This window comes from Rufibacter soli (genome assembly GCF_054781795.1).
On sequence record NZ_BAAGTS010000002.1, the window covers coordinates 1,832,995 to 1,890,665 of the forward strand.

The following is a 57,671-nucleotide window of genomic DNA, read 5'->3' on the forward strand; positions in this document are numbered from 1 at the left end:
TGTAGGAGGGTTGGCTGGCAGGGAAGGGGTTTAGGTAAGTTTTTCGGTTTGTTCATTTACCTGTTTTCGCTCCAGATTGAGGATGGCAGGCCCTTCAATCACGCTTCCATCAATCATGAACCGGCTACCATGGCAAGGGCAGTCCCAGGTGTGTTCCGCATTGTTCCAGTTTACAATACATTTCATGTGCGTGCAGACCGCTGAACACACATGCAGTTTGTTGTCCTCGTCCCGGTACACCGCTAGTTTTTCAGATTCCACTTCCATGGTTTTGCCTTCGCCGGGCTGAATATCTTTGAAATGGTGCACTTGGCCCGCGGGGATATCCTTTAGGTATTGCGCCGCTACATTAAGGTTTTCCTTTATAAACTGCCCGGCCGTAGCCAGGTTGGTGCCTCTGGTGGCATCGAAGGCTTCACTCCAGCTATTTGCCTTTTTAAGAATCATATCGGCTAGTCCTATCCCTGCCACGGTTCCATAGATCAGCCCATCGGCGTAGTACCCGGTAGCGATGTAGGTTCTTTGGGCGCCTTTGTGGGTTAGGCCAATATATGGTACGCCATCACCGGAGCGGTAATGCTGCGCTGACCATCGGTATTCCACGGAGGCCACGTCAAAGTGCTTCCGGGCGTAATCTTCCAACTGGTTGAAGTAATGCTGGTATTCCTGGTGCAAGGCCTGGCCGGTTTTATGGTGGTTACCCGCAATCATGAGCATGTCCAATTCCATAGAATCTGTGCTATGGGTGGTAATGGCATGGTGCTTTTCATCATTGTGCCAAAAATAGGCATCGGGGTACTGGCCATTTTTTAACCGAACCGCCACCACGTAACTTCTATAAGGTGAGGCCACCGTCTGCACCGAATGGATGCCTATGGGAATATGGGTAGCCAACACCACCTGCTTGCAAGTGACAAGTCCATGATTGGTTTTAACAAGGCAATGGTCTTCCTTTTCTTCATAGTCAAGGACGGTGGTATGCTCAAATATCTGGCAACCGCTCTGGGCAATAGAGGTGGCCAGACCCAACACATACCTTAGGGGATGAAACCGGGCCTGGTTTTTTAAATGGGCCGCTCTTTTAAGGCCAGGAAGTGTGAGATAGGGGACTTCTGTAACAAAAGTGGCGTCAAAACCTGCTTTGTTTAAGGCCTCCACTTCGTCTTCAATGGTAGATACCATCTTATCGTCCTGAGTGAAAAAGTACCAGGGCCTACGGGAGAAGTGACAATCAATTTTTTTCTGTTGGGTTTGCTGCTCAATGAAATCAAGGGCCGCGCCGCGCGCCTGGGCCACAGTTTTCATCACAATTTCATTTCGGCTTTTGGAGATAGAATGCAGGTAAGGGCCAACGGGCACATATAAATTCCCGGTAGACCAGCCTGTAGTTCCGCCGCCAACACGCCGGGCTTCCAGCACAGCCACTTTCAGTCCGGCATTGGTAAGCTGCATTGCCGTGGTAATACCTGTGATTCCGCCGCCAACAATAGCAACATCAACCTCAAGGTTACCTTCAAAGGCAGGAAATTCAGGACGGTTTGGGGTAGTGGCTTCCCAGAATGATTGAGTGTGCATGATGTCAAACTTAAGGTGAACTAATAAAAGAACTACCCGCCTGCACAATCCTTTCTAAACGTAGTTAAAAACTTATTTCTCAGAAACTTATATGTATACGCTTTTGAAATAAAGATGGGTTGGTTAGAATAAAACAATGAACCTGAGCTTCTGGATTTAATTCAGTTTTAAGAAATAGAGAATGTTTTTCCAAGAAAAGGAGTTCTGATTTGATAAGTAAAGACACTAAAGCAACAATTACCTTTTTTAGGTGAGAGAAGCTTTCTTTTCAGGAATGGAGAGGTTCAACTTTAAGAGTTGATCTAAAAAGAAGACTATAATCTGAATACCCTGAAATGATTAAGAAGGCATTATAATAGAAACCTTAATAAATGGAAGAGTTTATTCGGAACCGAAAATATGTACTTTACATAATATAAATTATAAGACTATTATAGAGTATTAAATTCAGTACACTTTATTTAGCCTTATACCTTATTATATGTTAAATACAGAATTCTTGAGGCCAACAGGTTTAATTGGCTTCAAGAGCTCTTTGATCTATATAATTTCTATTAACGAGCTAATAATGTTTGACAAATTTAATTTTTGGTATCATATATATAACTCTGAAGCTTCTGTAAGCTACTGTTTTATCAGCCTCAAAGTTTGAATTTCCGGAAGTCCTTGTATCTGTATGTAATATGGACCTTTGCTCAATTCATTTATCGTAAATTGGAGAATTGTCCCGCCATTGGCTGATAACTGTTTTACTACAAGGCCTAATGGACTTAGGATGCGGACTTGGTATACACCTTTGGGAAGCTTTGTCAAATCAAGCTGAGCTACTCCAGAAGTTGGATTAGGAAAAAGTTTTACTCCTTTTTGGGTTACCTCAAGCAAGTTCACTCCCACAACTTTACTGTATTCCTCTTTGCCATCTAAGTCTATCTGTTTTAACCTGTAATATATTACCCCAATGCCTGCATCTAAATCTTTGTAAGAGTAAGCAAGTTTCACAGAACTGTTTGCGCCTTTACTTGGAACAAAGTCCAGGGAGTTAAAGGTTTTCCCGTCTTTTGAACGCTCCACAAAAAAGCCACTGCTATTCCTTTCACTGCTTGTTTCCCAATTTAAAAGCACACCATTGCTTTCAGCTTTGGCAGTAAATAAGCTAAGGGTTACCGGTAAAGGATTATTAGGTGTAATGCTGGCCAGTGCATATTCTGCATTGCTATTAGCGGAGAAGGTCAAAGTGTTGGCTACTTCATTTGGGATAACGCCTGTGTCTTCCCAACTTGCATCGGCTAGGTTGTCTCTCCTCAAAAGCCTGAGGTCGCTGGGGACATTTATTCCAGGATGGCCTTTATAATTATAGACTAAGGTATAGCTAGGTGCTGCCATATTATTTACCTTTACCCCCCAAGAACGTAAAGGATCTACGGTATATCCGGCTGGAGCTATGGCCCCAGGTCTTGCGGCTTTGGCATCTACCCTATATACCTGCACCTCATTGGAGGCAGAAAGCACAGAGATCCCATCGCCGTCTGAGTGAGACAACAATGCAGAATATCCACCTGCAGCATCATAATCATAACTGGAGGCGTTGCCTAAAGAAGCCCCGCTCCAAACATGGTCTGATTCCGTCATATTAGCCATTCTACCCGTATTGAAATTATTGGATCCATCTATAATAGTGGTGCCCGAGGTTTCATCCATGCGCCAATACCCAACCAATCCTGCCTCAGATCCTGATAATTTACTAGTCATGGCTGCCTTTATTTCAGACTCACTTCTGGCCACGTTCCAGATTCTTACTTCATCCATGATCCCTCCAAAAGGAAAAGGACTTGCTGCGGTAGGCTGTGCCCCTATAGTTAAATCTATAGTGTTGGTGGCAATAATTATGGCAGTAGCTCTTGACGCTTCCTCTTTGCCATTCACATAGATACGGGTAGTACTGCCATCAAAAGTAGCAGCAATATGGTACCATGTTCCTGTTAGCAATGTAGTTACCGCATTGAGTCTATTATTATCTTGAGGTGTAGGGGTTGCCTGGTTAAACCGTACAAAAGGAATGTTTCCGGCTGAGATGGAAAGTTCATATCCGCTTGTAGCGTCTAAAGTTGATTTTGAAACAATTCGTTGTGTACCAGATTTGCCAAGTTTTATCCAGGCTTCAATGGTAAGTTTTGAGGTTAGGTCAAGCGTATTATTGTCTGGCACAGTGACATAGTCATCAGCTCCATCTAAATCCAAAGCGTACCCTGCCCCATTGCTTTCTACGGCAGTAACACCAGGAGCAGTAGTGAAACTTCTGGACAAAGACCAGGCACTTGTGCCGCTGCTATTGGACGCATTTACCCGCCAATAGTATGTGGTATTATTCAAAAGACCGGAAACTGTTGTGGAGGTTGCAGTAATATCACCTAGGTCAAATACCGTAGAGGAGAAATCTTGCATAGTAGAGACTTGCACTCGGTAAGAGACCGCGTTTGCAGAAGCCTCCCAAGAAAGTGCTGGCGAAGTAGCCACCCCAGTAGCAGCGGCCTGGGGAGAAACCATGTTGGGTGTCTGCGGAGGTAACGCTGCTATTGCGCTAATCTGAGGGCCGCTTAAAGCTATATTATAGACCCGAGCTTCATCAATAGCCCCTTGAAATTTATTCACCCCATCGCTCTGCGCACCTATTGACAAGGGCAAATCATTAGTGCTAATGGAAGTTTGAGCAGGCAAAGTTGTAGAGCTGTTCTCTATGCCGTTTATGTAGATTCTGATGGTAGATGTTGGCTTATCATAGGTAGCGGCAATATGCATCCATTGAGTGCCACTTATTGGATAAGAAGCCACTGAGTTCAATCTATAGGTGTCGCCGTTGGTTTGCTGGTTAATCCTAAAGAAAACCAAGCCTCCTCCTGAAAGGGATAATTCATAGCCATTACTGCTCCCCATGATTCCTTTTTTGATTATATATTGGGTAGCCGTTTTTTGAGGTTTTATCCAGGCGGCAAGTGTAATCGAACCGGTAATGTCAAGAGAGGCGTTGTCTGGAACTGTTGCAAATTGAGTTGAACCGTCAAATTGTAAGGCCTGGCCAATCTGGCCTGTAACTCTTGTAGGAGAAACAGTGGTAGTAGCGTTATTCTTATAGGTGGAGGCGTCTGAAAGCGTATTACCCGCTTCTTGCTCCATTTGCCAATGGCCTACTAAAGCTTCACCTGGGGTTATGATTGCATCTGTAGCCAAAGCGCCCACAATCTGGGAGCTACTTGATGCCAGGAGGACAATTTCTGAATTATAGTTTTCCTTGGCAGTGGTTAGGTTATTATAGTTTCCGGTGAACAAAGTTTGTTGGGGCCCAAAGGAAATACCAGCTATAGGCGATTCTTTATACAGGATATTCCCTCCCCCATCTACAGACGTATAAAAAACTTTTAACTTGTCTTTCGCCTCATTTAAAACAACTACCGGTCTTGTGCCCACAGAGCCAGTAGTAACCGGGTACATGTTATCCCAGGTGCCATTGGGCCGCCTTACCAACAGGGCAATTCTGGTATAGCCTGTAGCATCATAACTTGTTTTTACAGCTGCAAACAACGTACCGTCACTTGAAGCTTTCAGGTTAATATGGTCATCAGCCATTCCGGCCCCCACCGCCTCTGCCGATTGGGAGGCGGGCACTTCGTCATTTGTCCAAACTGATGGATCAGTTCCATTTACATGAGTTCTGAACCCGAAGGCCTTAGTAGTCTGGTTAGACCAAAGAACCCCTATTTTGCCTGGCAAGGAAATAATGGCGCAAATATCATCGTCATTTATTCCGGTGGCAATGGTTGTGGGGCTACTCCAGATGGTATATGGGGCATCGCTCCAGCGCACGTTCACCGTTGTAGTACCCGCCGATGCCAGCCACATTCTCCCGTTCCCATCAACATCAATTGCAGCGGTTTCCACACCGTTATCTAAGGTAATGGGTATTTGCCCGGAAGAGGACCGCACATAAGTAGAAGTTGCCTGATTATAAGTAACCGAAACAAGTTCAGACGAAACACCTTGGTAAAGGAGAATATGTACAGCATCGCCTAACACTTTGCAATCGGCACGAGATGTAGTATTAGCAGAAAGTTGGAGTTTAGGATTCCAGGTGGTGCCTTCCAGCAACCATAGCTGGGTTCCGGTATCATTGGGGAAAACGGCCCACCATTTTCCGGCGTAAGTCCAAACCTTTGATTGCGGCTTCTCTCCGGTTATATCTGGAAGGGAAATTGGAACAGGGGTAAGGTTGGTAGTGGAGGAAAAAGCTCCTTGCGCTTTAACTTCAGATGAAGATAGAAATACTGCAAGGAAAACTGAAACTGCAATAAACAAAAATATGAAATTTTGATATTTTTTCATGGCATATTCTTATTTAAATACCTTAAGTAGATTCTTTTCTTGAAAAAACTATGTATCATTTGTATAGGGAAGAAAAATGAGGAACAGACCAAATTAGCTTTGGCTAAAGGGACCGCCTTCCCTGGACCCTTTATGCTGGACTATAAAAGAATTATAGCCCAAGAGGTGGCTTTGGTAAGGATAAGTCGCTTATATATCTTAGTTGTTGTAAAGGACACTAGGGGGTAGTGCCAAATGTATCTTCTGTAAGTCTAAATCAAAAAAGTACCTTACTTTCTCATATTATATAGACGCAGGTAGATTAGAACGTTATTTTTCAATAGAAAGTGGGAATAATAAATAAGTTCCCATCCCTTTGAACCAGTTTTAACTTACGGGGTTATAGGATTCAAGTATTAAAAATTTGAAGGAATTTTAAATTTTGCTATCAGATTCAGTTATTTATACACTTTCATGACCTGTTTACTAGTATAAACCGCAAATTTTAATAAGATTTTGTAAACGCTTATTTATAATGATAGAAAATGCCTTGATAAAATGGTGTCCATACCGCCGCTTTCTGGCCACTAGCTTTTAAACCGGCATTGGCCCAGGTATTACAGGTATAAAAAAGATTGTAACTGCCTTTGGCTTCATAAAAAGCATCATTCAAACCGTAATTGGCATTGGTTTCAATGTGTTGAGATTCTCCGCTGGCGTTTAAATCAAAACGAGCTATAATGAAGTTGGTTAGCCTTTTATACTGTTCCAGACTGATATCAATCTTTTTGCAGTCCTTATTCTCCTGCACGGAAGGTAAAAAGGTGGCGTGTATAGCCGAGGAGCTTAACCCGGTCATGGCTTTTACCGCCGTACTAGGTTTTAAATCGGCCCAGGTGGGTGTTTCCAGGTAGAAGCCTTTGTCTCCCCACCCAAAACCCAGGTATTGCGCGGTCGTGTCATTGCCTTTGGTCTGGTTGTACTTAACATAAGTAGTCCAGTCTATGACTTTACTCTTCACAGGTACTACTATATCTGTATGTACCCCATTGGTAAGCAAGTAGATTGAAATTTCATTCCTGGTTTCGGGCTCGGCTGGCACGGTCATTCTGGATAGAATGAAAGCCGTAATAAAATACACTAAAACTAAAAGTACCAGGGCCAAAAGTCCGTAGGCAAGCAGGTGGAGCGCTAATTTCAAGAACAGTATCTTTAAAAAATGTAGTAAATGAATATAGTAATTTATGGTTCATACTCCTTTTAAGAAAAACAGGCCATAAACACCGGTGATTTTGCAATTCTTTTCTACTTAAACTAGTCAGCTGTTTTATCAAAAGGTAAAACCTAAGACCAGAAAAGCCAACTTATTTGCGTTTTAAAGCCGTTTTTCTAAAATCAGGCTCAAAACAGCAAATTGGGTTTGAACCCTACTTTTCAGTATTGCCTCCCTCCTTCTTCTCCTTTCCACTTCGCTTATGTTGCGCCTATAATTTTTTCCAAAGAAAACTAAGCCGTTGAATGCGGTTCCTATTGCTTACTTTTGCATCCTTTGCCTGGCATTTTTATACCATGCTGTTTTAGAAAAAATACATTGAACCTTCATGAAATTTGATACCGCTTCCCTTACCCAGCTTTCCATTCACCACGTGGGCAATAAAGGGCTGGAGCAGAAACTCACTTTGTCAGAAAATACCATTTCCCCGGGCGACGGCCTGACCGAACGGTTGGAAAAGTTTTTCCTGACGAAATTTGCACAGGCGCACGAGCGATTCAAATTCAGTCATCCCTCCTCTCTGCAGTTTAATGAGGTATACAGCTACGCGGAAAACATTTTCGCCGATAAGGAGAACTTCCATGAGAATTCCCGCAACATTGCCCGTCACTTATTTGAAAGCTCCAGCCACCCTAAGATAAAACCCGGCGAGTTGTACGTTTGTAATTTCATCAATTGTGAAGTAGAAGAACGCGTGGTAGAAGCCGTAGGCATCTTCAAGACGGAGGTAAAAAGCGGCTACTTTGACATTCAGCGCAAGAACCGCGATTTTGCCATCTCTTACCTGGAAGGAATTGACAGTAACAAGTTTGACAAGGGCTGCATCATCTTTAACACGCGCCCAGATGAAGGTTATATTGTGGCCATCCTGGATAACCAGAACCGCGGCGAGGAGGCCCAATACTGGCGCGAGAATTTCCTGGGGCTCACGCAGATCAGCAATGAATTCCACCAGACCAACCATCTGCTCAACATGGCCAAAGAGTTTATCTCAGAACGCATGACCGAGGAGTTTGAAGTGGAGAATACGGACCAGATTGTACTTTTGAACCGATCTGTAGAATACTTCAACAAACATGAGACTTTTGATAAGGAGGAGTTTGAAACGGAGGTGTTCGGGCAGCCAGATCTCATTGAGTCTTTCCGGAATTTTGACGGGGAGTATAGGCAGAATTATGATGTGGAATTGGAGGATAGCTTTGATATCTCGCCGCAGGCGGTGAAGAAACAATCAAGGGTATTCAAGAGCGTGCTCAAGCTGGACAAGAACTTTCATGTGTACATTCATGGCAACAAAGACATGATTGAAAAAGGCGTAGACGCTGACGGACGTAAGTACTACAAATTATATTTTGAGGAGGAAGAAGTATAGCTTTCCGTTTTAAGCACGTTTTTCTGAAAACAAAGCCAAAACGCCCGCCTAAGTTTCCTAAGGCGGGCGTTTTAAGTGTAAGCTTATGAGAAGTTAGCTAAGCAGCAATTCTGTTTTAGGAGAAAGCGAACTATAATCTTCGCGTACGCCGTCTTCATCAGAACGGTGAATGAATGTGCTTACCAAAGACAAAGCCAGGGCTATGACCAAGGCCGGCCAGAAGCCTTTTACCTCAAAGCCCCGAACCAGTTTGTCTACTATTTTAATGACAATGGCGGCCACAATCAGCTTCACAATGAACTCCAGCAGGAAGAAAGTAACCAGGTTCAGGACAAACGTCAGGATGTAACCTATCAGCACGTTTAGAATCCCGATTAAGATAGCTACCCAAAGGGCGGTCCAGAAACTTTTTACGGTCACTTGTGGCATTAAATACGCTAGCAGCAGCAGCACTCCGGCGCTTACCAGCAGATCAAGAATAAAATTCATTTTTTTTCATAGTTAAGGTAGAACAGAAATTTGATCATTAGCCCTGAAGGCCAACTTGAAAGCATATACTGCACTTTAGGTAATTTGGTTAAAGCGCCCGCTCAAAAGATTGAACCAAGGCCTTTTGCAGTACTTGCCATTTGGCAGGTTCTGTGGCAGGAAAACGCTGGTTCACCTCTAATTCCAGACCTGCGTATTGGTCATTGGCGTATTGTTTCCGCAGTTGGGTCACAAACCCGTCGGCGGTTCCTTTATAGGGATAATTGTACCTGATTTTATACTCCGGGAAATGCTCCTGTAACTGCTGGCGCCATTGGGCGGCAAACAACTGCTCCCGCTCCCGCTTGGGGTCATACAGAAACCCAATATCAGCCTTACGGTCTTTCCCGGCCAGTTCTGGCGTGAAGCTATGCACAGATACGTGAAGTACCTGTCCTCCTTTTTCTACCCAGGCTGCTACCTGTTCTTCCACTTTTTGGCGGTAAGGCTGATAATAGTTTGCCAGAACTTTTTCTGTTTCCTGAGGGGGCAATCCTTGCATGAATTCTGAAAAAAGCTGCGCGTGGTGCAAAGACCTGTTCAACTCCACTACTAACCGGCTAGTGGTACTGGAAAGGCTAAAGTCTGCCACACCCTTAAACTTTTTAAATAACTCCAAGGCTCCAATGTCATACCCACGGTGGGTAGCTAGCACTGCCTCTGCCCCCTTAAAGTATTCTGCGTATTCGGGTGGGATTTCATTGCCGCCGTGTTCACAGGTTAGCAATACTTTTACCAAAGGGTCTTTCACGGCATGAAAAGTTTGTTCTGGGATAGGCATTGCGCCAACTGCCGGTATACCTCCTTTATTTTAGCTAAATCAGGATTATCACCCAAGGCCTTTAAAATTCTGGCAGACAAAGGCCCTTGCTCTAATATCCCGTTCACGCACTTGGCTAAATCTGCGTCAAACCCGGGCTGCCCTTTTATTTGTTGCCACAAGTTATTCCATACCTGCCCTATGGTTGCCTGTTCCTGATTTATGCCTAAAAGGTGCAGGTAGGCTGTATTGGTGATTAGGGTTTGGGGACCGTTTTTCAAGGAAGATAGGAAAAGGTCTGCCAGGTCTTGGGTGGAGGCCAGGCGCTGTTCCTGATAACTACTCCAGGTTTCGGCGGTGAGGTGTTTTAAGACTTCCACTACCAGGACTACAATGGCTATATCAGCCCGCGGACATTCCTGGTTATCTATAATCCTGATCTCAATGGCATTGCGGCTAAAACGGGCAATGGCACCGCGGGAATTGAGGAATTCATCTTGTAATTGGCCCGCTGGGTCATAGGGGGCAATGGCAGCAAACAACGGTTTAAAAATCTGGGTCCGGTACTCTGCCTCAGAAAATACAGCCTCCGGAATAACCTGACCCGCAATGAGCGGTATTTTTTGTTGGTTTTTGCGGTACACTTCCAGGCGCGTATCTAAGAAGCCCGTCATCTTACCGTCCAGCATGGGAGATGCGGCGCTTATAGCCGGAAGTAAGGGCAATACCAACCTGATGGCCGCATGCAATCTCCCAAATTCCACGTCATTGCCAAACGGTAAGTTCAGGTGCGTGCTCTGCAGGTTGGACCAGCCATGGCCCTGGCAATTGAAGATTCGGTTATAGGCCTCATAAATCTCACTGGCTTCATGGGGCCACAACACGGTTTCTGAAGAAGGGTCCATAAAGGGGTGCGCCCCTGTAGGAAGCAGCATGGCGTTGAAAGGCTCCAATAGCCCATTAACCCGCTCCACTTCCCTGTGAAAAGAGTGAGCCAGTTCAGGAAGTTCTGGGGCAGGACCGTTGGTTTTCAGTTCCAGCACGTGTAAGACCAGCTCATTAGACCAAGCCATGTTGCCGCGCTCAACGTCTGAGGTTAGCTGCCCTGCCTCTGCTTTAAGCACTTCGTCAGCAATGGGTTTCACTTTGAGCGTGTCACGGTCTACAATCATGTACTCCATCTCCACGCCATATCCTGCAAAGAGACCTAATTTCCGTTTGGTGCTCATGACTGTTCCAGCTTCTTTTGGTTATCAATGCGCCGCTTAATGGATTTAAGGATGGTGAGGTACAGGTCCTTTTTCAGGATTTTGTCTTCCACCCCAGAGTCAATATTAGGGTTGTCATTCACCTCAATCACATAGGCCTTGCCATCAATTTCCTTCAGATCCACGCCATAAAGCCCGTCCCCTATTAAATTGGCGGCTTTCAGGGCCGTGTGCAGCACAAAGAAAGGCACGTCTTCAAAGGGCACTGTTTCAAAGTTACCGGTGATGTCCTTTTTCTTGCCTTCCCAATTGTAGATCTGCCAATGGTCTTTGGCCATAAAATACTTGCAGGCATACAAGGGCTGTTTGTCCAGGACTCCTATGCGCCAGTCAAAATCAGTGGGCGTGAATTCCTGGCCTATAATTAGGTCTGACTCAGAAAGCATTTCTCCCAGTTGTTCAGCCAATTCTTCCTCAGTTTTTACCTTAACCACGCCTTGGGAGAAAGACGAATCTGGTTTTTTAAGGACGCATGGCAAGCCCAGTTCCTCTACCACCTTGTTGCAGTTATCTCGGTGAATGATCATGCTTTTAGGGATATTCACCTTGGCTTTGGTCAAAAGCTCTGCCAGGTACACTTTATTGGTACACCGCAGAATGGAAACCGGGTCATCAATGACCACCAGGCCATCGGCGTGGGCCCGCCGGGCAAACCGGTAAGTATGGTGATTCACCGAGGTGGTTTCCCTAATGAACAGGGCGTCAAATTCAGAGAGGCGGCGGTAATCTTCTTTGGTAATCAGCTCTGTGTAGAAGCCTAGCGTCTCGGCGGCTTCCATAAAGTTTTGGATGGCCTTGTCATTGGACGGTGGATCGCTATCTGCAGGGTTTACCAATATGGCCAGGTCATAGATTTTCTTGTTGATGCGGTTGTTGGAGAATCGGTTACGGGCAAAATAAGACCGTGCAAACTTGTACAGATCCCGTAAGTGATGCTCAGGTACCTCATTGACCGGTATGGGATTTATGCTTTCCAGCACCCATTCTTTGTTGTAAACGAATTGAGCGCGCAACAGAGGTGCCTGGAATAGATCATGCAACTGTTTGCTCAGCTTCTCATACTGTTTTGCTACGTTTTGCCCAAAGTAAATGCTCAGGGTGAAATTCTTGGACTTGAGCTTGGATAGGCTTTTCTGGATAGATTCATTGATCTCATCAGTGATGGCCCTCACAATGGTCTGTGATTTCAGGTCCTGAATGGTGGTAACGTTAGGAATGGCCCTGTGTCCTCTGGCCTCGGCCAATAAAGACACATAATACCCACTGCTTTGGTACTTGTAAGAACGGCATAGATTGAAAATACGGGCGCTCTTGATTTCTGTGTAGGCAGGATCTGTGAGGTACCGTTGCGCGTCTACCACTTCTACATCCTCTACGTCTAAATCCCAGTCTTTAGGATTATTGACTACTACTAGTTTGCGCATGAAGGTCTTTTGGGGTCTGAAGTATAACTTGTTTTTGGTTCTATGGCCAGAAGATTGGCGTCATAGGTGACAATACCCAACATAATGGAGTTTATGAGCCTGGGTATGGTGACATTGTAGTAATTGTTTCGGTACAGCGGGTTTTCCTGGTACGGGTCTGCTACAATCACGTGTTCTTTTTCCTCCTCGTTATCAAAGCCGGCCAACACTACAAAGTGCCCCAGTGGCTCCCCCCTTACATCATCATAAATGGCTTCACCTCGTTCATTGGTTCTTTCGCGGGCACAGTTATAGAGATAGGTGGCGCTTAAGCCCGTAAGCAAAGGCACTCCCCTAGAAAAATAACTATCTAGAAGTTTAACCGTCAAATCCCGGTGGCAGATTTCCCCTCCCAGGCTCAGGAACTCAATGTAGGCCTGCGTGGCCACGTGCAGCTTGGCATCTGATTTATAGATTAACTGCTCTTTGAGGTTGGCAATAAGCGCCTCATTGCTGAGTTTAAACCAGGTGGGGTCAAAAACATACAGGTTGTAGGTATAAATACGGGCCCGGTACCCTCTCTTCAAGGCATGGCAGCCCAAGAGAACTGCCAGGGTCCCGCCTTCCTCCAGAAAGGAAACCTCAGAGATCACCTGCTCCAGCGGCACCACATCATTGAAATACTGATACACCGCATGCAGACTGGTAGGCCCGCAGGTAGAGTCATCTGGTTGGGTGAGAATCTTAAGAGAACTTAATAGCGTTACTGGAAGCACTTTTTATACGTCTTTTTGAGTCTCTTATACGTGATTTAACCGTTGGGTTATAACCGTATAGGCCCTGCAGCCAAAAACATTCTTCTGGAGGTTCTGATTGGGATAATATAAAGTCGTAATTTGCCTTAAAGCCAGTGAGTTAGTGCAGGTATATTCTTTTTCATGAAAGTGAGCTGAAATATGGATACAATCTCCTAGATTGGTACCATTAGAATTACCCTTTTACATAACCACTTTCTTACTTAATCTTACCCCCCTTGAAAAGAGAGAGCCCCTACCGCGCCATCATAATTGATGATGATGAATTAAGCCGGATGATCCTGGAACGGCATATTTCTGCAACCCCCTCCCTTAAGTTAGTGCAATCCTTTGGGTCCAGCCTGGAAGGCCTGGCCTGGCTATTGAAAAACGATGGCGTAGACCTGCTTTTCCTGGATGTGGAAATGCCGGAGTTAACCGGCCTTGAATTGTTACGGACCTTACCCCATAAGCCGCAGACTATTCTCATTACCTCGCACAAAGATTTTGCCCTGCAAGCGTTTGAGTTACAGGTAGCCGATTACCTGCTCAAGCCCGCCGACTTTGCCCGATTCACCCAAGCTGTTTTAAATGCCATTGGCAAAATGGAAAAGTCAGCCGTGGCCTCTTCACCTGTCTCTGCCCAGGCCGACGCCCTCTTCGTGAAGGTGGATAATAAAATCATCAAGTTAGACTTGCAGCAGGTTGGATACATTGAAGCCCGTGGAGACTATGTAGTCATTAACATGGAGGGCAAAAAGCACATTGTGTACACCACCATGAACGCCATTGACCATAAACTCCCTGAAGACCAGTTCATGCGGATTCATAGGTCCTTTATCATCAATTTAAAGATGATTGAATTGATAGAGGATGACTCGGTTTTCATGCTGGAGAAATATATTCCCATTGGTGGTTCCTATCAGTCTAAATTCTACAGCCGAATCAATAAGCTGTAAACTACCCTTCGAAAGCTTATTTAATTCCCGTTTCGGGCCCGTTTTTCAAAAAACGGGCCCGAAACGGGAATTTTATTTGGAGCCTATTTCTGCAACTTGTAAATTGAACAAACGTTCACTCATTATGTCAAAGCGCGTAATTCAGCGGGAAACCAGCGTACAAACCATTCTTGAGGCTGCTTTGGAATTGTTTGCTGAGCAAGGGTATGATAAAACCTCTATAAGGCAGATTGCCCTAAAAGCCAATATTTCATTGGGCTTGCTATACAACTACTTTAAAAGCAAAGAAGACCTTCTCAAAGAAATTCTGGTAAAAGGCCGTCAGGATATACTGGCCTCTTTTGAAAGACCTGATGGCCTCAGCCCTATCCAGTTTTTGGAGCACCACATCAGGACCACTTTTGCTTTGCTGGAAAAGAATAAGAATTTCTGGCGCTTGTATCACAGCCTGCGTCTGCAGTCTGCAGTTTTGAAGACCCTTGAAAAGGAAGTAAGCGCTGAAAACCAGGTCATTCTTCAAAAGCTGACTCAAAATTTAGCGGCGGCAGGTTCTACCTCTCCTTCAGCGGAGGCGGTGCTCATGTTTGCCACCATTGACGGTATAGCCCAGCACTACCTCATTTTGCCAAACTTCCCCTTGCAGGATGTCATGATCCGATATCTGGTTCAGCTCAAAAATCATTTGGCCACGTAACTGTAAAGTGATATGGAATCTCACACCTGGCTTGATAAGAACCTTTTTCCCTTCAAGGAGAATTACCTGCAGGTAGAAGGCGGGCGCATCCATTACCTTGACGAAGGCCACGGTCCGACCCTTCTTTTTGTACACGGCACTCCTGCCTGGTCTTTCCTGTGGCGAAACCAGATAAAGGAACTATCTAAACTATACCGATGCATAGCTATTTACCATCTCGGATTTGGGTTATCTGATAAACTTCCCCATTATCCTTACTCCTTAGAGGCCCACAGCCAAAACCTGGGAAAGCTGGTGGAATATTTGGGGCTAAAGGATATTACCTTACTAGTCCATGATTTTGGAGGACCCATTGGCATGGACTGGGCCACCAAAGCACCTGAAAAAGTGGCCCGGTTGGTCGTCCTTAATTCCTGGATGTGGCCCTTAACGGAGGTAAAACCCATGATGCAGGCCAGTAAGATTTTTAGTAGCTGGTTAGGCAGAATGCTGTACATCAAATTCAATCTTTCGCCCAGATTTTTGCTCCCGCAGGCTTTTTACAGGAAAGAAAAATTAAGCAAACAGATCCATGCCCACTATCTTGGACCTTTTCAAAAAGAAGAACAGCGTTGGGGATTGTGGTACTTCGCGAAGGCGTTGGAGGGAGAAACGGCTTTCTTTCAGGAGTTGTACAACAGGCGTAAAGCTCTGGAAGGAAAACCATCTTTACTTATCTGGGGCACAGAAGATAAATTGATCCCAGTCAGTTTCCTGGACAAATGGCAGACTCTATGGCCGCACGCAAAAGTGGTAAAACTGGAAACTGGTCATTTTATGCAAGAGGAAGAACCTTTAGCGGTTACTTCTGCTCTGGAGGAATTTCTAAGAAACACTTAAAAAGAAAGACCAGCCAATATTTCATAGCTGGTCTCTTCGTTATTCATATAAAGAATTATCTAGTCTCTTGGTTTGTGCCGGCTCTCTAAAACCTGCACAACCTCGGCTAAAGACAGGCCAGACCCTTCCAGCAAAATCAGTAAATGGAAAAGTAAATCGGCGGCCTCGCCTTTCATAGTCTCGGTTTTTCCGGCTACGGCATCAATAACAACTTCCACTGCCTCCTCCCCTACTTTCTGCGCCATCTTGTGGAGGCCTTTGTCAAAGAGGAAATTGGTGTAAGACCCTTCCTTTGGGTTTTTGATGCGGTCCTTTATAGTCTGCTCCAGTTTGGCAATAAACTGAAGGGCCTGTTCGGTGGGTGTAAAGTTTAGGAAGCTTCTAAGGTTGTAAGAAGCTGCGTCCTCTTCTTTGTCAAAACAGGTTTCGGTGTTCCGGTGGCAGGCTGGGCCGGTTGGGTTTACCAAAATCAGAAGGGTGTCCTGGTCGCAATCCAGTTCTACCTGTACCACGTGCAGGGTGTTCCCAGAGGTTTCACCTTTGGTCCAGAGTCTATTTTTAGAGCGGGAATAAAAAGTAACCAGCCCGGTCTCCTGGGTTGTCTGGAAGGCCTCCTGGTTCATATACCCCAGCATGAGCACTTTACCAGTGGCAGCATCCTGAATGATAGCGGGTACCAGCCCGTCTCCTTTTTTGAAATCTATGGTCATAATTGATGGGTGGTAGAAACTGGGTCTAGCATCGGGCCTTTTGGCATTAGAAGAAAAAGGAGGCTTATTCTAGAGGTCCAGCAACTAGGGTCTAATATCTAACGTCAATGTTATGATTGGCTAAAAACTGTTTCAGATCTGGAATGGCTACTTCCTGAAAGTGAAAAATACTGGCTGCCAAAGCGGCATCAGCACCAGCCTCAAACACATCCAGAAAATGCTCCTGGTTTCCAGCGCCGCCCGATGCAATGACCGGTACAATTACCTGTTTGGAAATTTCACCGGTTATATCAAGGGCGAAACCATTTTTGGTGCCGTCATTGCTCATGGAAGTCAGCAGAATTTCTCCTGCCCCGCGGTTTACCACTTCTTTGGCCCAATCTAAAGCCCATAAGCCCGTGTCAACGGTACCAGCCTTGCTGAAGACATTCCATCCTTCCGGAGTTTTTTTGGTGTCAATGGCTACGGTAACGCATTGGCTCCCAAATCTATTGGCCAACTGAGTAATAAGGTCAGGATTTTGAATGGCCGAAGAGTTCACTGATACTTTGTCTGCGCCATTTTGTAACAGAAGCTCCACATCTTCCACCGCACTAATGCCTCCGCCAACGGTGAAAGGAATGTCAATGTGCCGGGCTACTTCCCGTACCAGCTCACGTAAAGTTTTCCGCTTTTCATTGGTGGCGGTAATATCCAGGAAAACCAATTCATCGGCGCCCTGTTTGGCGTAAAGCGCGGCCAGTTCCACCGGGTCTCCGGCATCCCTGATATCCTCAAACCGGACGCCTTTTACAGTACGGCCGTTTTTGATATCAAGGCAGGGAATAATTCTTTTTGTAAGCATAGGATGATTCTTGCCTTACCTTCATTTTAATAGATGGTATTGGCCTTTGTAAATTATAGTAACTGCCAGAGCAAGGACTTTAAGGAGATCTTCCAAATTAGGCTTGAAATCTTTGCCCAGGTAAAAGGCGTTTTGAGCCTGTTTTTCTAAAAACTTGCCCAAAACAGGTTTACTTAGTTAAAGGGAAGCCTAAGTAAAACTACCGCCTTGTTTCGGCTCTAAACCTAGACCACTTCTTTGGCCAGGTCTTCCAGAGAGATTGTTCCTTCATAAATGGCTTTCCCAATGATAGCCCCATGCAAACCGGCTTCACGGAGCTGCCGGACTTCTTCAATGGTGGTGACGCCGCCGCTGGCAATAAATTGCATTTCCGGGAAGGTGGCAATTAATTTTTGGTAGATGTCAATGGAAGAACCCTGGAGCTTTCCGTCTTTGCTTACATCTGTGCAGATAAAGGTTTGGGCACCTTTTTCAGCAAAGGAGGAAATAAATGATTCAAGGGTTAACTCACTTTTATCGGCCCAAGCATTGATGGCAATGAAGTTATCCTTAAAATCTGCCCCTACAATAATGCGGTCTGCCCCGTATTCCTTTAACCATTTTTGCACCGCTTTGGGCTCCCGTACGGCAATGCTTCCAGCGGTTACTTGCTGCGCACCGGCATCAAAGGCTAATTGAATGGCTTCCGCGCTTTGCAACCCACCACCGTAATCAATGACTAAGTTGGTTTCGCGGGCGATGCGCGCCAGCACGGGTAGGTTCACTGGTTGCTTGGCTCTAGCACCATCCAAATCTACCAAGTGCAACCGCCTTAAGCCCAAGGCCTCAAACTGCTTGGCCACTTCTACGGGGTCTGCGTGATAGGTGTTTTGTTGGGAAAAATCGCCTTCGGTCAGCCGAACGCATTTGCCGTCAATCAGGTCTATGGCCGGAATGATTTCCATATCTAAAGCTGTAAAAAGTTCTGGAGAATCTGCGCGCCCGCCGGGCCGCTTTTCTCGGTGTGAAACTGTACTGCGTAAAAGTTTTGGTACTGCAGCGCGGCACTAAACGGTTCTGGGTAAGAGCTTTGAGCTATAGTATATTCCGTGACCGGCGCATAGTAACTATGCACAAAGTACGCATATTCCTTTTCTTTGATACCTGAAAATAACGGCCCTTTTAAATCATGCAAATTGTTCCAGCCCATGTGCGGCACTTTTAAAGCAACCTCAAACCGTTTCACCTGCACGGGAATGATTCCCAACATAGGCGTATCACCTTCCTCTGAATGCTGGCACAGCAGCTGCATGCCCAGGCAAACGCCTAGAAAGGGTTGGGTAAGCGTGGGCAACAGTTGGTCCAGGTTCTTTTCCTTTAAGGCCCGCATGGCCGAAGAGGCCTCGCCCACGCCCGGGAATATCACTTTGTCGGCTGACTGAATCTCTTCAGCATTGGACGTGACGGTGGCCTGTACTCCCAGCCGTTCCAGCGCGAAAAGTACGCTCTGCACATTACCGGCCTTATAATCTACAATGACAGTTTTCATTACAGGATACCTTTCGTGCTAGGGATTTCCATTTTGTTTACATCGCGCACCAGCGCCATTTTCATGGCTTTGGCTACGGCCTTAAAGATAGCTTCTATTTTGTGGTGCTCGTTATCCCCTTCGGCCTTAATGTTGAGGTTAGATTTGGAGGTATCTGAGAAGGATTTAAAGAAGTGCATGAACATCTCAGTAGGCATGTCGCCTACTTTCTCCCGGGTAAACTTAGCGTCCCACACCAACCATGGCCGACCAGAAAAGTCAATGGCTGCATGTACAAGGGCATCATCCATGGGCAGTAAAAAGCCATAACGGTTAATGCCACGTTTATCTCCAATGGCCTGCGCAAAAGCCTCGCCCAAGGCCAGGGCCGTGTCTTCAATGGTGTGGTGTTCATCAATGTGCAGGTCTCCTTGCACGTGAATGCGCATGTCAACCCCTGAATGGCGGGCCAGTTGGTCCAGCATGTGGTCAAAAAAGCCCAGGCCGGTCTGCATGTCAGATTTTCCTTCACCGTCCAGGTTGATCTCCACGGTGATTTGGGTCTCATTGGTGTTCCGCTGGATAGTGGCTTTGCGGGCAGGCAACTTCAGGAAAGAATAAATCGCGTCCCAATCGGTGCTGGTGAAGGTGGCCTCCTCATGGGCTTGTTCCTGGAGAAAAATACTTTTAGCGCCCAAGTTTTTCGCCAGTTGAATATCGGTTTGGCGGTCACCAATGACATAGGAGTTAGCCAGGTCATATTCCCCGGAAAGGTATTTCCCTAGCATACCCAGGCGCGGTTTGCGGTTGGGGCTGTTCTCATGCTCAAATGAAGGGTCAATGAACACCTCAGAAAAATTAATACCTTCCCCTTCCAGAATTTCCAGCATTTTATTCTGGTAGGGCCAGAAGGTGTCTGCGGGATAAGAATCGGTGCCCAGGCCATCTTGGTTGGTGACCATTACAAATTCATAGTCCAGCTCTGCGTAAATTTTGTAGAGGTTACGGATGACCTTTGGGTAAAACGTGAATTTTTCAAAGGAGTCTACCTGGAAATCGGTGGGGGGTTCTATTAATATAGTGCCGTCGCGGTCAATGAATAAGACTTTTTTCATTTGCTAGAAGTAGGTGGCCTGTAATAAGGCTTCAATTTTTTAATTTCTTCTTTGGGTTACGTTAACCTATTGAGGTTCTCTGTTTTGGGCCTGTTTTTGGAAAACCAGGCTTAAAACGCATAGCCTATCCTTTGTTGCTCAGTGAAGGTTTGCAGGGCAGCCAATAAATGATCATTTTCTGCGGGTGTGCCTATGGTGATCCGAAGGCAATTGGCGCAGCCTGGCTGCGTAGACCGATTTCGTACCACCACCCCGCGGCTTAACAGGTAAGCATATAATTCATTGGCGTTGGCTACCTGCACCAGTACGAAGTTAGCGTCTGAGGGGTAGGTTTTTTCAATGAGGGGCATTTGATCAAATGCCTCCATAATCCGCTTCCGCTCACTAATGATGACCTGCAGCATGTCTTGCAGTTGCGCGGTCTTGTCTAAAGCAGCGCTGACCAGTTCCTGGGTGACGGCATTGATATTATAAGGCGGTTTGATTTTATTGAGATATGCAATAATCTCTGGCGAAGCGAAGGCCATGCCTAGGCGTAGACCTGCCATTCCCCAGGCTTTGGAAAGGGTCTGCAGCACCACCAGATTCGGAAATTCTGCCAGCCGCGTGCTCCAGCTAGGGGCATCTGTAAAGTCGATGTAGGCTTCATCTACCACCACCAAGCCATTAAATAACTTGATCAGGCGCTCCACCGTTTCGGGGTTTAAGAGATTACCAGTGGGGTTATTGGGCGAACATAGGAAAAGGATTTTAGTGCGATCATTCTGTTTTGAGGCTATTTTTTCAAAAACAGGCTCAAAACGCTCGTCTAAGGCTACCCGCTGAATTCCCACATGGTGAATATTAGCGCTTACCTCATACATGCCATACGTAGGCGGCAGCAAAATCACCTCGTCTTTGCCGGGCTCGCAAACCAAACGCACCAACAGGTCAATGGCCTCATCTGAGCCGTTGCCTATAAAGATTTGCTCTGGCCTTACGCCCTTCAGCAGCGACAGCTTTTCTTTTATGGCTTTCTGATAAGGATCTGGATAGCGGTTATAGTCAACGCCACCGGCCAGGCTGCCCAGGTTATTCTCATTGGCGTCTAAATACACGCTGGCCTCTCCTTCAAACTCGTCTCTCGCCGATGAATACGGCTTGAGTGACAGCAGGTGTGGGCGGATGAAATTATCTATGGAAAACATAGGTCTTGATTTGAAGATTTGAAAATGGGGAGATTTGGAAATTGTTTTCTAGTCTTCCCTTCTCTAATCCATTTAATACATGTCACTGATTGAAATTTTTTGAAGTGAAAATTTCATTTTCAAATTTCCACCTCTTCACATTTTCAAATTTTGGCTAATCTCACCGTCACCGCATACTTGTGAGCGTGCAATCCTTCGGCTTCGGCCATGGTTTCTACGGCGGGTCCAATAAGAGCCAGGCCTTCGCGGGTCAACTGCTGGAAAGTGATCTTTTTTACAAAGCTGTCCAGGGAGACACCGCTGTAATTGCGGGCATAGCCATTGGTAGGTAAGGTGTGGTTAGTGCCTGAGGCATAGTCTCCCACTGATTCTGGACTGAAGTGACCCATGAACACAGACCCCGCTTGGGTTACGTTTTCGGCAAGGGTTTCTGGCTGCGCCACCGAAAGGATTAAGTGTTCTGGCGCATACTGGTTAGAGAATGCCAGGGCCTCTTCTAAGGAGGATAACACCACGCCCACGCTATTGTTTAAAGCCTGTTGCGCTACGGCTTGCCGGGGTAACTGGGCTACTTGGCGGGCTACGGCAGCCTGTACATTGGCAAGTTGTATTTCAGAATCCGTGACAAAAACCACCTGTGAATCTGGACCGTGTTCTGCCTGAGAAAGTAAATCAGCGGCTACAAAATCAGGATCAGCAGTTTCATCAGCGATCACCAATACCTCTGATGGGCCAGCCGGCATGTCTATGGCTACGCCTAGTTGAGTCACCATTTGCTTGGCTGCTGTCACGTATTGGTTTCCCGGCCCGAAGATCTTGTCAACGGCTGGAACGGTTTCAGTGCCAAACGCCAGGGCCGCAATGGCTTGGGCGCCACCTGCCTTTAAAATGCGTGAAATCCCCAACACGTGGGCGGTATACAAAATGGAGGGGTGCACCGAGCCGTCTGCTCCCGGAGGCGTAGCCAGCACAATTTCCTGACAGCCTGCAATTTGCGCCGGAATACCCAGCATCAATAAAGTAGAAAACAAAGGAGCGCTTCCGCCGGGTATATAAAGGCCCACCTTCTGGATGGCCACCGATTTACGCCAACAGGTTACGCCGGCAATAGTTTCTATCTGCTTTACCGGCTCGCGCTGCGCTTCATGGAATGCTTTTATGTTGTTGTAAGCTAGGGCAATGGCGGCCTTTAATTCTTCAGAGACTTGAGGCAGCGCATTGGCTACTTCCGCTTCGGTCACCCACACGTCCTGGAGGTTGGCTTTGTCAAATTTGGCAGCCAATTCCAGCAGCGCCGCGTCGCCGCGAAGGCGCACCTGGTCAAAGGTTTGCTGTACCCCTTCGCGCAATTGGCTGAGTTCCTGTACGGGCCGTTTGCTCAGGGCTGCCCACTCGCTGGGCTCAGGATATAGAAACGTCTTCATGCTAGCCAATCATTTTTTCAATAGGAACCACCAGAATACCCTCTGCGCCGGCTTCTTTCAGTTTCTGGATGATATCCCAGAAATCATCTTCGTTTACCACCGAGTGTAAAGAACTCCAGCCTTCGGTAGCCAAGGGAATAATGGTGGGCGATTTGATGCCCGGCAATAAAGGTTTTATTTGCGGAATAGCCGAGTTAGGTGCGTTGAGGACCACGTATTTTGATTTCTGGGCCTTCTGTACGGCTTCCATTCGGAATAGCAGTTGCTGTAGAATCCGGTTTTTCTCCTGGTCCAGGTTCTGGTTGGCAATTAAAACCGCCTCAGATTTGAACACCGTCTCTACTTCCCGCAGGCCGTTACTAATCAAAGTAGACCCGGAAGAGACAATATCACACACGGCATGGGCCAGGCCTATGCTAGGCGCAATCTCCACCGATCCGCTAATGGTATGAATATCGGCTTTTACTCCTTTAGAGGTGAGGTATTCCTGGAGCAGGTTAGGATACGAAGTGGCAATGCTTTTTCCTTCCAGGGTGGTCACGTCCTGGTAATCATCTCCTTTGGCCACGGCCAGAGAAAGGCGGCATTTACTGAACCCCAGATTCTTGACGGACAGCTGTTGCAGGCCTTCCTCTACCAACACGTTCTGGCCCACAATTCCAATATCGGCTACGCCATCTGCCACGTACCCCGGAATGTCATCATCTCTCAGGAACAGGATTTCCAGCGGAAAATTGGTGGCTTCGGTTTTAAGCTTTGAGGTAGTGCTGATAAAAGATATGCCGCATTCCCTAATGAGTTTTAGGGAGTCATCTGACAAGCGACCGGATTTTTGGATGGCTAACCGGATCATAGAGAAAAAAAGTTGCTTTGGTAAGCGTGGGTAATGGAAACAAAGATAGTACCTGTACTGCTTATCTTCCTGACAAGCAACGGTAAATATGGGGCCCAGCCCCAATACGGGCGATATGATGTATTGATTCCTCCTAAGAGGAATGATGGAAATGATGGCAATGCACGCCCTTCACCGCAGAAGCGGCGTTAGAAAGGGAGATATAGATTAGGGCGTTGCTCATATTGTTGCGCCAAAGGTAAAAAGTATTTCCAATAAACCGCCATCTAAATCGTTTCAATTTCACTTGCGTAAAAGGGTTAATCACTATTACCTTTGCAAAGCAATACTAATTATCAAAATAAGCGTATTAAAGTAGTGTTAAAATTTTACGGCCCGAAAATTGACCTTCTGCCGGAAATGTTTTGTTGCTTTTAGAACGGCTATCCTAGCGTGTTGAACTATGAAATTACTCCTTCCTTTTCTTACTTGCTTTTTACTGCTCTGCCACTCTTCCTTTGCCCAAACCACCCTCAAATTACCGCAGGCTAGCCCTAGGGTAAATGTCACGTATACCATTGGGGTCACTGAAATTACCATTAACTACGGAGCGCCGGGGGTGAAAAACCGTACTATCTGGGGCAAATTGGTACCGTATGGCCAGGTGTGGCGCGCAGGTGCCAATGAAGCAACCAGTATCTCCTTCAGCACCGAAGTTAAAATAGCCCAGGAAACCATTCAGGCCGGTACCTATACCTTGTATATCCTGCCCCAGGATGAAGACAACTGGACCTTGATTCTTAATAAACAAAAAGGGCTTTGGGGCACCGAGGGTTATGATCCGGCCCAGGACCAAGTCAGGTTGCCCTTTACAACGGTTAAAGCGCCTTTTCATGAAACCCTCCAGTATACAGTCACTGACATCCAACCTAACAGCGGAATTTTAACCCTCAATTGGGCCGACAAAGAATTAGAAGTTCCTGTGAAGGTTGAAACGCATGACCAAACCATGCGCCTTATTAAAGAAGCCCTGGAGAAGTCTAAGAAAACAGATTGGTCTGTGTATGCGCAGGCTGTTAATTACCTGTTGCAGCAAGACCAAGACCATGAACTGGCCTTAAAGTGGGTGAACAAGTCTATTGACATAGAAGAAAATTTCTACAACACCTGGTTAAAGGCTAGGCTGCTAGCCCAGAACAACGAGTTTATGGAAGCCCTTGAACTCAACAAAAAGGCCCAGAAACTAGGTAAGAAAACCAAAGAAAGCTACCAAACCTATGCCGATGAAATAGAGGATGATGCGGTGCTATGGAAAGAAAAGAGATTCAATGTCAACTAACAGCTAATCTGGTTTGAGGGTGTTTTGCCCAAAACGTGCTTAAAACGGAATCACTGCTGTTTTAAGGCTATTTCCCTTAAAACGTGCTCAAAACAGAACTGCCTGCTTTTAAAGAAAGCAGGCAGTTCTGTTTTACAGGTATGCTGAAGTCGGTTAGAATTTGGCCATAAACCGCACGTTTATCAGGCGACCGGTGAGGTAATTGGGTACAGCGTAAGTAATGCCGTTGAAATCCTTGATGTAATTATAAGAGACCACATTATTGGCGGCAATCATATTCAATACTTCCAGGCTCAGCCAAAGGCTTTTGAGCCCAAAAGAATCCTCCTGCTCGGGCCTAAGGGTAATTAGTTTGGAAAACCCTATATCTACCCGTTTGTAGGCAGGGCCGTCAAAGGCACTCCGGAGGTTAATATCTCCGGGAGGGCCAAAAGGCAGGCCAGTTGAGAACACGCCGTTCAAATACATGCGCAAGGTGGGGTTATTGGGTAAATGGTCCTGAAAAAACACCCCAAAATTCAGGAATTGGTCAGAGGGGCGCCGGATGTAGCCTTTTTCTTCCTTGCGAAGTTCTTTTCCGGTTTCGGGGTCCCTGATGGTGGTAGAATCCCCTTTCAGGTTTTCCCTAGTGCTCAAAACCCCCAAACTAAACCACGACTCCTCCCCTTTTATAAACTCGCCGTTTACGCGCAGGTCAAGGCCCATGGCGTATGCTTTCCCTTCCACTTGAGGTAAGTACCTAATGCGCATGTTGTCCTGTTCATACGGAATGATGGAGGGCAGGTATTTGTAGTAGGCCTCGGCGGTGAATTTGAAAGGACGGCCCCACTTTTGAAACTGGTATTCTGACCCGGTGATGATGTGCCATGCCTGCTGGTTTTTGAGGTTTGGGTGCAAGGTGCCGTTCATATCCCGCAGTTCGCGGTAGAGCGGAGCCTGTACATATAGACCAGAGGCTGCTTTGAAAGACCAGGCAGGCCATTGAGGAAACCTAACCGCGTACTGCACCCGGGGGCTAATTGAAACCTGGCCATTCACTGACCAATAATGGAGGCGGGCGCCATAAGTAAGGGTTTGGAGGCTGTCTAATTGAAGCTGGTGCTGCGCAAAACCCTGGTATCGCCAAGACCCAAGGGTTTGTCGGCTTTGTAATGTCTGGAAATTATAGACGTAATCAGAGGAATCCTGGAAGGAATACTCCTGCAATTGATCCTGGAAGTTTTCATGGCCAACCTTTAGGCCAGCGCTTACTTCACTTCTTCGGGAGGCTGCCCAGGTGGTCCTTAGTTCTAAAGCCTGAAGGGAAGCCCTAAGGCGGTTGCGGGAAAATTCATACCGCGTGCCTAGCCCGCGCTCTCCTGCGCACCTGTTGAAAGGGGAAACGCCCGGGGTGGGTTCAGCGTCACAAAACCGGTACCCAGCCTCCAGGTCCCTGTACTCCCGCTCCTGGCTGTATAAACCGGAATATATTAACTCGGCCTTAAGATCAGGCCTAATTTCCTGCTGAAGCCTGATTCCCCCTTGATAGGTGGTGTAGCGCATTTTTTCCTGACCATCATACCCTACCAACAACCTCAGCATTTGAAATTGATTCCCAAAACTGGTTTCACGGGTTTCTGGCCTTACCTGGTAATTATTATAAGCCACATTCCCTAAAAAACTGAGTTGGGTTTTGGGCTCAAGACCTTGAGCCCGGTGGGCTGCAGAGGAAAGGTCATAAGTAAGAAAGGTTTGTACGTCTGAAAACTTGGGCTTGTAATTCCCCTCTACCTGAAGGCTGTTGAGCACGTAGGTTGCGTTTTTATGCCTTGCTCCCAACAAGTACGTCATCCGGCCCTTGGCCGCAACGCCCTGGGTGTGCAGGGAGCCGCCGGTCAGGCTACCAGATACCGTGCTTTCAAAATTGGTTGGTGTCTTATATTGGATGTCCAATACAGAGGAAAGCTTGTCGCCATATTTGGGTTGCCAGCCTCCAGAGGAAAAGGTAATATCCTGGACTAAGTCTGGGTTCACAAAGCTGAGACCTTCCTGCTGTCCGCTCATATTCAAAAATGGACGGTACACCTCCATGCCGTTTACGTACACGAGGTTTTCATCAAAATTTCCGCCCCTTACTGAGTAGCTGGAAGAGAGTTCATTATTGCTGGTCACACCAGGCAGGGTAAGCAGCACTTTGTTGAATTCCTGAAAGGGCGAGGGTAACCGCAGGGTTAAGCGTGGATCAAGTTTGGTGATGCTCACCTGATCTCGGGTATCTCCAAGGCTTTTTCCCGTGATTCTTACCTCGTTGATTTTGGTTTCCTCTTCCTGCAATTCAACCGTAAGAAACCGCGTTTCTTGGGGCAGCAAAACAATTTCCTTGGTATAGGCCTTATACCCAATATAGGTAATGACCAGGGTGAGTTTAGTGTTAGGCTCCAGCTTTAAACTGAATTTCCCCTGGACATCAGTTGTAGTAGCCAAATCCTGGCCTTTTACGGCCACTGATGCACCCACTAGGGCTCTTTGCTTTGCGTCTTGCACTTCACCCTGTACATACGCCAGCTGGGCCCAGGACGGCAGACTACTTAAAAGGAAAAGAACTACCCACCAACCCTTGCGGAGACCCATGAACGATTATTTTTGAATTTGCTTCAGATCAAGGATGGTTTGAACCGGATTTTCTGAGTTGAAAATAAAGGAACCAGCTACCAACACATCTGCCCCGGCAGCTAATAAAAGCGGTGCATTTTCCTGGTTAACCCCACCGTCTATCTCTATCAAACAGGCTGAACGGTTTTGGGTGATCAAGGTTTTTAAGTCCTTAATTTTCTTATACGTATGCTGGATGAATTTCTGCCCACCAAATCCTGGGTTCACAGACATAAGGCAAACCACGTCAATGTCCTTGATGATCTCTGATAGGCTGGAAATAGGAGTATGTGGATTTAAGGCTACCCCAGCTTTGGCACCGGAAGTTTTGATTTGTTGCAACGTACGGTGCAAGTGTGGACACGCCTCATAATGGACCGTAATGTTATCAGCCCCTACTTGTCTGAACTGTTCAATGTAGAGTTCGGGCTGTTCTATCATCAGGTGCACATCCATAGTCTTCTTGGCAATTTTCTGGATGGCTTGGATCACCGGAAAACCGAAGGAGATATTGGGTACAAACCGGCCATCCATCACGTCAATATGGATCCAGTCTGCAGCGCTTTGATTTAACATTTCTACATCTGCGCCTAAGTTGGCAAAGTTGGCGGCTAAAACAGAAGGGGCAATAAGGTGAGACATGAGGGCAAGGTTTAAGATAAATACAAAGCAACGGTTTCTTGGTAGGAAAACCAAGGAATACAGGTAATGCCCTATATCTGCCATGCTTATTAACTGGCAAATCCTCCTATAGGCGTTTTAAGGAATTGACATAAAAAAAAGGTATTACCCTGATAAACAGAATAATACCCTTTAAAATTTTGAGCCTTTACTTATATTTTGCCAGTGGAGTCTAATTCTTCTGCGCGTTCAGTGCCAGAAACTATATAACCCTCGCCAATCTCACAGGTACTGCCTGCTCCGCCGCTACAATAAGTAAAAACCTTAGAGCTTCTAAAAACCGGTCCTGTTTCTAAAGCAAGTTGTTCATATTGCTTATCTAAGGCCAGCAAGGTTTCTGAGTCTGTTTTAATTACCTTAACGGTGTTAGGATAGCTTTTACCATTTCTTTCAAAGGTAGCGCCTACCTCCTGGTATTTGAACCTGCTTTGGTTTTGGGATTCTTCATCAAAGGCATAGTCCTTATTATAGGCATTGGGGTTCCATTCCTTACCTTCAGCTACCGGGAAGACCATGAACACAGTAGTTCGGTTGTTTTCCTGGACCTGAACATCCTTTACTGTTTTGGAAATAGTTTTTGAACCTATCACCACCCAAGAATTACTGGCTGTCAATCTTTTGCTTATTTCCAGGGTATGCCATTCTTTCCCGGTTTGGTCTTTGTAAATCCCTTTCACCAGTTCTCGGGTCTGAAAATTAACCTTAGTTGGCACATTGTTTTTATAAGTGGTTTCTGTGACGTTGTAAACCCAGAAACTACCCACTTCCAAGGGATAATATGCCTGGCCCATTTTTACAGGATCAAGCACTACCTCTTCATCCCCGCAGGAAGAAAACATACTAGCCAACAAGGCTACCACAAGCAAAAGTCTTTTCATAGAGGTATTTAAATAGACTATTCGTCTAACATAAAGCTTGTTTCAATCCAACCGCCGCCTATCACGTCATCGCCTTCATAGAACACGGCTGCCTGGCCCGGGGCAATGGCGTTCACGCCCGCATGGAATTTCACCAGCATTTTGTCTCCTACCTGCTCAATGGTAGCGGCCGTGCCGGCGTCATTATATCGGACTTTGGTCACGGTTTCTGTGGGAAGGCCCAATAGGTTTTCATATTTGCCCAGGCTAAGCTTGCCCACGTTCATGCCGTTTTTGGCCAGCTGCTCGTAATTGCCCAGCACTACCCTATTCGTATCTTTCTCTATTCGGGTTACAAAAGCGGGATAACCCAGCGCCACACCCAAGCCTTTGCGTTGGCCAATGGTATAAAATGGGTAGCCTTCATGCTTGCCCACTACAGTACCATCTTCCAACACAAACTCGCCTCCGGCTACTTCGGCCTGTAAGGTAGGTACGCGGCGCTTCAGGAAACTGCGGTAATCATTGTCTGGAATGAAACAGATCTCATAAGACTCGGCCTTCTTCACCAGCGCGTCAAATCCGCGGTCCATGGCCATCTGCCTGATCTCTGTTTTATGCAGCTGTCCCAACGGGAAAATGGTGCGGCTCAGGCTTTCCTGCGAGATTCCCCAAAGGGCGTAGGATTGGTCTTTATTGTGGTCTTTGCCTTTGGAGATCACATACCGGCCGTTTTCCTGCCGGATGTTGGCGTAATGCCCCGTGGCTATGAAATCACAGCCCAGTTTGTCTGCCCGGCGTAGCAAGGCATCCCATTTTATGTGCGTATTGCACAATACACAAGGGTTAGGCGTGCGGCCGGCAATGTACTCATCCGTGAAATGGTTGATCACGTAATCGCCAAATTCTTCCCGAATGTCAATGATGTAGTGCGGGAACCCAAGTTGCACAGCAATGTCGCGGGCGTCATTAATGGAGTCCAGGCTGCAGCAGCCGGTTTCCTTTTTACTTCCCCCGGCACTGGCATAATCCCAGGTCTTCATGGTCATACCTACTACTTCGTATCCCTGCTCGTGGAGCAATACTGCTGCCACCGAGGAATCAATGCCGCCACTCATGGCGACCAATACTCTTCCTTTTGAACTCATTTTTTTCTAAGATGAAACGGGATTCACAGTCCCGCCGAAAAACAATGTTGCAAATATAGTCAATTCAAGGACCATTCACGCCTGCAGCCTTTCTGGCCCTTCTGTCTTTGTTTTTCCAACCGTTTCCGTAAGGAAATAGTTTAATAAAAGAAGGTTAAGAAATTTTCAAAGAATTCTTTCTTTTTATGCTTGCTTTATAGGCAATAAACGGTTTACCCTGTACATTTGACCACTGAATCAGCCCTCTTCAGGTGGGCCGATTTTCCCAAAATAAGAAAACCATGGCACTAAATACAATTGTCCTAGTAAACCAAATTACCAACCTGAGTGATGCCCGTTATTGCGCAGGCATGGGCGTAGAAATGCTGGGTTTCTCCCTGCAGGCTGGCCAATCTCAGCATATTTCCCCTGCAGCCTTTAAAGAAATTTCTGGTTGGGTCTCAGGTGTGAAGTTGGTAGGAGAAGTAACTGATTTACCGGTAAATGAGCTGGAAGAGCTGTTACTGGATTATAAAGTGGATCTTCTTCAGTTAAATAGCCTGTACTATATTGAAGAACTGGATGATTTGCCGCTGCCCATAATTATGCGGGTAATGATTGACAAAGATTCTGTTGAAGAGAAAATTATCAGCACCCTGGAACTGTATCACCAGCACGTAGAATATTTTCTCATAGATTCTGAGGACTTCTCCTTAATTGATGAAACCAACCTGCGGTTCCTCCGCGATATCTCCAAGAAATACCCAATTCTGCTGGGCTTTGGATTAAACAAGGCAAATACCAAAGAAGCTTTAGACCGTATTCAGCCAGCTGGAATAGCCCTGAAAGGTGGCCAGGAAATTAGGCCGGGCTATAAGAACTTTGATGAACTGGAAGAAATCTTTGAGCAGCTGGAAGATTAGAATAAGGTGCTAATTGTTTAAGGTGCTGATGTGCTAATTAAGCGTAGAAGCTAACCTACTTTTTAGAGTTGCTCTATTCTTACCCAAATCATCGTTTAAAAGCGAAACCCGTTTTGAGCCTGTTTTTCAGAAAACAGGCTCAAAACGGGTTTCGCTTTTATAGGTATTGAAGTAAAGTGAGTGACTTTGGTTATCTGATTATTACAGGATTAACTAGCACATCAGCACCTGAAAAAAATAGCACCTTAACCCACAGTGAATTGTAAATATTTAATGGGCACCCCTAGTTCAAGGTATGTCTTTTCAAAAGTAGTGTAAATCCCCATGGTGTGGTCCTGTAATTCAGATTCGTATAAATCTTTTGTGTACAAGAGGTTATGGGCTTTTCTTTCTTCCAGAACTTCCAGAGAATAATCAAATAATAATTCACTGTCGGTTTTGAGGTGCACTTTACCACCGGGTTTTAAGATGCGCTGGTACATGTCCAGGAATCTTGGGGACATAAGCCGGCGTTTGATATCGCGCTTGCGGGGTTGGGGATCTGGAAAGGTGACCCATATCTCATCTACTTCCTGCTCTCCAAAATGCTGGTCCAGGTTTTCAATGAAGGTGCGCAAGAAGCCTACGTTATGTAGGGCATTCTCCAGGGCTAGGGTGCTACCCTTCCAGATGCGGTTGCCCTTGATATCAATGCCAATGAAGTTTTTATCAGGGAAGCGCTGGGCCATGCCAATGGTGTACTCGCCCTTTCCGCAGCCTACTTCCAGCACCAAAGGCTGGTTTTTATGAAAGAACTCCGTGTTCCAGGCGCCCTTTAACTTTTCGTATTGTTCTTTGCCGGGTTCTATTACGTTAGCCCGGTTCGCGTTGACCGCAAATTTCTCTAGTTTACCTCTGCCCATGAATTATAGTTCGGGAATTTCCGCTACCACAAAGGTACTGCCTCCAATGAATATTACCTCATCTTCCTGCGCATGGGCTTTAGCGGATAAAATGGCGTCTTCTACGGTGGGGTATGCCGCGCCCTTAAGCCCGGCGAACTGCGCCTCTTCCCACAGTGTCTGCACCGGTAAGGCCCTGGGTATTTGGGCTTCACAAAAATAATACCGGTAAGACACCGGTAAAAGCCGAAGGACGCTTCTGATGTCTTTGTCATTAACAGCACCAAACACCACATGCACCTGGGGCGCTTTTAAAGCCAACAATTGTTTCACCACCTCGGTGAGGCCGTCCTGGTTATGCCCCGTATCACAAATGGTCAGGGGTTTTTCTGCCAATACCTGCCATCTGCCTTTAAGGCCGGTAAGCTGTTGCACGTTGCGCAAACCTTCCCGTATGTGGTCTTCTTTAATGGAAAATCCTTGTTGGTTCAGTTGATCTACGGTGGCCAGAACACCCGGTAAATTGAAGCGCTGGTAATTGCCTAGTAAAGACAGTTCCAGGTTCTCTAAATAAAGGGCTCCGTTGCGGGATACCTCATAAATAGAGTGAAGCCCCTTTGTCTCCTTAAATTCCACTTGATACTCCTGATCTGCAAAGAGTAGCGGGCTTTCCGTTTCCTGTGCCTTTTTCTCAAAAGTGCCCGAAACTGCAGATTGGGTGGTGCTGATTATGGCGGGCACGCCTGGTTTGATAATCCCTGCCTTTTCCTTCGCGATCTCTGGAAGCGTATTACCCAAAAGGGATTGGTGGTCTAAACTGATATTGGTGATCAAAGACACCAGCGGGGTGATGATGTTCGTGGAATCTAAGCGGCCGCCCAGTCCTACTTCAATCACCGCAATGTCTACCGCCTCTTCTTTAAAATGCTCAAAGGCCAAAGCTACGGTCATCTCAAAAAAGGAAGGCTTGATTTTCTCAAAGAGCGCCTGGTGCTGCGTCGTGAATTCAGCCACCTTCTCTTTGGAGATCATCTGGCCGTTTACCCTAATGCGCTCCGTAAAGTCTTTCAGGTGCGGGGACGTGTATAGACCCGTTCTATATCCCGCTGACTGCAGAATAGCGGCCAACATGGAAGAGGAACTTCCTTTGCCATTGGTGCCCGCAATATGAACCGTTTTAAAGCTGTCTTGAGGGTTATTGACCGCTTTGGTAAGCTCAATAATATTGTCTAGGCTCTTCTTAAAAGCAGCGTTGCCGATGCGGTGAAACATCGGCAACTGCTGGTAAAGGTAGTCTAAGGCTTGTTCGTAGGTCACGAAATTCAGCGTTGGTTAATTAGATTTAATGATAAAGGTAATGGTTCCGGTTGCGCCTCCGCTGGCATTAGCCCCATTGATTCGGCTAAAAGTGGTACGTTGTACCTGGTTCTTATACCAGTTCTCTACCTGCGGACTCACGTTACTTTCAATTACCTTCAAACTGACAATATCCCCGTCGGCGTCAATCTTGATCTGGATTTTCACAATGCCGCTCTCATTGTCATACGGGTCAGGCCGGGGAGCGATGTCATAGCGCCAGCCGGGCATGTTCAAAGAGCCCCCGCCGCTGCCACCTTTTCCGTTGCTTTTACCGGGGTATAAGCCGGCTGGGTTGCCTTTGTCTCCTACGTTGTCTTCATCCCCGTTGTTATTTCCGGTTGGTGTGTTACTGGTACCTGCCGTGCCGTTTCCGCCGCCGTCTTTTGCTTTACCCGTCATCAGGGCCCGGTTGTCTACTTTTTTCACCACCTCTTTGGGGGCCTCTACCGGTTTGGGCTTTGGCTCCTCTTTAACCGTCACCGGAGACTCGGCGGTAGTGGTTACTACTTTTTCAGGTTTAGAGGCTTCTACCGGTTGAGGTTGGGGCTGTGGCGTAGGGGTAACTTTAGGAGCTACGGCCGCTGGCTTACTGTCTACTGGGTTTGGGGAGGGATTCGGCTGGGCTTTGCTATGCACATCACCACTTCCCGTTTCGGTAGTCCCGAAGGACATTTCAATTCCGCCCAATTGGTCCAGCGGAGGATCAGGCGACTGCCAGGCCAGGAAATAAAATAAGAAAAGCAACAACAGCAAGTGCGCCACAATGCTCACGCCCATGGCAATGCGTTTGTTCTTTTCTTCCTCTTCTTTGGATACGGCAATCATGTTACTTTATTCAGTTGCAATAGTGGCAATAGAGATCTTCGCCTTCAGGTCACTGGCAATCCCGCCTACCTTTACCAGGTATTCTACGGGAACGGTCTTGTCTACATTCAAGACAACAACCCCCTGACCTTCTTCGGTTCCGCCTAAGGCAGCAGCCAGGTCAGCGCTAAGGGTTTGCAGTGACGTTGGTTTATCATTTACGAAATACTGGAGGTCTGCGGTAATGGTAACGCTTACCTTTTGCATAGTGATACTGCCCTTACTACTGGATGGCAAGTTCACCGGCAAAGCGGTAGGGGTCACGAAATTGGAGGTAAGCATGAAGAAAATCAGCAAAAGGAAAATGATGTCCGTCATTGAGGACATGCTGAACTCCGCGCTGATCCGGTTTTTGGAACGTAAATTCATTAGGCTTGCGGCTCCTGTAATAAATCAATGAACTCAATGGAGCTGTACTCCATGTCATGCACAATGCTGTCAATTTTAGCTACCAGAAAGTTGTAGCCTACATAAGCCGGTAAGCCAATGATTAGACCAGCCGCAGTGGTTACCATCGCCTCATAAATACCGCCAGACAATAGCTTAGGACTAATAGAGCCTTCGGCCTGTGCAATAGCGATAAAGGCACCAATCATACCTGTTACGGTACCCAGGAAGCCCAGCATTGGGGCTGCGCCGGCTACGGTAGCCAAACCAGAAAGCCCCTTCTCTAAACGGGCAATTTCAATTTTACCTACGTTTTCAATGGAGGCCTCAATGTTCTTTAAAGGGTGCCCAATGCGGGAAATTCCTTTTTCCAGCATGCGGGAAATAGGCGAGTTAGTTTGGGCGCATAACATGCGGGCTCCCTGCACGTCTCCGGCAACCACCAGGCTTTTCAACCGGGCGTTAAATCCGGCAGGGTTTTGGGCTGCTTTTTTGATGGTGAGGTACCGTTCCACGAAAATATAAATGGCCATGATAGAAAGGGCCGCCAACGGGAACATAGCCCAACCGCCGGCCATGGTCAAATCTAATAAACTAACGGTTTCTGGGGCAGTCTGGGCGGTGGTGGCCGCGTTTGCTAAGGTGTCTACAGGAGCAGAAGTGGTAATCTGGAGCAGAAAAGCGTTCATGTTAATAATTATATACCCAAAGTTCATTGCTTATTTTAGAACGCAGGGCCGGTAGGGCTGCGTAGGCTTCGGCCTCTGAAGCGAAGTCTGCTACAGAAACCCGTTCCCGTTTGGTGTCATAGGCAGACACAATGATTTTCGCGTCGAACCCTTTTTTCTGAAGCCTTTTTTGATTGGAAACCGCATAACCATCTAAGGAGAATACGCCCATGATAACGTAGAAACGGCCCGTTTTATGTTTAATTGTAGAAGCAGCAGAGGTAGCGGCCTTTGCCTTCTCTGGCGCAGCTTCTTTCTTAACCTCTGTTTTGACGGCGGGCACCGTAACTTCTTTCTCTTTTTTGGCTGGTGATGCCACTGGGGCTACTTCTTCCACTATTGGCGTTTCTGCTAAGGCCACTGGGGCTTCCGCTGTTTTAAGCCCGTTTTCAGGAAACTGGGCCAAAAGTGAATCATCGGCCGCCAACTCGTTTTCAACGGTGGTTTCTTGCGGAAGCGCAGATTTAAATTGTTCCGTTAATTGGGCTTGCTCAAATGGGTCTGTCTCAACTTCTTGCGCTGGCGTAGTTGCAGGAGCGCTGGTAGAAGAAGTGATGAGTGAAAAAGGATTCAAAGAACTTAAGGCTACGTCGCTCTGAAGGGAAAGCAGATATATACCGGTGATGGCTACGCCGCCCAGTACCAGGGTGGCTCCCATGCGGTAAAGTTTTCTGAACCGACTGCTTTTTTTGTTTCCCTCCTGGGAGGCGGTCTGGTCTTTGAAGTTTCCTCTTAACACCAGTGACTCTTTGCCAGGGATAGGCTTAGAAACCAACTCAGGCAAACCAAAGGAATGCTCCAGGAAGTTTTCCTGGTCCAGGCTTTCAAACACCAATTTGCGCTCAGCATTGTACCTGAAAACGCCCACGTCCTTCAGTTCAAATCTGTGTTGAGTTAACAGTTGCTCTTTAAGCTCTTGGACAAAGGCAGCCACGGTTTGTTGGGCTTTGGGCAAGGGCCACTGCTGCTTGTGAGCTAACGTAGAGATCAACAACCCATCATTCACCTTTAACTGCTCATTAAAGGCCACCCGCTTATAAGGGGGTGAAAACGTATGTTTCACCTGATGGATCTTTGCAGGCGCGTAATGCGTGATCAATCCCCCAAAATCAGGAATGATCACGCAGTCATAGGCGTACAATAAAGATTTTATGTGGCTCTGAACCATATGCTTTTTAGAAAGAATAAGTAACCCCACCAATAAAGGAAATCCCTTGGGTAGGATAATTCACAAAACGCTGGTACTTAGTGCCCAGCAGGTTATTGCCCATTAAGAAAGCCGAGAACCTGGGTGAAAAGCGGTAATCTGCCTTTAGGTTCAGGTCTACAATGGTGTCTGTCTCTTGCAAGACCTTGGTGCCGTCCAGGCGGGTAATCTCCCCAAACGAACTGCTAATATAGTAAAGTTCAGTGTTGAAGAGAACCTTGTCCCAAAGATTATATGACCCGAAGGCCGTCACAATTACCTCTGGGCGGTGGAACGCTTTGGTTAAAGAGGTGACGTTATAGCTGTTATTCTCGGCCTTTATCCCTATTCTAAGGTCTTCAGACTGGTTAAAGGTCAATTGCCCAAACAGTTGGAACACCTTGGTTACCCCATCATCATACAAAATGTCAAACTTAGAAGAATCTGCTACGGCATTGTTATAGAAATACAGGTTACGGTAACGCTGCAGGGCCGCCCGGCCGGTAAAGCTCAGGTATTTACTTATGCTTCCGTTCACCCCTCCATAAATCTCCAGGCCTTTGTTTACGTCTGCCACATATTGGTTCTGGTTCAGCCATGGGTTATCTTTGCTGAGGCCATACAATGTGGTACGCTGCAAGTCTCCGCCAGCACCGGCAAAGATGGACAAGCCGTTTTCAATGACCTGGACGTTGGCTTCTAGGGCCGGGTACACGTTAAACTTCTTGGCGTCATTAATGGTGTCACCGGTATAGGCAATGGTAGCACCCAACAACAAGTTCAGTTTATCTAACTGAAGCGCGTAGGCCGGACGTACCTTGAAAAAGCCCCTGCCATACGTGTCTTCGTCGCCTTTCAGGCTAGTATAGGCCAACTCTGCGTTCACCACTACTTTAGACTCATCACTTAAGTCATAAGTGGTCTCCACGTTCCCGAACAGGTGGGTTTCCTTAGCCGAGAAATCATCATTGGTATACTGCAGGCCAATCTTTCCGTCATAATGGAAAACCGTTCTGGCTTGGGTAAGGTTGTTCAAGTTCCCCTCTACCAAAAAGCGGTTATATACCTGTTTAATAGAGTTCTTATCAAACTCCTTGGTGGGGTTATGACCGTAGAAATAGGCCTGATCGCGGTCATATTTTACCCGGGCACCCACGGTAATGGGGCCGGAGTACAGCTCGCCGTGACCCTGCACGTAACTGTTGGCCGAGCCAGAATTCTCTATGGGACCGTGGGCCGATGACAGATGCCCTACCTCTGCCCCAAATGAGGATTTGTCACTGCGTTTGTTATGGAAATAGCCTTTGGCGTACACGGTGCCGTAGTTGCCAATGCCGCCCTTCACGTAGTTCCCATACAGCTTGGTTAGTTCTTCCTGCTGAATGGTAAGCACCTTCATGGGAAGGTTGATATAATGTTCTGGCAAGCGATACTCATTGTAGCGGTAGGCTACCTTGCGGTCCCCTAACTTAGGCGGCTGAATCAGAAATTTCTCAAAATTCCGGTGTGCTTCCGGGAGTTCCAAAACCCGGTTTTTTTCCACTACTATTTCTGTGTTTTCCAGCTTTGTTCCTTCGCCCCAACCTGTCTGTGCATGAGCGGCGGGCAGTAAGCCCAGCAAAAAGAGAGCAGAGATACCTGCCCATTTCGTCTTATTTCTCATTTTCTTTCTCGTTAGGGGTGTTTGCTGGAGGCGTTACGCTATTTTCCAGGTCGGCTAGTTTCGCTTTGGCCTCTGTTTTAATTTCCTCCAGCGGCGAGGCTTCAATAATAGAATTTAAGGTTGCTTTAGCTTGGAAGGCCTCATTCTGGGCAATGTACACATCGGCAATAAGCAGGAAGGTCTTGCCTAGCCACAGATCGTAATCCCCAAAGGTTTTGCTGAACTCAAAGCCGTGATCCAGCGCCTCCTTGTACTTCTTCTGTTTGTAGAGAATCTCAGAGATGAGGTAATGGGCCTCTGCACCGTTTACATCTGTAGCCGACGTAGCCGCTGTGGTGAATTCCTTCATGGCCTGGTCTGTACGACCCAGCGCCAGGCTGGCTTTTCCTCTGAAAAGGAGCGCCGAGTTATAGGCGTTCAAGGTAGCGTTTCCGCGAGCGATTAGATCATCGGCAATCAGGATGGTATTGTTGAAGTCATTGGTGAAGTAGAAGCTCTTCATTAAACCCACCAAGGCGTTGGCCTGCTCCTTCTTGTTGGCGGCCAGGTCACGCAGGCGCGAGTAGAAGGCGGCAGCCTCCCCATAGTTGCCATTCTCAAATTCCATGTCAGCCACGCGCTGAACGGCTTTGCTCAGGTACTCAGACTTCCCTTGTATGGCTACTTCCTTTAAGCTGCGTAAAGCGTTGGCCTTGTCGCCGCTGCGGTAATAGGAATCACCCAGGAAATAACGGGCATTGGCCACCGAGGCGCTGGCCGGGTACGTCTTCAGGAAACCTTCAAACTTAGGAATGGCCTGGGTATACTTTTCATTGAAGTAAAGCGATTTAGCGGCTTCAAATTCAACGCTTTCCAGAGCATCGCTTTCGGGGTTAGCCGACTTGAATTTCTCCAGGTAAGTATCTAACTGCTCGGTTTGGTTGGCCGCCCCCAGCGTTTCCTGCAAGCTGTACAGGGCATTGTTGGCTATGAGGTGCGTAGGGTATTGGTCTATGACCCGTTTGAAGTCGGCAATGGCTTCTTTTGGCTTTTGCAGGTTTCCGTAGGCTACCCCACGTTTCTGAAGGGCATTGGGCACTAAGGTACTGGAGGGGTAATTGTCAATCAGTTGGCTGAAAGAAGCAATGGCCGGAGCGTAGTTAGAGGCCTCAAAGTCAATGATCCCCTTTTGGTACACGGCATCATCGGCGTAGCGCGACTTAGGGTAATTCTTGAGAAGGGTCTGCAAACTGGCTATGGCCTGGTCCCGGCGCCCCGATAAGTTTAGGACCACCCCTTTCTGGAAGTGAACATAGTCTGCATCTGGGGTACGGGCGGCCAGCGCCTGGTCATAGTAAGACAAGGCCTGGCTGTAATCTTTGGTCACGTAATACGTGTCTGCCAGCCTGATCATGGCATCTGTGTAATTGGAGTTGCCTGCCTTGATGGAATTATCGTTCAGATAGGCCTTGAAATGCACCAACGCTTTGTCATACTGCTTTTCATTGTAGTACGCATAGCCAATGCCGTAGCGTGACTTCACGTAATACTCGGTGCGCCCCGATCCAGGTGTCTGGAACACCGCGCCGTAGCTGTTGATGGCCTGGGGCCAGCGTTGCCCAATGGAATAGGCCTCGCCTTTCAGGAAGTTACTGCCTGCCTGAATCTCCTTGTCATAAGGGAAACCCAGGGACTTGTCCAGCATCTGCACGGCCTGCTGGAACAATTGGTCATTGTACAGCTTTACGGCCTGGTAATAGGTAACCCTTTGGTAGGTTTCATTGATGCGGTGGCTTCGCTTAGGCAGTTTCTCTATGTGTTGGATCGCTTCCAGGTAATTGCTGGAGTTGAGGTAAGCGTCACTCAGGATATCATCGGCTTCGCCGGCAAACCTAGAATCCGGAAAGTCTTTGCTGAAGGAGGCCAGTGAATTGATCACCTCAGAAAAGTTACCCAGTTCATAGTTGAGCTGCGCGTACTTAATGGTGGCGCCCTCTTTTACGTTTTTGTCAATGTTGAGCTTGCGGGCCTGGTCAAAGGCACCCAGCGCAAATTGCTTGTTGTTGTCTTTCAGATAGCTTAAGCCCAGGTGATAAGAGGCGTTCTGGCCTAGGGAATCTGACTGGAAAGCCACGGCCTTCAGGTTCTGGATAGCGCTCTTGAAGTCGTTGGTCTTGTAGTCTGCAATCCCTATTTTATACTGAACGGTTTTATCTAAGGTCTTTTTGCCTTTAGCGTAGCTCTTGAAATACTCAGAGGCCTTTTTAAAATCATTGCGCTGAAAGTAGGCATCCCCCACTAACAGTTCAATTTCCTGCGGGTTTTGCACCTTTGGCGTCTTCTGCAAAGAGGCTTCTCCGTAGCTGATGACCTCCTGGAAGTTCTTTTCCTTGTACAAAACCTCGGTGAGCATGTACGGCACCACATTGCTGTAATTCTCATCCTTCTCGGCCACCTTAAGGTCCAGCTTGGCGCCTATGTAATCTCCTTCTTTATAGGCTAAATAACCGGCGTAGTAACTAGAGGCATAGGAATATTCATGCGTGCCGCGTTTGTTGCGGTCAAACAGCTCTTTGGCCTTCTTGAAATTCTTCTTGGTGAAATAAGCGTAACCTAACTTAAACTCTAACTCCTTTAATTGGGCATCGTCCAGGCGGTCAGCGGGGGCTTTTTCCAGGTATTGGATGGCTTTGTCATAGTTCTTGCTGTCAAACAAGGATGTACCTAATTCAAAAAACGCCACGCTGGCTTTGGGGTGCGCCGGAAAGCGTTTGGCAAACTGCAATACCAACTGTTCGGCGTCTGGGTGGAACAGGTACAGGCCACTGATGGCGTAGTAATACTGCGCATCGGCGGTTTTGGTAGGATCATTGATCAACCGAATGTACTCTGCGAAGGCCTGCTGGGCTGCCCCAAACTTTTCACGGTCAAAGAGCTCTAACCCTTCCTGGAAAAAACGCTCTTCTGAACGGAAGGTCAGCGGGTGCTGCGCGTGTGCCACGTTGGCTCCTCCCAGCAAGGCAGTGGCCAGGGCTAACTTGTAAGGTATCTTCATAGGTAAATAGCGTTACGGCCTTATCTAAACCAAAAACTATGGTGTGCCACGGAAAGGCCCGTCCTTCAAATTTAGAAAAATTGTAAGGAAGCGACGGCAAAAGTTATGGTAATTGCTACCGTTGGAACGAAAATATAGAACTTCTAGCATATACTTCCCCTTCAAATTTTCCTGTTTTGGGCCTGTTTTTAGAAAAACGGGCTTAAAACAGAAATTACCTTAGCACAGGAATGGGATGTAAAATTTTAAATACCAGTTCCTTTAAAATGTCTGCGTCTGAGAGGGACCCTCCTGCTATGCCTTTGCTTTGCAGATCTGCCTGGTGCAGAAAAGTAATGATTTGCAGCACCCGCCGGTACGGGTAGGCCCGTAACGCCACCAGATACTCCTTGGCCAAAAACCCACGGTTACCCAGTTCTTTGGCCACGGTCTGTTCCGTGATCTGGGGCAATAGGTGCAGCGTCATAAGTTTGGAGAAAAAGGAAAACAGCAACACCAGGTTAGGGATAAGCGGATTGTCCTTGGGGTTGGATTCAAAATAATTAAGGATGCGATTGGCCTTGAGCACGTCTTGCCGGGTAAGGGCATTCTGTAGCTCAAAAATATTGTATTCCTTACTGATGCCGATGTTCTCCTGCACCAGTTTTTCATCTATGGTCTGCCCCGTTTTTAGGTTGATGGTGAGCTTTTCAATCTCGTTAGCCAACCGGGAAAGGTCTGAGCCTATGAACTCGCCCAGCATCATGATCGCTTGTGGTGTGGCTTGCAGGCCTTTTCCTTTAATAAAGGAGGTGATCCAACCGCCTACCTGATTTTCATAGAGTTTTTTGGTAGTAAGCAGGACGGCCTGCTTGCCCAGCAGTTTGCCCAGACGCTTACGCCCATCTACAGATTTGTTTTTATGGCAGAACACCAGAATGGTAGAGGGCAAGGGGTTGGTCAGGTAGGCCTCCAGCTGCCGGGCTGCCGGGTCTTTCTCGGGATCAGCTTCCAGGTTAGGGAGATTCTGGGCCTCTTTCACAATTACCACCTGGCGGTCAGACATCATGGGGAACCGCTTGGCCTGCAACAGCACCGTGGGCACGTCTGTGTCTTTGCCGTAGAGCACCACCTGGTTGAAACCCTTCTCCATGTCATTGAGGGCGTTCTTCTCAATATAATCTGAGATAAGGTCAATGTAATACGGCTCCTCGCCCTGCAGGAAATACACAGGGGCGAATTCGCGGTTCTTGAGTTGCTTCAGGATGTCTTCTGCGGTAAGCGCCATGAGATTGTTTGGGTGCTGGACGGGTACAATGCTAGACCCCAAAGTTACTACTGTCCTACAAGCAATGCACTATCTAGTGGGGAAATTACCGGTGGAGATGAGATAGATTGGCTAGAAGGGAGGAGTGGGAATAATTGGTAAGATTTAAAGTCCTAAGCTGAACGGTTGGTCTAAACGGCAGCGGAGGTCATCGGCCGAAGCTGACGTTTAGGTGTTGTTGTGCTTTGGCTTTCTTAATTAGCCTATCTGTTTATTCTAGCACAAATAATCATTAAAACTACATCGATAATGAAGTACATTACCAGTAAGACATTTCCCCAGAAAATTTTCCCTTGAGGAAAATGCATTCTTTCTAATTCGTCCTCTTTTATTAATTTCTTAAATAATAGGTATAATGGCACAAGGAAAATCATCACTAGAATGTATTGAATACTCCGAGGTTGACTTCTGGGCCAAATAAAATCGAAATTTTTAGTTACAACTAATAGCTGCATGATGTGCATAGCTGAAAGGAAGACAAATGCACTTAAAGTGCTAAAGTAAGGTATGTCCCTTGTTCCCCCTTTGAATAGTACCTGTAAAGTAAGTATCCAGCAAATTTTAAAGTGTTCAATTCTATTTTTTAGCTTAAGCACAACGGTTAGGCTAAATGACGGCGAAGGCCGTCGGCCGAGATGACGTTTAGCTGTTGTTACGCGGCGTTTTTCTTATTCTTTATCTGATTCTTCTTTTTTTATTTTCTCTAGGCACGTTTCTATTCTTTGAGTTTCTTGCCCGTCCGTCATATCTAGGATTATCACTTCCTTGATTTTAAACTCTTCAGAGGCGGCGGCAAACAGGGCAAACCAGATTCCATCCTCAAAGTCGCTGTGCCAAGTAGTGATTATTTTGTGCTTTGGCAGATAAGGTTTCTCTATTTCACATTCTCTAAAGGTTATTTCTTCGTCTATTAAATCATGCACCTGTTCTGCTTGTTTTCCTATAGTGCAGACATATCCGACATCTCTTACAATGATTTTTGTAATCACTTCGTCGATGTATCTTCTTGGCTTGTCATTAACCAGAAGAATGCAAAGCCAATCCTTGCTTGGAAGCTGCCCGAACCAGTTCTTTTCTGTACTGTATTCGATAATTCTTATTCTTCTGTCGTTTATTAATTCTTTCAAGTTAATTTTTAAATGACGCGTAACTAGGTGCTAACCGAAAAAATACGCTTATCTGGGCTATATTAGGAGGTTTTCATTGCCTGACCTGGGCGTCTTAGAGTAGGTAAAGGTTCCCTTACAAGATAGCGTTTTGGCATGTTTTCCAAAAAACACCTTTAAAACAACTTCAAAACAAGGAAAATGGCAAAACAGGCTTACCTGTGCCTCCTGAACCGGTGAAGCTAATATCGCCTTGTACAATAAGAGTTCAGCTTAACCGTGTTATTACGCGGGTATAATCGCGTAATAACACGGCTAGCAGCTTCTCCCCTTGGCTTCCTGTTTTCTGACAAACGGCCCCAAAACACCTCCCCATTTCTCTGGTTACTTTCTACTCTTTCGTTTCTTTACCCTGCTCTTCTGGTTTATCCAATCTCCCCTGCCATCCATTTTAAAAGATGTGTATCTTTGGTCCTTGTAAAATTTGAAGCCACATGAATTTAATTGAAGAACTGCGTTGGCGCGGCATGCTGCAGGATGCCATGCCCGGAACAGAAGAACAACTGAACGCAGGCATGACCACCGGCTATATCGGCTTTGACCCTACGGCCTCCTCGCTCCATATAGGAAACCTAGCTACCATTATGCTGTTGGTGCATTTGCAGGGGGCCGGGCATAAGCCAATAGCCCTGGTAGGCGGCGCCACCGGTATGATAGGCGACCCCTCTGGTAAATCAGCAGAGCGGAATCTGCTTTCTGAAGAGGTGCTGCGCGACAACCAGAACGGCATTAAAAAGCAGCTGGAGAAATTCCTGCAGTTTGACGGCGTAGCCAATGCCGCGGAGATCGTGAACAACTATGACTGGTTCAAGGAGTTCTCTTTTCTTGATTTCCTGCGCAACGTGGGCAAGCACCTCACGGTGAACTACATGATGAAGAAGGACTCGGTGAAGAAGCGCATTACCGCCCAGGAAGGTGAAGATGGCGCCGAAGGCCTTTCCTTCACGGAATTCTCGTACCAGTTACTGCAGGGTTATGACTACTATCACCTGTACAAGCACAAGAACGTGCGGCTGCAGATGGGCGGCTCAGACCAGTGGGGTAACATCACCTCGGGTACAGAACTGATCCGTCGCATAGACGGCGGCAAAGCCTATGCCCTCACCACGCCGCTTGTGACCAAGGCAGACGGAAGCAAGTTCGGAAAGTCTGAGAGCGGCAACGTGTGGCTGGACCCTAACATGACCAGCCCTTACAAGTTTTACCAGTTCTGGCTTAACGTAGCCGATGAGGAAGCCGAGAACCTGATCAAACGATTCACGCTACTCACCCAGCCGGAGATTGAGGCCCTGGTAGCCGAGCATGCACAAGCGCCGCACCTGCGCGTGCTGCAAAAAGCCCTGGCCAAAGAAGTCACCACCACCGTGCACTCACAAGAAGACTATGAGAGTGCCGTAGAGGCTTCCCAGATTCTGTTCGGGAAAGGCGACCTGGAAACCCTGCGCGGTTTACCTGAAGCCACCCTGCTGGCGGTGTTTGAAGGCGTGCCCCAGATAGAGGTTTCCAAAGCCGGTTTGACGGCTTCTACCCCAGCCGTAGATTTTCTTTCTGAGCTTACCCAAAACCAAATTTTTGAGTCAAAAGGCGAGGCAAAAAAAATGATCCAGAATGGCGGCGTGAGCATTAATCGGCAGAAAATAGCCGCTCCCGACGAGGCCATCACCCAAGATCTGCTCCAGGGAAAATACCTCGTAATCCAGAAGGGAAAGAAGAATTACTACCTGGTAAAAGCCGTGTAGGCCTTCAGAAACCAAGATAAATTGAAAATCTCACCGGTCTGTTTTAAGGCTGTTTTTAGAAAATCGGCTTTAAAACAGACCACTGGTTAAAAAACTATAGACATAAAAAAAGGAGGGTTTAAAAACCCTCCTTTTTTTATAATATCTTATTAATGAGCAACTTATATTATTTTGCTTCTGCGTTCTTCATGTCTTGAACTTCCTTACGGATGTCTTGGGCCATGTTTTTCAGATCCTGCATACCTTTTCTTACACGAGTACCGGCAGCTGAATTCTTCTTGTCGTAGAATTTTTCAAAGTCACCTTCCAGAGAAAGAACCAGATCCTTAATTTTAGAAAAATTGTTCATTAGAGCTTGTTTTAATGGTTTAACGTTTCGTTTAATGGCTCTAATATAGGAATTATAAAATAAGGTGCAAAAAAATTACTGGTTGTATTATTTTACTAAAGACCGCCTTTTTTAGACCGCAACCGGTGTTTTTGTATAAAGTCCTTTATCTAGCTTCACCGAAATCGCCTCAAAGGCGGCAATGGTTTCGGCCACGTCTTCTAGGGTATGGATGGCGGTTGGGATCAGGCGCAGCATGATCACATCCTTTGGTACTACCGGATACACCACAATAGAGCAGAAGATGTTGTAGTTCTCGCGCAGGTCAAGGGTAAGGGCGGTGGCATCAGAGATCTGGCCGTTCAGCAACACGGGGGTTACCGGAGACTCAGTGGTTCCAATGTTAAAGCCTTTCTCGCGCAAGCCAGACTGTAGGGCATGCACAATCTTCCAAAGGTTGTTTTTCAGCTCTGGTTGGGTACGCAATAGCTCTAAACGCTTCAGGGCTCCTACCACCAGCGTCATTGGCAGTGACTTGGCGAAGGTCTGGGAACGCATGTTGTAACGCAGGTACTCAATTACCTGTTGGTTACTGGCTACAAAGGCGCCAATGCTGGCCATAGACTTGGCAAACGTAGAGAAGTAGATGTCAATCCCATCCTGGATACCCAAGTGTTCGCCGGTACCGGCACCAGTCTCGCCCATGGTACCAAACCCGTGCGCGTCATCCACCAGCAGCCTGAACTCAAATTTCTCTTTCAGGGCCACTACTTCGCGCAGTTTGCCCAGGTTACCGCTCATGCCAAATACACCTTCAGTAATCACTAGAATGGCGCCGCCGGTCTCCGCTACCAGGCGTGAGGCCCGCTGCAACTGTTTCTCCAGGCTTTCCATGTTGTTGTGCTGGTACACAAAGCGCTTGCCTTGGTGCAGACGCACGCCGTCAATAATACAGGCGTGTGACTCGGCGTCATATACAATCACGTCATGGCGGTCTACCACGGCGTCAATGATAGAGACTACGCCCTGGTACCCGAAGTTCAGCAAGAAAGAATCTTCTTTCTGCACAAATTCGGCTAACTCCTTTTCTAATTGCTCATGGTTTGTAGAGTTACCAGACATGATACGAGCCCCCATAGGCAAGGCCATTCCAAACTCAGCCGCTGCTTCTGCGTCAGCTTGTCTAACCTGGGGGTGGTTAGCTAAACCCAAATAGTTGTTCAGGCTCCAGTTCAACACCTCTTTGCCCCTGAACTTCATGCGCGGGGAAATCTCTCCCTCTAGTTTTGGGAAAGCGAAATAACCATGGGCGTAGTGTGAATGGCTGCCAAGCGGTCCGCGGTTGGCTAATAACTTTTCAAATAAATCCACTTTAGATAAGATTAAGGCGGTTAATGTTGGTCAAGACGGGAAACATCTTGTTAAATCATTTAAGATACACTTAAAAGACCAGCAAATTTACATTGATCTCCATCAATTACAAAGTCCATATATACTTACCGGTGTAAATTAGCCTTTTAAGTTTGCCCGGAATGAACTTTCTTTGATGATTAAACCGAAATTATTTCGCCGGAATGAAAAGAATCCAGAAGCTTTTGGTAGCTAACCGCGGAGAAATTGCCCTCCGGATCATGCGTTCAGCCCGTGAGATGGGCATTAAAACGGTAGCCATCTACTCAGAGGCTGACCGCAAGGCCCTGCACGTGCGCTACGCTGATGAGGCCGTTTGTGTGGGCCCGCCGGCGTCCAGCGCCTCTTACCTGCGCGCCGACGTTATTTTAGAGGTCTGCCGCAACCTGGGCGTTGATGCCATCCACCCCGGGTACGGCTTCTTATCAGAAAATGCCCAGTTTGCCCAACAGGTAGAAGACGCTGGCATTATCTTTATAGGACCCTCACCGCAGGCCATTGAGTTAATGGGCAGTAAGCTTGCAGCCAAGGCCGCCGTGGCCAAATTCAATATCCCTATGGTGCCCGGCACCGAGTACGCCATCACCGACCTGGAAGAGGCCAAAAAGATAGCCACTAGCATTGGGTTCCCTATCCTGATCAAGGCCAGCGCCGGCGGCGGCGGAAAAGGCATGCGGGTGGTGGAGCGTGTAGAGGAGTTTGAGGAACAGATGAAGACCGCCGCCAGCGAAGCTACGTCAGCTTTTGGAGACGGATCAGTGTTCATTGAGAAATACATTGGCTCCCCGCGCCATATTGAGATTCAGGTGCTAGGTGATACCCACGGTAACATTGTGCACCTGTTTGAGCGCGAGTGCTCTATTCAGCGCCGCCACCAGAAAGTAATTGAAGAAGCGCCATCGGCTATTCTCACCCCAGAGCTGCGCGCAGAGATGGGTCGCTGTGCCGTAGACGTGGCCCGCGCCTGTGACTACAAAGGCGCCGGTACCGTGGAGTTTCTGGTAGACGAGAACCTGAACTTTTATTTCCTGGAAATGAATACCCGCCTGCAGGTAGAGCACCCGGTCACCGAGCAGATTACGGGCCTGGACTTGGTGAAAGAACAGATCATGGTAGCGCAGGGCGCGCCCCTCTCCTTCGCCCAGGAAGATCTCTTTATTACCGGCCACGCCATGGAACTGCGCGTGTACGCCGAAGACCCTACCAACAACTTCCTCCCGGATATCGGAACCCTCACTACCTATAAGCGTCCTCAGGGCCCCGGCGTGCGTGTAGACGACGGCTTTGAAGAAGGCATGGAGATTCCTATTTACTATGACCCGATGATCGCCAAGCTGGTCACCTTTGGCAAAGACCGCCAGGAGGCCATTGAGAAGATGATCAGGGCCATTGACGAGTACCAGATCACCGGTATTGAGACCACCCTGCCCTTCGGGCGATTTGTGATGGAGCATGAGGCCTTCCGGTCAGGTAATTTTGACACCAAGTTCATTGAGCGGTATTTCAAAGACCCTTCCGTTTTAAAGCAGCCTTCTTCCCCAGAGGAAGAAGAAATTGCTGCTGTACTTGCAGGGCTATTTGCTACCCAAACCAAGAAAGCTGCCGCGCCTTTGCAGGAAACAGCCACTTCTTCCCCCAAAGGCTCTGCCTGGCGGAAAAACCGGCTGTAAAACCATCTTTCCGTTTTAGGCCTGTTTTTGGAAAAACGGTCCCAAAACGGAAAGCAGTTAAAAAGCGAAAGCCCATCTTAGATAGATGGGCTTTCGCTTTTTATTTTCTACCGGTTTTAGTTTAGGCCTGTTTTATAAAAAACGGCTTAAAACATTTTTAGGCTATAGCAAATCAAACAGGTTCCGGACGCCCAGGTAGCGCTCTTTGGTAAAGCCTTCGCCGTAGGTGACGCCAATGGAATGGCCTAGTTCCAGGGCCCGGGCCTCTATGAACTGCATGAACACCGGCGAGGAGATATAAGTGGCCGGTTCGCCGGTTTCCTCGTTGCCGGGGGTAAAGAACTGGCTTTTAAAAGCCCTTATGGCTTCTACCTTCTGTTCCCAGAATGGAGTCACGTCCACTACCAGATCCGGCGTAATAAAACGATCCTGAATGTAATGGTATACGGCTTTGGGGCGCCAAGCTTCCTGCTCTTCGCCTTGCTCATTTTGGGTTTTGATTTGGCGTAACCCTGAAAAGAAGCAGGATTCTGACACCAATTGACTGCCCCGCCCATGGTCTGGGTGGCGGTCGTGGATGGCATTCATGAGGACAATCTCGGGGCGGTATTTCCGGATAGCAGCAATCACCAGGCGCTGATGGGCCTCATCATTCCGGAAGAAGCCGTCTGCCATGCCCAGGTTCTCGCGGGCATCCAAGCCTATAATAGAAGAAGCCGCCGCCGATTCCTGGGCTCTGGTCTCTGGCGTGCCCCTGGTGCCTAGTTCCCCGCGGGTAAGGTCTACTATGCCTACTTTCTTTCCCTGCGCTTTATGGGCCAGTATGGTACCCACGCAGCCAAGTTCAGCATCGTCTGGGTGAGAGGCAAAGGCCAGAAGGTCAAGTTTCATCTGTTGGTCTTATTTTATGCGTAGACTACGGCCCACTTTCAAAGTGGTTCGGGTAGTGATTCTGTTGAGGCGGGTAATCTGAGATACCGGTACCCCATATTTCCGGGCTATGCTCCCCAATACTTCGCCGCTCCGTACTTTGTGGTAAACCGTGCGCCGGGCCCTGGAAGGCGAAGATGACGTTTTACGCTTAGCACTGTTGTAATAATTGAAAAGCGCCGAGGTAACGGCAAAGTTCTTCCCTTTCAACAGATAATCCGGGAAGTTATACAGTTCCTCGGGGTCAATGGGGTTTCCTTCATATCGCACCTCATAGTGCAGGTGGGGCCCTGAGCTACGGCCGGTGCTTCCGCCCCAACCAATGAGTTCCCCCGCTTTTACGAATTGCCCCACTTTGGCGATGGGTTTACTCATGTGCCCATAAAGGGTCTCCAGACCATTTACGTGGCGCACCACAATGTAATTACCGTAACCGCCGCCATCCCATTTAGAGATACGCACTACCCCGTCAAACGCAGTTTTCACTGAGTCACCGGTATCCAGGTCCAGGTCTGTGCCATAGTGCCAACGGTAACCCCTAAACCCAAAATCTGAGGTTACCGGGGTGGAGACCAAGGGCATTTTGTACGCATGCCGGTTGTCATAGAGTTTCAGGTTGATGGTGTCATCCAGCTTCCGTCCGTCTTTGCGGTACGGATTAATGTTGTGGGTATCCCAGATGGCATAGTAGCCCGCAATCTTCACCCAGACGCTGTCGCCTACCTGTATCTCTTCAGACATCTCCACAATACTCTGCTCGCCCAGACCCAGGGAACTGGTGTCTTCGCTGACAATAGAGAGTTTACGTACCGGACTGAACGCACCACGATTAGGCTTATCGCCATCCTGGGTAGTTTCCTGCTTTACTACCACAGCCGTATCAGGCTTCACAAACTTAATTTTAGGAGCCTTCCTTCTAAATAAATCTTTGTTGGCTTTCTTTTTCTGTGCTTCGGCCAGATGCCCTGACAAGCCCAAGGTGGCCAGCAGCAGAAAGAAAAGTAGTCTTCTTAAAAGCATTTAATCCTATTAATCACCAGCACCAAGGGGGTTGGTCCGGCTTTAAAACTGAAAAAGCCTCAATTTATTGCCTGGGCAACTGAATTGAGGCTTTTCTGAATTTATTTATTGGTCATGCAGGGCGGCCAGATAGCGCTCAGCGTCCAAAGCGGCCATGCAACCGGTACCAGCTGCCGTAACCGCCTGCCGGTACACGTTATCCTGCACATCGCCACAGGCGAACACGCCGTCAACATTAGTTTGGGCCGTACCCGGAATGGTTTTCAGATACCCGCTCTCATCATGGGCCAGGTAGGGCTGGAAGATCTTGGAATTAGGCTCATGCCCAATGGCCACAAAGAAACCAGAAACGGCAATATCCTTCAGTTCTCCGGTTAAGGTATTCTTGATTTTAGCCCCGGTAACTACGTCATCGCCAATGATTTCCTCGGTCACGCTGTTCCAGAGAATCTCAATGTTGGGGGTATTCTTAACCCGGTTTTGCATAATGATAGAGGCTCGCATTTCGTCGCGGCGCACAATCATATAGACCTTTTTGCAAAGGTTGGAAAGATAGTGGGCTTCCTCGCAGGCAGTATCACCGGCGCCCACAATGGCTACGTCCTGGCCGCGGTAAAAGAAACCGTCACACACGGCGCAGGCAGAAACGCCGTTCCCGTTCAGGCGGGCCTCAGACTCAAGACCCAGCCATTTGGCCGAGGCGCCGGTAGCTATGATCACCGTGTCTGCCTCTATTTCTTTCTGCTCATCTATAGTGACCTTATGGGGCTTTCCGGAGAAGTCTACGGAAGTGGCAATCCCATACCGGATATCAGTCCCGAACCGCTCTGCCTGCTGGCGGAATTCCTCCATCATCTGGGGGCCGTTCACGCCGGTAGGGTACCCTGGGTAATTTTCTACGTCATTGGTGATGGTCAACTGACCACCAGGCTGCAAGCCTTGGTACATGACCGGTTTTAACCCGGCACGCGAAGCGTAAATGGCGGCGGTGTAGCCCGCAGGGCCAGAACCGATGATCAGGCATTTCACGCTTTCCTTTTGGTTTTCCATATCAGGTAATAATTTGGAGTGCAATATTACGAAAAAATTCACGGACGGGGGCAGCTTCCCTCCTGTTGTCAGGGATGTCTGAATTAGGTTTACTCTATTTGAGAGAAAATAGGAAAAGACCTAGCCTGCCGCTTCAAGGCAAAAGTATCATTAATGAAAGAAAGTAAGGCCTCATGCGTGGTTGCCTGGGGTAAACCTTTCATTTTGAACTGAAGGCCAACATTCTGTTTTGGGCCCGTTTTTCAAATAACAGGCTTAAAACGGAAAGAATAGCTTGTGTGAGGTATAAAAAAAGCCCTGGCCGGAAAGAGCCAGGGCTTTAAAAGGTTTATGTCAGGAATCCTTATCCCAGGTAAGGCTTTAAAGCCTTGCTACGGGAAGTGTGGCGTAAACGTCTGATCGCTTTTTCTTTGATCTGACGCACGCGCTCACGGGTCAGGTTGAATTTCTCGCCAATCTCTTCCAGGGTAAGGGAGTGCTCTCCGTTCAGTCCGAAGTAAAGGGTGATCACGTCTGCCTCACGTTTCGTCAACGTAGAAAGCGCGCGTTGTACCTCTTTACGCAGGGAATCATTCATCAGGCCGGTGTCCGGAGACTCTTCGTCTTCGTTTTCCAGCACGTCTAATAAACGGTTTTCCTCGCCTTGCACAAACGGGGCGTCTACAGACACGTGGCGGCCAGAGATCTTCAAGGTATCCACTACCTCAGCGGTGGTAAGTTCCAGCACTTCAGCAATTTCCTCAGGAGATGGCTCCCGCTCAAATTTCTGCTCCAGCTCTGAGAAAGACTTGGAAATTTTGTTCAGGGAACCTACGCGGTTCAAAGGCAAACGCACAATCCGGGACTGCTCAGCCAGGGCCTGTAGAATAGACTGACGAATCCACCAAACGGCGTAAGAGATGAATTTAAAACCGCGGGTTTCATCAAAACGTTTCGCGGCTTTGATCAGGCCTAAGTTGCCTTCATTGATCAAGTCACCCAGGGAAAGCCCCTGGTTCTGGTACTGCTTTGCCACCGACACCACGAAGCGAAGGTTGGCTTTGGTTAATTTCTCGAGGGCGAACTGATCGCCTTCTCTGATGCGCTGGGCAAGCGTTACCTCCTCATCCGGGGTGAGCAAGTCCACCTTGCCAATCTCCTGTAGGTACTTGTCTAGGGATTGGCTTTCGCGGTTGGTAATCTGCTTGCTTATTTTCAGCTGTCTCATTGGAGTGTATTTCTATCTGTGTAAGTCTCTTAATTGGTAGGCTGTGTTAAGAACACCTACCTAAGCTCCAAAAGTTCTCATATTTTGAAAACACCTGCTAACTAGTACAATTCCAAGGCTTTTCTTCTTCTTAAATGTAGAAGAAAGCCCATTCGCCTGACCCACTTGTTCTATGTGGAACGAGTTTGGCCAGGCGAAGGACGCAATAAGGTTAGTCTTTTTTAGGAGCTGCTTCTGAGCGCTCTGGTCTTGGCAGCAACGCTTTGCGAGATAGCTTGAATTTACCGGTCTTAGGATCAACGTCCACCAGTTTCACCTGGATTTCCTCCCCTAGTTCCAACACACCTTCCATACTCTCCAGTCGCTCCCACTTCACCTCAGAGATGTGTAACAAGCCGTCTTTTCCGGCCATGAACTCTACAAAGGCACCATACGGCTGGATAGATTTCACCTTGCCGGTGTACACCTCTCCTACTTCTGGCACGGCCACAATGGCTTTGATCTTGGAAACGGCCATCTGCATGGCGTCCTGGTTCGTGGCGAACACGTTCACGTAACCTTTGTCGTTTTTCTCCTCAATCTGGATCACAGCACCAGAATCACGCTGGATCTGCTGGATCACTTTACCACCTGGTCCAATGATAGCACCAATGAATTCTTTCTCAATGATGATATTGGTAGAACGTGGCGTATGCGGTTTGAAGTCTGCGTTAGGCTGAGAAATGGTTTTGTTCATTTCACCTAAGATATGCAGACGGCCGTTTCTGGCTTGAGACAAGGCCTGACCTAAAATCTCAAAAGAAAGACCTTTCACTTTGATGTCCATCTGGCAGGCAGTAATGCCTTTAGCCGTACCGGTCACTTTAAAGTCCATGTCACCCAGGTGATCTTCATCGCCTAAGATGTCAGAAAGAACGGCAAAGTTACCGGTGGTCTCATCCATGATCAGACCCATGGCAATACCAGAAACCGGCGCTTTGATCTGAATACCGGCATCCATCAGGGCCAAAGTACCCGCGCAAACGGTAGCCATAGAAGAAGAACCGTTAGATTCCAGAATGTCAGAGACAATACGGATGGTGTATGGGTTTTCATCTTCTGGCGGCAACACCTTCTTCAAAGAACGCATGGCCAGGTTACCGTGTCCTACCTCTCTACGGCCGGTACCACGCATAGGCTTGGCCTCACCGGTAGAGAATGGAGGGAAGTTATAATGCAGCATGAATTTGTTGTAGCCAGAGAACATGGCGCCATCAATCATCTGCTCATCTAATTTGGTACCTAAAGTAACGGTGGTCAACGATTGGGTTTCCCCGCGGGTGAACACGGCAGAACCATGTGCACTTGGCAGGTAGTTGATTTCTGACCAAATAGGTCTGATCTCGTCCAGGGCACGACCGTCTAAGCGGCGACGCTCTTTCAAGACCACGTCACGTACAGCGTCTTTCTCTGCGTCATGGAAATACTTTCCAATCAAAGCAGCGTCATACGTATGGTCTTCTGGAAGAGAAGCTACAAACTCGTCTTTAATTTCTTTAAAGGAGGTCTTGCGCTCTGCTTTTACCTTGTTGCCAGAGGCAGCTACGGTATAGGCTTTGTCATAAACAGCTTTGAAGATCAATTCCTTCAATTCAGGATCATTGGTCTCATGGCTGTATTCGCGCTTTGTGGTTTTGCCTACTTCAAGACCAAGTTCTACCTGTACGGCAACCTGCTCTTTGATAGCGGCATGGGCTACTCTAATAGCTTCCAGCATCTCTTCTTCAGACACCTCGCTCATCTCGCCTTCCACCATGGCTACGCTGTCTGCGGTACCACCTACAATCAGGTCGATATCAGCACGCTTCAGGTCAGAAAGCAAGGGGTTGATCTGGAACTGGCCGTCAATACGGGCTACTCTCACTTCTGAGATAGGGCCGTTGAAAGGAATATCAGAAACAGACAGGGCCGCTGAAGCAGCCAGGGCGGCTAAGGCATCTGGCAGAATCTCAGCATCAGCTGAAATAAGGTTGATGATCACCTGGGTCTCAGAATGGTAATCATCTGGGAACATAGGGCGAAGGATACGGTCAACCAGGCGGCTGATCAATACTTCATAATCAGACAGACGGGCTTCCCTTTTCAGGAAACCACCAGGTATTTTACCGGAAGAGGCGAATTTCTCTTGGTAGTCAACAGACAGGGGAAGGAAATCAACTCCTTCACGGGCTCCAATGTTAGAGACCACGGTGGCCAGTAACATGGCATTTCCGCATTTCACTACCACAGAACCGTCTGCCTGCTTGGCAAGCTTGCCGGTTTCAATGGTAATATCACGGCCACTGGCCATGCGGATGGTTTTAGTTATAGCGTTATATGACATCGTTCTTGAAATAAGAGGCAATCAATGTAAAAGGCACCCAAAGGCAGAGAGCCAAGGGCGCTAAAAGAAAGAGAGGAATGCAAAGGCAAAAAAAAAGATTAGGGAATCCTGTTGATGAATTCCCTAATCTTTAAAAGTATGTTATTTACGAATGCCTAATTCAGCGATAATAGCGCGGTAGCGCGTAATGTCAGTCTTAATAAGGTAATTCAACAATCTTCTTCTCTTACCAACCAGTTTCAAAAGACCCAACCGAGTGGAGAAGTCTTTTTTGTGAACTTTAAGGTGGTCTGTCAGGTGATTAATTCTGGCAGTAAACAGCGCGATTTGTGATTCAGCAGACCCGGTGTCGGTGTCTAGTTTTGAATAACCGCTGGTTTGGAAGATTTCTTTTTTCGCTTCGGTAGTTAATTTCATTGCGTCTAAATGTACTAATCTTTTTTTTGCAGTCGTTTTTATAAGCCGCAAAGTTAGCAATCAAACCCAAATATTCAAATTCTTCATTAAATAAAGTCCCTGTATTTCTTTAGGCCATCTTTGTCCGTTGGAACCTGGCGGCTATTTTCCGCCAGAAGTCAAACTCCAGCAAACTGGAGTCATTGCGGGCCTGGTACAAAAAGAAGATACCCACCGGCAACAGAATCAGGTTGGCCGCCCACATACCTAAGGCTACCGGGGCCACTCCTTCCCTGCCCCATTTCTCGCCCAGGATGCTCATCACGTAGTAGACGATGAAAAAGGCAATAGAAATGATCACTGGCATACCCAAACCGCCCTTTCTGATAATGGCGCCCAGCGGAGCCCCGATCAGGAACATGATAAAACAGGCAAAAGCCTGGGTGAACTTGCGGTAGATCTCAATCTCATAGTTGTTATGCTCCCGCTTGATGGTAGCCAGTCGAGAGGCATAGGAACTGGTAAAGCTCTTCACGTTGCGGGCGGCATTGGAGGCGGTGCGCACGTCTTCCAGGGTAATAGCCGGCAGCTTCCCCAGTTTATAGTTTTTCAGCTGTAAGGTATCAGTGTAAGTTTTAGACCCGTAATAAGAATAGAAAGGCCGCACGTTAGGTTCCAGTAGCTTGGTTTCGGTGGTGATCTGCTTCTGCAGGGAGTCAGTGACCTGGCTGAGTTGGTTGATGTTCTTCATCATCTTGTTTTCAGAAAACCACTGCGAGTTGGTGCGGGTCATCTGAAAGGAGGATAAGTTCACCACAATCTTGTTCTTGGAAAAAGCCTGGCGCAGGTACCCACTACTTTGCCCATAGGCATTGGGGTTGCTAGAGCGGTCCTCAGCGAAGGTCTTGCCGTTGAACATCTCCAGGACCAGATATTGGTCATTGAACTGGGTGTACATCTTGCCTGAGTCTGCCAGCATCACAATGGCGTTGCCCTGCCCGTTGCTGTGGTCATAGATCATGATGTCTTTGAGCGTTTGCCCGTCTGGGAACTTCTTGCCTACCCGAATGCTGCGGTTGGGCAACCCGTTGTAGAATGACCCTTCCTTGAGATCTAAAGAAGGCTTCTTCTGCCGGATGTCCCACATGAGGCTGTACGCCTTGAGGTTAGCTTTGGGAACAATGGTATTATGGAAGAAAAAGGCAGCAATGGTTAGCAACACCGCAAAGAAAAAGACCGGGCGCAGCGCTCTTACCAAAGAAATACCGGAGGTTTTGATAGCCGTAAGCTCATGGTGCTCGCCCAGGTTCCCAAAGGTCATAAGGGAAGACAGGAGGATGGCCAGCGGGAAGGCCATGGGCGCCAGGTTCAGGCTGAAATAGAAGAGTAGTTCTGCAATCACGCCCGCCCCCAGGTCTTTCCCTATCAGGTCATCCAGGTACTTGAGAATCACCTGCAGCAGTAGAATGAATTCCACCACCGCAAACGTGAGAACAAAGGGCCCAATAAAGGACTTGAGAATAAGTTTATCTAATTTTTTCATGCAAGCGAGCCAGTTCTGTGTGCCCAGGCCAAGGTCAGTCCGGCACCCCAGAAGGGGCCAAAATTACGAAAAGAGGCGGAAACTATGGTTATCCGCCAATCAACTCCCGTAAGGTCAGCACCTGGTTATCCCAAAGTTCGGCTAGCTGTTCAACGTCTCCCACGTCTGTATAGTCTATCACGCGCAGATATTGTTCCTGGGTAAGCTCACTTGTTTCTATGGTAAAGTCAATGTAACTGTAGTCATGGGGCACGCCGTTGCCTGTTTCAGGGAAGGTTAACCGCACTGATTTATTGGTACGGTGGCTAGTCATTTCGGCAATGTAATTCTGGTTGTCCCAGGTGAGCCGGTATTTACGGTCGCCGATCTGCTGGGCAGACTCACAAAGCCATTGGGCCAACCCCGAG

Annotated in this window: 48 protein-coding genes (1 of these 48 running past the window's edge); 8 read left to right on the plus strand and 40 right to left on the minus strand. The window is 47.5% G+C overall.

Annotation, left to right across the window (positions count from 1 at the left end; all coding sequences use genetic code 11):
* Positions 1–30 precede the first annotated feature (30 nt).
* The 3 genes from ACYVJQ_RS09570 to ACYVJQ_RS09580 all read right to left on the minus strand — a co-directional run bounded on the left by ACYVJQ_RS09570 (position 31) and on the right by ACYVJQ_RS09580 (position 7,129).
* The gene (locus ACYVJQ_RS09570) at positions 31–1,575 is read right to left on the minus strand and encodes an FAD-dependent oxidoreductase (protein ID WP_460892851.1); all 1,545 of its coding nucleotides are present in this window, start codon (positions 1,573–1,575) and stop codon (positions 31–33) included.
* Between the two features lie 624 nt (positions 1,576–2,199).
* Positions 2,200–5,949, minus strand: coding sequence for a LamG-like jellyroll fold domain-containing protein (locus ACYVJQ_RS09575; protein WP_460892852.1), 3,750 nt, complete (start codon positions 5,947–5,949; stop codon positions 2,200–2,202).
* A gap of 505 nt (positions 5,950–6,454) precedes the next feature.
* Positions 6,455–7,129, minus strand: a complete 675-nt coding sequence (locus ACYVJQ_RS09580) for a TIGR02117 family protein (protein ID WP_460892853.1) — start codon at positions 7,127–7,129, stop codon at positions 6,455–6,457.
* Positions 7,130–7,529: 400 nt separating this feature from the next.
* On the opposite strand from ACYVJQ_RS09580, the gene ACYVJQ_RS09585 reads away from it, so the two are divergent.
* On the plus strand, positions 7,530–8,573 hold the full coding sequence (locus ACYVJQ_RS09585; RefSeq protein ID WP_460892854.1) for a nucleoid-associated protein: 1,044 nt from the start codon (positions 7,530–7,532) through the stop codon (positions 8,571–8,573).
* 93 nt (positions 8,574–8,666) lie between these two features.
* On the opposite strand, the gene ACYVJQ_RS09590 is transcribed toward ACYVJQ_RS09585, so the two are convergent.
* The 5 genes from ACYVJQ_RS09590 to ACYVJQ_RS09610 all read right to left on the minus strand — a co-directional run bounded on the left by ACYVJQ_RS09590 (position 8,667) and on the right by ACYVJQ_RS09610 (position 13,308).
* On the minus strand, positions 8,667–9,062 hold the full coding sequence (locus ACYVJQ_RS09590) for a phage holin family protein (RefSeq protein ID WP_460892855.1): 396 nt from the start codon (positions 9,060–9,062) through the stop codon (positions 8,667–8,669).
* A gap of 88 nt (positions 9,063–9,150) precedes the next feature.
* Positions 9,151–9,852 carry an N-formylglutamate amidohydrolase gene (locus ACYVJQ_RS09595; RefSeq protein WP_460892856.1) on the minus strand — a complete coding sequence of 234 codons (702 nt, stop codon included), beginning with the start codon at positions 9,850–9,852 and terminating at the stop codon, positions 9,151–9,153.
* On the minus strand, positions 9,849–11,090 hold the full coding sequence (locus ACYVJQ_RS09600; RefSeq protein WP_460892857.1) for a carboxylate-amine ligase: 1,242 nt from the start codon (positions 11,088–11,090) through the stop codon (positions 9,849–9,851). Before ACYVJQ_RS09600 ends, ACYVJQ_RS09595 begins: the two co-directional genes overlap by 4 nt.
* The gene (locus tag ACYVJQ_RS09605) at positions 11,087–12,553 is read right to left on the minus strand and encodes a RimK family protein (RefSeq protein ID WP_460892858.1); all 1,467 of its coding nucleotides are present in this window, start codon (positions 12,551–12,553) and stop codon (positions 11,087–11,089) included. The genes ACYVJQ_RS09600 and ACYVJQ_RS09605 overlap by 4 nt, the downstream gene beginning before the upstream one ends.
* Complete coding sequence (locus tag ACYVJQ_RS09610) at positions 12,541–13,308, minus strand: peptidase-C39 like family protein (RefSeq protein WP_460892859.1); 768 nt, start codon at positions 13,306–13,308, stop codon at positions 12,541–12,543. Before ACYVJQ_RS09610 ends, ACYVJQ_RS09605 begins: the two co-directional genes overlap by 13 nt.
* A 257-nt stretch (positions 13,309–13,565) precedes the next feature.
* On the opposite strand from ACYVJQ_RS09610, the gene ACYVJQ_RS09615 reads away from it, so the two are divergent.
* Genes ACYVJQ_RS09615 through ACYVJQ_RS09625 form a run of 3 tightly spaced genes read left to right on the plus strand, consistent with a single transcriptional unit; the run spans position 13,566 to position 15,858 of the window.
* Positions 13,566–14,285, plus strand: a complete 720-nt coding sequence (locus tag ACYVJQ_RS09615) for a LytR/AlgR family response regulator transcription factor (RefSeq protein ID WP_460892860.1) — start codon at positions 13,566–13,568, stop codon at positions 14,283–14,285.
* Positions 14,239–14,979, plus strand: coding sequence for a TetR/AcrR family transcriptional regulator (locus ACYVJQ_RS09620; protein WP_460893591.1), 741 nt, complete (start codon positions 14,239–14,241; stop codon positions 14,977–14,979). The genes ACYVJQ_RS09615 and ACYVJQ_RS09620 overlap by 47 nt, the downstream gene beginning before the upstream one ends.
* Positions 14,980–14,991: 12 nt before the next feature.
* Positions 14,992–15,858 carry an alpha/beta fold hydrolase gene (locus ACYVJQ_RS09625; RefSeq protein ID WP_460892861.1) on the plus strand — a complete coding sequence of 289 codons (867 nt, stop codon included), beginning with the start codon at positions 14,992–14,994 and terminating at the stop codon, positions 15,856–15,858.
* Between the two features lie 59 nt (positions 15,859–15,917).
* Here ACYVJQ_RS09625 and hisIE read toward each other — a convergent pair whose 3' ends face one another.
* The 8 genes from hisIE to hisG form a co-directional block, all read right to left on the minus strand.
* Positions 15,918–16,568 (minus strand): bifunctional phosphoribosyl-AMP cyclohydrolase/phosphoribosyl-ATP diphosphatase HisIE, encoded by a 651-nt coding sequence (hisIE, locus tag ACYVJQ_RS09630; RefSeq protein ID WP_460892862.1) that lies wholly within the window; start codon positions 16,566–16,568, stop codon positions 15,918–15,920.
* 91 nt (positions 16,569–16,659) lie between these two features.
* Complete coding sequence (gene hisF, locus ACYVJQ_RS09635; RefSeq protein WP_460892863.1) at positions 16,660–17,412, minus strand: imidazole glycerol phosphate synthase subunit HisF; 753 nt, start codon at positions 17,410–17,412, stop codon at positions 16,660–16,662.
* A gap of 224 nt (positions 17,413–17,636) precedes the next feature.
* Entirely contained in the window at positions 17,637–18,356 is a 720-nt protein-coding gene (gene hisA, locus ACYVJQ_RS09640; RefSeq protein ID WP_460892864.1) for a 1-(5-phosphoribosyl)-5-[(5-phosphoribosylamino)methylideneamino]imidazole-4-carboxamide isomerase, read from the minus strand.
* A gap of 2 nt (positions 18,357–18,358) precedes the next feature.
* Positions 18,359–18,940: an imidazole glycerol phosphate synthase subunit HisH gene (hisH, locus tag ACYVJQ_RS09645; RefSeq protein WP_460892865.1), complete on the minus strand. Its 582-nt coding sequence runs from the start codon at positions 18,938–18,940 to the stop codon at positions 18,359–18,361.
* Complete coding sequence (gene hisB / locus ACYVJQ_RS09650) at positions 18,940–20,034, minus strand: bifunctional histidinol-phosphatase/imidazoleglycerol-phosphate dehydratase HisB (protein ID WP_460892866.1); 1,095 nt, start codon at positions 20,032–20,034, stop codon at positions 18,940–18,942. The genes hisH and hisB overlap by 1 nt, the downstream gene beginning before the upstream one ends.
* A gap of 110 nt (positions 20,035–20,144) precedes the next feature.
* Positions 20,145–21,221 (minus strand): histidinol-phosphate transaminase, encoded by a 1,077-nt coding sequence (hisC, locus tag ACYVJQ_RS09655; protein ID WP_460892867.1) that lies wholly within the window; start codon positions 21,219–21,221, stop codon positions 20,145–20,147.
* A 143-nt stretch (positions 21,222–21,364) separates the two neighbouring features.
* On the minus strand, positions 21,365–22,645 hold the full coding sequence (gene hisD / locus ACYVJQ_RS09660) for a histidinol dehydrogenase (protein WP_460892868.1): 1,281 nt from the start codon (positions 22,643–22,645) through the stop codon (positions 21,365–21,367).
* A gap of 1 nt (position 22,646) precedes the next feature.
* Entirely contained in the window at positions 22,647–23,498 is an 852-nt protein-coding gene (hisG, locus tag ACYVJQ_RS09665; protein WP_460892869.1) for an ATP phosphoribosyltransferase, read from the minus strand.
* A gap of 442 nt (positions 23,499–23,940) precedes the next feature.
* Between hisG and ACYVJQ_RS09670 the strand changes: the two genes are divergently transcribed.
* Entirely contained in the window at positions 23,941–24,816 is an 876-nt protein-coding gene (locus ACYVJQ_RS09670; protein WP_460892870.1) for a DUF2911 domain-containing protein, read from the plus strand.
* A gap of 153 nt (positions 24,817–24,969) precedes the next feature.
* Here the strand turns inward: ACYVJQ_RS09670 and ACYVJQ_RS09675 are convergent, their stop codons facing one another.
* From ACYVJQ_RS09675 to mnmA, 4 genes are all read right to left on the minus strand, one after another.
* Entirely contained in the window at positions 24,970–27,426 is a 2,457-nt protein-coding gene (locus ACYVJQ_RS09675) for a TonB-dependent receptor (protein ID WP_460892871.1), read from the minus strand.
* Between the two features lie 6 nt (positions 27,427–27,432).
* Positions 27,433–28,089 carry a ribulose-phosphate 3-epimerase gene (rpe, locus tag ACYVJQ_RS09680; RefSeq protein WP_460892872.1) on the minus strand — a complete coding sequence of 219 codons (657 nt, stop codon included), beginning with the start codon at positions 28,087–28,089 and terminating at the stop codon, positions 27,433–27,435.
* A gap of 191 nt (positions 28,090–28,280) precedes the next feature.
* Positions 28,281–29,006 carry a hypothetical protein gene (locus tag ACYVJQ_RS09685; protein WP_460892873.1) on the minus strand — a complete coding sequence of 242 codons (726 nt, stop codon included), beginning with the start codon at positions 29,004–29,006 and terminating at the stop codon, positions 28,281–28,283.
* 17 nt (positions 29,007–29,023) lie between these two features.
* A complete protein-coding gene (gene mnmA / locus ACYVJQ_RS09690) occupies positions 29,024–30,133 on the minus strand; it encodes a tRNA 2-thiouridine(34) synthase MnmA (RefSeq protein WP_460892874.1) in 1,110 nt (369 codons plus the stop codon).
* 281 nt (positions 30,134–30,414) lie between these two features.
* On the opposite strand from mnmA, the gene trpF reads away from it, so the two are divergent.
* Positions 30,415–31,035 carry a phosphoribosylanthranilate isomerase gene (gene trpF / locus ACYVJQ_RS09695; protein ID WP_460892875.1) on the plus strand — a complete coding sequence of 207 codons (621 nt, stop codon included), beginning with the start codon at positions 30,415–30,417 and terminating at the stop codon, positions 31,033–31,035.
* A gap of 245 nt (positions 31,036–31,280) precedes the next feature.
* Here the strand turns inward: trpF and trmB are convergent, their stop codons facing one another.
* The 10 genes from trmB to ACYVJQ_RS09745 all read right to left on the minus strand — a co-directional run bounded on the left by trmB (position 31,281) and on the right by ACYVJQ_RS09745 (position 43,570).
* A complete protein-coding gene (gene trmB, locus ACYVJQ_RS09700) occupies positions 31,281–31,937 on the minus strand; it encodes a tRNA (guanosine(46)-N7)-methyltransferase TrmB (RefSeq protein ID WP_460892876.1) in 657 nt (218 codons plus the stop codon).
* 3 nt (positions 31,938–31,940) lie between these two features.
* Complete coding sequence (locus tag ACYVJQ_RS09705) at positions 31,941–33,233, minus strand: bifunctional folylpolyglutamate synthase/dihydrofolate synthase (protein ID WP_460892877.1); 1,293 nt, start codon at positions 33,231–33,233, stop codon at positions 31,941–31,943.
* A 15-nt stretch (positions 33,234–33,248) separates the two neighbouring features.
* Positions 33,249–34,100 carry a hypothetical protein gene (locus ACYVJQ_RS09710; RefSeq protein WP_460892878.1) on the minus strand — a complete coding sequence of 284 codons (852 nt, stop codon included), beginning with the start codon at positions 34,098–34,100 and terminating at the stop codon, positions 33,249–33,251.
* Positions 34,101–34,106: 6 nt separating this feature from the next.
* On the minus strand, positions 34,107–34,508 hold the full coding sequence (locus ACYVJQ_RS09715; protein ID WP_460892879.1) for an ExbD/TolR family protein: 402 nt from the start codon (positions 34,506–34,508) through the stop codon (positions 34,107–34,109).
* Positions 34,508–35,215 (minus strand): MotA/TolQ/ExbB proton channel family protein, encoded by a 708-nt coding sequence (locus tag ACYVJQ_RS09720; protein ID WP_460892880.1) that lies wholly within the window; start codon positions 35,213–35,215, stop codon positions 34,508–34,510. The genes ACYVJQ_RS09715 and ACYVJQ_RS09720 overlap by 1 nt, the downstream gene beginning before the upstream one ends.
* Position 35,216: 1 nt before the next feature.
* Entirely contained in the window at positions 35,217–36,422 is a 1,206-nt protein-coding gene (locus tag ACYVJQ_RS09725) for an HU domain-containing protein (RefSeq protein ID WP_460892881.1), read from the minus strand.
* Positions 36,423–36,429: 7 nt separating this feature from the next.
* On the minus strand, positions 36,430–38,103 hold the full coding sequence (locus ACYVJQ_RS09730) for a porin family protein (RefSeq protein ID WP_460892882.1): 1,674 nt from the start codon (positions 38,101–38,103) through the stop codon (positions 36,430–36,432).
* The gene (locus ACYVJQ_RS09735; protein WP_460892883.1) at positions 38,093–41,137 is read right to left on the minus strand and encodes a tetratricopeptide repeat protein; all 3,045 of its coding nucleotides are present in this window, start codon (positions 41,135–41,137) and stop codon (positions 38,093–38,095) included. The genes ACYVJQ_RS09730 and ACYVJQ_RS09735 overlap by 11 nt, the downstream gene beginning before the upstream one ends.
* Positions 41,138–41,351: 214 nt before the next feature.
* Positions 41,352–42,404, minus strand: a complete 1,053-nt coding sequence (gene holA, locus ACYVJQ_RS09740; RefSeq protein WP_460892884.1) for a DNA polymerase III subunit delta — start codon at positions 42,402–42,404, stop codon at positions 41,352–41,354.
* Positions 42,405–43,111: 707 nt separating this feature from the next.
* Positions 43,112–43,570: a DUF7684 family protein gene (locus tag ACYVJQ_RS09745; protein WP_460892885.1), complete on the minus strand. Its 459-nt coding sequence runs from the start codon at positions 43,568–43,570 to the stop codon at positions 43,112–43,114.
* A 473-nt stretch (positions 43,571–44,043) separates the two neighbouring features.
* Between ACYVJQ_RS09745 and tyrS the strand changes: the two genes are divergently transcribed.
* Complete coding sequence (gene tyrS, locus ACYVJQ_RS09750) at positions 44,044–45,348, plus strand: tyrosine--tRNA ligase (protein ID WP_460892886.1); 1,305 nt, start codon at positions 44,044–44,046, stop codon at positions 45,346–45,348.
* Positions 45,349–45,514: 166 nt separating this feature from the next.
* Here the strand turns inward: tyrS and ACYVJQ_RS09755 are convergent, their stop codons facing one another.
* Both ACYVJQ_RS09755 and ACYVJQ_RS09760 read right to left on the minus strand, forming a co-directional pair.
* Positions 45,515–45,697 carry a hypothetical protein gene (locus ACYVJQ_RS09755; protein WP_048920479.1) on the minus strand — a complete coding sequence of 61 codons (183 nt, stop codon included), beginning with the start codon at positions 45,695–45,697 and terminating at the stop codon, positions 45,515–45,517.
* Between the two features lie 111 nt (positions 45,698–45,808).
* A complete protein-coding gene (locus tag ACYVJQ_RS09760) occupies positions 45,809–47,047 on the minus strand; it encodes an aminotransferase class I/II-fold pyridoxal phosphate-dependent enzyme (RefSeq protein ID WP_460892887.1) in 1,239 nt (412 codons plus the stop codon).
* A gap of 203 nt (positions 47,048–47,250) precedes the next feature.
* On the opposite strand from ACYVJQ_RS09760, the gene accC reads away from it, so the two are divergent.
* Positions 47,251–48,756 carry an acetyl-CoA carboxylase biotin carboxylase subunit gene (gene accC, locus ACYVJQ_RS09765; RefSeq protein ID WP_460892888.1) on the plus strand — a complete coding sequence of 502 codons (1,506 nt, stop codon included), beginning with the start codon at positions 47,251–47,253 and terminating at the stop codon, positions 48,754–48,756.
* Positions 48,757–48,918: 162 nt separating this feature from the next.
* Here the strand turns inward: accC and bshB1 are convergent, their stop codons facing one another.
* The 8 genes from bshB1 to ACYVJQ_RS09805 form a co-directional block, all read right to left on the minus strand.
* Positions 48,919–49,647, minus strand: a complete 729-nt coding sequence (gene bshB1 / locus ACYVJQ_RS09770; protein WP_460892889.1) for a bacillithiol biosynthesis deacetylase BshB1 — start codon at positions 49,645–49,647, stop codon at positions 48,919–48,921.
* A 9-nt stretch (positions 49,648–49,656) separates the two neighbouring features.
* Complete coding sequence (locus ACYVJQ_RS09775) at positions 49,657–50,706, minus strand: peptidoglycan DD-metalloendopeptidase family protein (protein WP_460892890.1); 1,050 nt, start codon at positions 50,704–50,706, stop codon at positions 49,657–49,659.
* Positions 50,707–50,811: 105 nt separating this feature from the next.
* Positions 50,812–51,756 carry a thioredoxin-disulfide reductase gene (gene trxB / locus ACYVJQ_RS09780; protein WP_460892891.1) on the minus strand — a complete coding sequence of 315 codons (945 nt, stop codon included), beginning with the start codon at positions 51,754–51,756 and terminating at the stop codon, positions 50,812–50,814.
* 343 nt (positions 51,757–52,099) lie between these two features.
* Positions 52,100–52,963, minus strand: a complete 864-nt coding sequence (locus tag ACYVJQ_RS09785) for a sigma-70 family RNA polymerase sigma factor (protein ID WP_048920485.1) — start codon at positions 52,961–52,963, stop codon at positions 52,100–52,102.
* Positions 52,964–53,174: 211 nt separating this feature from the next.
* On the minus strand, positions 53,175–55,325 hold the full coding sequence (gene pnp, locus ACYVJQ_RS09790) for a polyribonucleotide nucleotidyltransferase (RefSeq protein WP_460892892.1): 2,151 nt from the start codon (positions 55,323–55,325) through the stop codon (positions 53,175–53,177).
* A 141-nt stretch (positions 55,326–55,466) separates the two neighbouring features.
* Positions 55,467–55,742, minus strand: coding sequence for a 30S ribosomal protein S15 (gene rpsO / locus ACYVJQ_RS09795; RefSeq protein ID WP_460892893.1), 276 nt, complete (start codon positions 55,740–55,742; stop codon positions 55,467–55,469).
* 109 nt (positions 55,743–55,851) lie between these two features.
* Positions 55,852–57,264 (minus strand): LptF/LptG family permease, encoded by a 1,413-nt coding sequence (locus ACYVJQ_RS09800; protein ID WP_460892894.1) that lies wholly within the window; start codon positions 57,262–57,264, stop codon positions 55,852–55,854.
* Between the two features lie 88 nt (positions 57,265–57,352).
* Positions 57,353–57,671: the 3' portion of an START-like domain-containing protein gene (locus ACYVJQ_RS09805; RefSeq protein ID WP_460892895.1), read on the minus strand. Its footprint extends 77 nt past the window's final position; 319 of the gene's 396 nt are visible here — the last part of the coding sequence; the start codon falls outside the window, past its right edge — the gene reads right to left on this strand; it ends in the stop codon at positions 57,353–57,355.

Coding starts and splice junctions, on each gene's coding strand:
- ACYVJQ_RS09730 (WP_460892882.1), bottom strand. CDS start 38,103: ATGAGAAATAAGACGAAATGGGCAGGTATCTCTGCTCTCTTTTTGCTG.
- ACYVJQ_RS09625 (WP_460892861.1), top strand. CDS start 14,992: ATGGAATCTCACACCTGGCTTGATAAGAACCTTTTTCCCTTCAAGGAG.
- ACYVJQ_RS09685 (WP_460892873.1), bottom strand. CDS start 29,006: ATGAAAAGACTTTTGCTTGTGGTAGCCTTGTTGGCTAGTATGTTTTCT.
- ACYVJQ_RS09675 (WP_460892871.1), bottom strand. CDS start 27,426: ATGGGTCTCCGCAAGGGTTGGTGGGTAGTTCTTTTCCTTTTAAGTAGT.
- ACYVJQ_RS09600 (WP_460892857.1), bottom strand. CDS start 11,090: ATGAGCACCAAACGGAAATTAGGTCTCTTTGCAGGATATGGCGTGGAG.
- hisD (WP_460892868.1), bottom strand. CDS start 22,645: ATGAAGACGTTTCTATATCCTGAGCCCAGCGAGTGGGCAGCCCTGAGC.
- ACYVJQ_RS09735 (WP_460892883.1), bottom strand. CDS start 41,137: ATGAAGATACCTTACAAGTTAGCCCTGGCCACTGCCTTGCTGGGAGGA.
- hisB (WP_460892866.1), bottom strand. CDS start 20,034: ATGAAAAAAGTCTTATTCATTGACCGCGACGGCACTATATTAATAGAA.
- tyrS (WP_460892886.1), top strand. CDS start 44,044: ATGAATTTAATTGAAGAACTGCGTTGGCGCGGCATGCTGCAGGATGCC.
- trxB (WP_460892891.1), bottom strand. CDS start 51,756: ATGGAAAACCAAAAGGAAAGCGTGAAATGCCTGATCATCGGTTCTGGC.
- ACYVJQ_RS09725 (WP_460892881.1), bottom strand. CDS start 36,422: ATGGTTCAGAGCCACATAAAATCTTTATTGTACGCCTATGACTGCGTG.
- hisF (WP_460892863.1), bottom strand. CDS start 17,412: ATGCTTACAAAAAGAATTATTCCCTGCCTTGATATCAAAAACGGCCGT.
- trmB (WP_460892876.1), bottom strand. CDS start 31,937: ATGGGCAGAGGTAAACTAGAGAAATTTGCGGTCAACGCGAACCGGGCT.
- hisG (WP_460892869.1), bottom strand. CDS start 23,498: ATGATCCGGTTAGCCATCCAAAAATCCGGTCGCTTGTCAGATGACTCC.
- hisC (WP_460892867.1), bottom strand. CDS start 21,221: ATGTTTTCCATAGATAATTTCATCCGCCCACACCTGCTGTCACTCAAG.
- ACYVJQ_RS09755 (WP_048920479.1), bottom strand. CDS start 45,697: ATGAACAATTTTTCTAAAATTAAGGATCTGGTTCTTTCTCTGGAAGGT.
- mnmA (WP_460892874.1), bottom strand. CDS start 30,133: ATGAGTTCAAAAGGAAGAGTATTGGTCGCCATGAGTGGCGGCATTGAT.
- holA (WP_460892884.1), bottom strand. CDS start 42,404: ATGGCGCTTACCGCAGAAGACATCCTGAAGCAACTCAAGAACCGCGAA.
- bshB1 (WP_460892889.1), bottom strand. CDS start 49,647: ATGAAACTTGACCTTCTGGCCTTTGCCTCTCACCCAGACGATGCTGAA.
- ACYVJQ_RS09800 (WP_460892894.1), bottom strand. CDS start 57,264: ATGAAAAAATTAGATAAACTTATTCTCAAGTCCTTTATTGGGCCCTTT.
- ACYVJQ_RS09710 (WP_460892878.1), bottom strand. CDS start 34,100: ATGATTGCCGTATCCAAAGAAGAGGAAGAAAAGAACAAACGCATTGCC.
- ACYVJQ_RS09605 (WP_460892858.1), bottom strand. CDS start 12,553: ATGCGCAAACTAGTAGTAGTCAATAATCCTAAAGACTGGGATTTAGAC.
- pnp (WP_460892892.1), bottom strand. CDS start 55,325: ATGTCATATAACGCTATAACTAAAACCATCCGCATGGCCAGTGGCCGT.
- ACYVJQ_RS09670 (WP_460892870.1), top strand. CDS start 23,941: ATGAAATTACTCCTTCCTTTTCTTACTTGCTTTTTACTGCTCTGCCAC.
- trpF (WP_460892875.1), top strand. CDS start 30,415: ATGGCACTAAATACAATTGTCCTAGTAAACCAAATTACCAACCTGAGT.
- accC (WP_460892888.1), top strand. CDS start 47,251: ATGAAAAGAATCCAGAAGCTTTTGGTAGCTAACCGCGGAGAAATTGCC.
- hisA (WP_460892864.1), bottom strand. CDS start 18,356: ATGGAAATCATTCCGGCCATAGACCTGATTGACGGCAAATGCGTTCGG.
- ACYVJQ_RS09775 (WP_460892890.1), bottom strand. CDS start 50,706: ATGCTTTTAAGAAGACTACTTTTCTTTCTGCTGCTGGCCACCTTGGGC.
- ACYVJQ_RS09570 (WP_460892851.1), bottom strand. CDS start 1,575: ATGCACACTCAATCATTCTGGGAAGCCACTACCCCAAACCGTCCTGAA.
- ACYVJQ_RS09585 (WP_460892854.1), top strand. CDS start 7,530: ATGAAATTTGATACCGCTTCCCTTACCCAGCTTTCCATTCACCACGTG.
- rpsO (WP_460892893.1), bottom strand. CDS start 55,742: ATGAAATTAACTACCGAAGCGAAAAAAGAAATCTTCCAAACCAGCGGT.
- ACYVJQ_RS09785 (WP_048920485.1), bottom strand. CDS start 52,963: ATGAGACAGCTGAAAATAAGCAAGCAGATTACCAACCGCGAAAGCCAA.
- ACYVJQ_RS09715 (WP_460892879.1), bottom strand. CDS start 34,508: ATGAATTTACGTTCCAAAAACCGGATCAGCGCGGAGTTCAGCATGTCC.
- ACYVJQ_RS09575 (WP_460892852.1), bottom strand. CDS start 5,949: ATGAAAAAATATCAAAATTTCATATTTTTGTTTATTGCAGTTTCAGTT.
- hisH (WP_460892865.1), bottom strand. CDS start 18,940: ATGAAAACTGTCATTGTAGATTATAAGGCCGGTAATGTGCAGAGCGTA.
- ACYVJQ_RS09720 (WP_460892880.1), bottom strand. CDS start 35,215: ATGAACGCTTTTCTGCTCCAGATTACCACTTCTGCTCCTGTAGACACC.
- ACYVJQ_RS09590 (WP_460892855.1), bottom strand. CDS start 9,062: ATGAATTTTATTCTTGATCTGCTGGTAAGCGCCGGAGTGCTGCTGCTG.
- hisIE (WP_460892862.1), bottom strand. CDS start 16,568: ATGACCATAGATTTCAAAAAAGGAGACGGGCTGGTACCCGCTATCATT.
- rpe (WP_460892872.1), bottom strand. CDS start 28,089: ATGTCTCACCTTATTGCCCCTTCTGTTTTAGCCGCCAACTTTGCCAAC.